This window comes from Rhodococcus marinonascens NBRC 14363, from assembly GCF_001894885.1.
Taxonomy (GTDB): Bacteria; Actinomycetota; Actinomycetes; order Mycobacteriales; family Mycobacteriaceae; genus Rhodococcus_F; species Rhodococcus_F marinonascens.
This window is the reverse complement of sequence record NZ_BCXB01000025.1, coordinates 1-57,671: the sequence shown is the minus strand read 5'-3', so window position 1 is coordinate 57,671 and position 57,671 is coordinate 1. Positions and strand designations below refer to the sequence as shown.

The window sequence follows — 57,671 nt, the reverse complement described above, 5'->3', positions numbered from 1 at the left end:
ACCACCGACAGCGACGCCACCGACAGCGACACCACCGACACCAGGTCCGCCGGCAGTGCCGGCGTGGTTCACCGCACTCCTGGAGTTGTGGACAGCGGAAATGACGCCGCGGTGCAACCCGCATCCGACAGCGGGGCCACCGACAGTGCCGAGGCGGCCACAGGCGGAGGCGCGGTCACGGGCTGAGCTTACTTTCCTGGAGTGCTGTCACCGACAACACTGCAGCACAGTTCAACTCGGGCGTCGGTAACTCGAGGAGTGCAGTGAACCGCGCCGCCGAAACCATCTGGAACCCACCAATACGTACCGCTCCGAGAGCGCGCGGGGAAGCTTGGGAGTAGTCGGCGTGTGGCGGGTGCGGAATGGGCGAACTCCGGTTCCCCGAGTCCGGTCGCTGCCGTGCCGTCCGACGTGCAGATCGGACAGTCGGTGCCACTGACGGCGACCGTGACCGGTGGCGCCGGCGACAACGTCGAGTTCCACGACGGCGCCAACAGGATCGGGGCGGCTCAGTTGAATGGTAGTCGTGTGGCGGTATTCGACTGGACACCGGACACGGCGGGTGCGCACACCCTGTCCGTGAAATACGTCGAGAACATGTCGGCCAAGGGCTCGGAGTCGACGGTGCAGCTCGTCCAGATCTCCCCGGATCCCGATGGTGGCACCGTGCAATTCAGAGACGGCGCAACCGACTCGGGTGCTGCGGTACCGGTGAGCGCGGACGGTAAGGCGAGTATCACCCACACCTTCGATTCCGAAGGCACCCACGACTTCACCGCCGTCTACAGCGGAGCACAAGGGTCGGGTGGCACGGGGTCGGCCGGCAACATTTCGGATCCTGACCCAGCTCCACCACTTGCCCCATGCGGGTGTGCGGATTCCGGTCCGATTCGGAAGTCACCTTTTCATGTATTGGTTCGCCACCCACGAATCATGCTTCGTGATCGAGAGGAAATCGATGTCCAACAAGAATATTCGTCGCGTGATCAGCGTCGTCAGTGCCATGTCGGTGGCCGCAGCGTTCGCGGTGACGGTCGGTTCCGGGGTCGCGGGTGCAGCTTCCGGATCGGTGACGTGGACTGCCGGCCACGCCAAGTTCACCCGGACGATCAGCAATGTGAACCCCAGCGAGGGAGACATCATCACCTCGAAGACGAAGTTCGAACGGACCTTCGGTGGCACGGTGGAGTACATCTACAAGGTCAAGGACGTGCACCCGGAGTGTTGGACGCTTCAGTCGGCGCAGGAGGGCGGGGGCCAGCTTGCTATCGACATAGACGGCCCGACTGTCGCGCAGGTCAAGGCCAACCCCGCGACGGACTGGCCGGTGTTCCCAAACATCAACCCGAAGTCGCGCACGTTCACTTTCCAGTACCAGGTCGGCAGGGACTGTGCCCGCAATGTTCCGCTGATGACGACGATGAACTACGAGCATGCGCTCGCCTCTAGCAACTACAAGGACAAGGGCCCGGCCGTCACGGTCAAGCTCAGTACCTCCTCCAGCAGGCTCGTGTACGACTCCGATGTGAAGGTCGGGCAAACAGTGCCGCTGACGGCGATCGTGTACGCGGGCTTTGCACATGGAGACAAGGGCAGCACTGTCGAGCTCTACGACGGCACCACCAAGCTCGCGGCGGCTCAGCTGGACGCTTACGGTATGACGGTATTCGACTGGACACCGGACACGGCGGGTGAGCACGCCCTGTCCGTCAAATACGAGGGAAACGAGCGGGACATGGGCTCGCAGACCGTGCAGACCGTGCAGGTCCGGGACGCCGAGACCACCACAACGCTTACAGCGACGGCGGAGGCCGGCACCGAGGTGACCTTCGAGGCACAGGTCTCCCCGGCCCCCGATGGTGGCACCATGCAATTCAAAGACGGCGCAACCGACTTGGGTGCGGCAGTACCGGTGAACACGGAAGGTAAGGCGAGCATCACCCACACCTTCGATTCCGAAGGCACCCGCGATATCACCGCCGTCTACAGCGGATCACAGAACTATTCGGGCTCGACCTCTCAAGCCGGCACGGTCACCGTCACCCGCGGTGGCGGCGGCACCGAAGAACCCGGGCCCACGGGATCGGCCGCCCTATAGACGTGTGCGGAGTCCGGTCCGATCCGGAAGCCGTCCGGTCGAATAATGGTTCGCCACCCACAAAGCACGCTTCGCCATCGAGAGGAAATTCCAGTCTGACAGGATCATTCGTCGCATGGTCAGCGGCGTCAGTGCCATGGCGGTGGCCGCCGGGTTCGCGGTGACGGTCGGTTCCGGCGTCGCCGGTGCGGGCTCCCCCCCTCCCCCCACCGTGACGTGGACCGATATGCGTAGCAACTTCACCCGGACGATCAGCAACGTGAACCCCCGCCCGGGAGACGCCATCACCTCGACGACGAAGTTCACCCGGACCGGTATTCCAGTGGAGTACATCTACGAGGTCAAGGACGTGCACCCGGCCTGTCTGACTTTCGTGTCGGCGAAGGTGGGCGGGAAGTCCTATGGTCTCGACAGCAAGGGTGATGATTGGGCGAAGGTCAAGGGCAACGCCATCAAATGGCCGGTGTACCCGTACATCAGCCCGAAGTCGCGCACGTTCGAGTTCTCGTACAAAGTAGGCACGCACTGTGACCTCAATGTTCCGCTGATGACGTCGATGAGCTACAAGGGCCCGGTCGGCAGCGGCACGTACAAGAACAAGGGCCCGGTCGTCACGGTCGGGTTGGACACCTCCACCACCGCCATCGTTGCCGTTCCGTCCGACGTGCAGGTCGGGCAGTCGGTGCCACTGACGGCGACCGTGACCGGTGGCGCCGCCGGCGACAACGTCGAGTTCCACGACGGCGCCACCAAGATCGGGGCGGCTCAGTTGAATGGCAGTCGTGTAGCAACATTCGACTGGACACCGGACACGGCGGGTGCGCACACCCTGTCCGCGAAGTACGTGGGGAACGCTCAGACCAGAGGCTCGCAGTCGAGCGTGACCGTGCAGGTCTCGGACGTCGTAACCACCACAACGCTCACCGGCCCGGCGACCGCGGTGACAGGCACCGAGGTGACCTTCGAGGCGCAGGTCTCCCCGACCCCCGATGGCGGCACCATGCAATTCAAAGACGGCGCAACCGACTTGGGTGCGGCAGTACCGGTGAACACGGAAGGTAAGGCGAGCATCACCCACACCTTCGATTCCGAAGGCACCTACGACATCACCGCCGTCTACAGCGGAACACAGAACTATTCGGGCTCGACCTCTCAAGCCGGCACGGTCACCGTCACCGACGAGGGCGGCGGCACCGAAGAACCCGGGACCACGGGATCGGTGGGCAACATCTTCGGATCCTGACCTAGTCAGGATGTCATCCGGATCGAGAGGTATTGCGCGAGTTGAGTTCCCGGTGAGTATCGCCACGAGATCCGAGTCGAATGCGGGCGGGCGAACCCCCAGCCCCTTCCCTAAGGAGACTGATCGGGAAAGGGAGGTCCGCAGCGCCTCCTGGATCACCTTCAATGGACATCTGTTTCATAGCGGTCCCCTGGCAGTTGGCGCGTCATTGGGAGGACGCCGGCCCCCTGGGCAGTCGAGTACCTTGTCGTCCACCCGAGTCCTCGAGTGTGAACATCGCCCGATACTCCGCCATCGACCGCGAACTGATCAGGTATTCACCGATCGAATGACTACCAGGCCGTCCGTCCATGGGCACCCTCAATCGCGTGTCAGTGGATACCTGGTGAGCCTGCGGATTCCCGACTGGAAACTGACCAAGGTGTTGTCCAGGTCGACATACAGGATCTTGTTTGCCATGCCGGGCACCTTTCATACTGCGGGCTGACCGAGTTGCACCTCTTGTGTACACGTCGCACCGGGTGACCGGGGTGCGACCGGTAGAAGGTCCGCGGATCGGCCGGAGATCAGACGCAGAGGAAGCGGCCGGGTTGAAAAGCCACTCACCGGCGTGCTTGGACGCAATGCCCTCACCGATCTCCTGCAGTTTCCTCTCCTCACCCGACCGGTAGACCTTAGCCATCACCATTCCGCTGAACGGCATCCCTCTCTGCAGCGTGAACCGGGCCGGTTCGATCTGCGCCGTGGTGTCCACCAGTCGACCGAACGCATTCTTGACCTGCTCGAACGTGTGCCCGCGGTGGACGTCACGACGAACACGATGGCCGAGATGTTCGGCGAAATCTGTGTGAGGTTCGCGGAAATCACCTCGTCGCCGCCCACGCCCGCCCCGGTGAGGTTGTCGCCCTCGTGGCGGACCGACCCGTCCTTCGACGTGAGTTCGCGGTAGTAGACGATGTCGACCAGATTGGTGTCCGCAAACAGGACCGCCGACGCATCCGGACTTGTGTCAACGCGACGCCATCGTCCTCTCGGAGTGCGACCTATTGACCCTTGACGAGACTGACCTGGCGCGTATTGGTGAGGCTGATCTCGGCGGGCGCGGTTGGCCCGGGAGGGAGACCCTGGGGCGCGGGTGCGTCACGTTCAGGAACGAGTTGCACACCGGGACCGCTCGGCCGGTTGAAGAAGACGAAGTCTGCGTCCGAACGCACCTTCCCCGATTCGGTCACGAGCAACGCGGACAGGTATGCGGGGGCCGTCGGGTCGAGAGAGACGATGACGTCGTCGACGCTCAGTGGGCCGTTCTGGCCCTTGGCAAGCGGAGTGGACACTGCGTTGATTCCTTCAGGTGGAGCGTCGGGTTCACCTCGGCTGCTTGGGTTTGCGTGCAACCTACAAAGGGGAAGCGGTCGTCGTCTCGGCACCGTCCTCGACGCGGTCCGAGAACCATCGCAGAATCTCCTCGCCGGCGGCGATGCCGCTGCTGCCGGTGATGGCCAGGCCGGGATGTTGCCAGTCGAGTGTTTCGAGTTCGCCGTGTCGAGGGCGGATCGCGGCGTCGGCGGCGCAGAGCATGGCGGCGTCGAGTACACCGTCGCCCGCCGCCAAGACGGGAGCCCCTGGTGTGAGCACCCCTTCGTCGACGAGACGCGAGTGAACCTCCGCAACCGCACGACTCTTGCACACCGCCTGTGGCATCGTGTAAATCTTGCGGCCTTGCCTGGACACCCCCCACCCCCGATCCGCGCACCAGCCGTTCCAGTGCTCGACGAACCCCGCAGGCATCGAGTCGAGGTCCACGACCAGGTACGAAAACAGCCCGTCAGCGACTCGGGACGAGCGAACCCAACTGTCGTCGATCCGGCGGCCCAACTCGTCGACGATCTCCGACAGGGAGGCGCCGCCGCGGGCCATCGCGATGTCGACATCGGTCCGCCACCCCTCGTCGGGCACACCGTCGACGAGGATGTTCCCCCCGTTTGTCGTGATCGCATACCGCCACGGCCCCCCCGGCAGATCGATCCGCTGAAACTGCGCGACGGTGCGAGTGGTGGTGGGGACGACCACGGCGGTGTCGGTGAGCCGCCACAGCATGGTCTCGGCGGCCGACGTGACGTAGGACAGCGGCTTGCCGTCGTACACCTCGACACAGAGCAGATCGTCTTCTACGGACCTACCGACCATATCGCTCTCGGTCACGGCCAATTCCATGGCACCGCGCGAGTAGATCATGGTCCGGTCGAGGTCGGTCGCGATCAGCGCGGTCATGCCAGATCCTTGATCAGGCCCATGCACGAATACGCCAGGGAAGGAATCTCTTCGACAGGTACCGAGCGGGCAGCGGCGAGCAACCGGATATGTGCGTGCTCGGGAGCGTCGAGATCGCGGACCAGTATCCGCCACGGCACCCTGCGCAGGAGCACCCTGGTGGTCTCGCCGACTCCTGGCTTGACGAAGTTCACGCTCGAAATACCGTACTGCTCCCGGACCGCATCAACGGACTTCCAACCATCCCAGGTCGGGGTTCGATCGGCGCACAGCAATTCCTCGACGTCGCCGGGAACATGCTCGCGCACATCAGAAAACGCGGCAGTGACCGAGTCGAGGAGATGATTGGACACGTCCTCGCCCGCGAGGTGCGCATAGAACTTGGCGCCGTGGAAGTCGCCGGGGCCGATCAACGTGTCGTTGAGGACGGTGCGCGATACTAGCCCGGAAACAGTCGAGTTCAGGCACGCCGAGGCGATCAGGAAGTCGTCGCGGGTACCGAATGTGCGGGCGCAGTGCCCGGGATCGGCTAGGACTGCCAGATCGTCGTTGAACTCCGCACCACCAGCATCATGATGAGCGGTGAGCGCCTGCGACAACTCGCGTGCAATGGCACCCTTGCCCGTCCATCCGTCGACGAAGACAACGTTTTTCGAATCATGTTGTCGAGAAAGGTAATCGAGAGCAATAGCGTCGATCCCCCGGTCCCGGACGATCGAAACGGCATAGTGCGGCAGGGTCAACCCGTGCACCTCGCGCGCCCACCGGCGCATCAACACACCCACAGGGGTGCCCGCGCGGGCCAGTGAAACCAGCGTGACGTCACTTCCTCGCTCGGTCAGCACGAGGTCGGTGACCGCCCCCACCGCGCGTGCCAATCGGATCGAACTGTCCTGCAGCACCTTTTCGAACAGTTCGCGGTACTCGGTATCGGGTTGGTACTCGATGGGCAGCGTTTCCGCATAGTGGGCGTCGCCGGCCTGGATGCGTCGCTCCCGTTCGGTGACGTCGGCTTCGAGATCCACGTGCGACAGATCCTTCAGGAGCCACCCCACCTCGTCGGCGGCGTAGGAGCCGAAGTCCGGCCCGGTCAGCGGCGCCGTCACGCCGACGCTCCCACGCGCGCGGCCCGCAGCGACCGCGGGTCGGCGCCCGAGACGACGGCGAGGAGCACGTCCGTTCCCGACGCGCTGAGAACGTCGAGCAGGCCGCCGCGCGCAGTGAGTCGGTCGGTGTCTGCAGCCGTGTCGATCACCACGACCACGACGGGGTCCTCGTCCGACCACTGCGCGTTGTAGACGAAACGTGGCTGGTCTTCGCCATTCTCCGGTGCGGTGAAGCGGAATCCTCGACGTAGCGGGTACCCCGCCTGGTCCAGCACGTAGGCCGGTGACCGCGTCGTCGTCTGGAATCGAACACGGTACCCGGACGTCGACATAACTTCCGCGATCCGCAGCGGAAGGTACATCAACTCTTCGGATCCGACGACGATCACCGGGCGACGCGGGTCGAGACGTTCGCCGAGCGTCGCGGCCGCCGATCCGATCGCCGCATCGAACTCCTCGGTGTCTTCCCGCAGGAATCCGTGGCGCCCACCCTCCGGGACCGCTGCAGGCCAGTTGATATCGGCACGTTCGACAGTTCCGGTCCGTGCCCCGACCACGTTAAACACCGAATCAGGAAGGGCATCGACGGACTCGACGAGTCCATCCGGAAGGACGGTGTACCCCTCCGCCAGGCTCACGCTGTCGATCTGAACACCGAGTTCGGCAGCCACGTCGTCGACGGCGTCCCGATGATCCTGCGCGCGCATGTCGACGAGCGAGGCGATGACGTAGCGCCTGCGCGGGCTGTGCTCGTGCAGCGCGCGTATCGCGTCGACGGCGGTGGCGCCGGTGGAGATCTCGTCGTCCACCAGCACGAGAGGATGGTCGTTGGCGAACAACTCTGCGGACGTCGGCTGCAATTGATGGCTGGTGGCGTGCGAGTGTCCTTCCTCGAACCCGGCGAACGTCCCGATCTCGGGAACGTCCCGGCGCGTGGAGTGCAGGTAGCACCGGGCGTTCAGCCTGGCTGCGACGCAATGACCCAGGCCGGTTGCGGTTTCGGCGAATCCGAGTACCACCGGATCTGCTTCCGGACCGAGGACGGCCGCCACCTGATCGCCGAGGCGGTCGCCTGCGGCGATCACGACACTCGGATCGGTGGGCACGTGCTTGCCGAGGACGGTCGAGACGAGCAGATGCGCTCGGCGCAGGTTGCGCCGCAGTCCCGGCATGACGAGGTCGGGAATGGTCATCCCCGTGTTCGAACTGACATGGGTGAACATCAATCCCAGCTGTTCTGTAGCCCAGGGAACTTCGCATACTTCGGTGGGCGAGCTCATCGGATGGCCAATGCGGTCAACAGGTCCACGAACGCAACTCCCTCGTTTGTCACGCCGAACACTTTCGCCCGGACAAGTGTTCTTTCGGCCCAACTGCGGTGCGGGCGCATTTCATTCATCTTGTTGCGATACCCTGACGCCTGGACGCCACCGACACTCTCGCCGCCGAGGATGTCGAGAGCATCGTGGTACTCCTCGTGGGTGACCGCAGACAGAGCGTGGACGGCGGCGACGTGCGTCGGATGGATGACCGTCTTGCCCTGGATACCGTTGGCGCGGTCGAGGGTGATCTCACGCAATAGCCCGTCCATGTCCCTGCTCACCAGCTGCTGACGGAAGCGCACCTCGTCGTGTTCCTCGAACGGCGTGGCGCGAAGAGTAGGCCGGAACATCCGCTCGTGGTCGGCGAAATATTCCCACACCGGTCCGGTGATCACGTGTCCGGTGTCGTCGGCGCGGCCAAGAAAATTTACGATCGCGGCGATTGCGTCCGCGACCACCCTGACGTCATAGATCGTCAGATCGCGGTCGCGCCGGATACCGAACGCACCGCACATATCGGTGGCTCCAATGCGCACGGCGAGGATGCGGGCACGGTGCTCGTCGAGCAATGCGGCGATCTTCGCGAGTTCTTCGTCTCGGGTCTCCCGGTGCACTACCTCTGACGACTCGAGCACCGGCATCGCATACAGGCGCTTGCCGAGTCGCCCAGACGCCGCGGCCAACTCGTCGAGGAACGCGCCTCCGGTGGCGCTGCCGAACTTGGGAATCACGAACCCTGACAGCACCTGCGCGCCGGTGGTCAGGAGGCTGGAGATGCGGCGAATATCTTCTGCGGCCCGAACTCGCACAAAAAGTTGCATCCGCGCACCACCAAGTAACGCGATCCGGTCGAGGGCATCGACTGCATTGAGTAGCGCCGCTTCCACGTGGTGGTCGGCGACGGCATCCTCGAGATCCAGAACCATCGAGCAAACCCCGTCGCCGGACCTGCGGAGGATGGTCTCCGCCAGGTCGGGCCTCGTCGCGGGCACGTACAGCGTGGCTCCCAACGCGACGGCCAGCACCGCCCGATCCTCATCCGGACCGAGAGCCTGCGGCGGGCGCAGGAACAGTCGTCCGTGGGTTTCGGGATCGAGGTGGTGAAAATGACGTACCGGTACCGCCACTCCAACACCGGACGACGTGATCTCTTCGCTAACGCTCATCGTCCCCCGTGCCATGGTTGTACTGATTGTTTCTCCCGGGACACGCAGAGTAGGCGCGCGAGTGGCGTTCTGCACATTATGGGCACCGGCGATGCTCCAGCGGTTGTCCATCCAGAGAAACACTGCGACCATCATTCACTATCGTGATGCTGCACGACGAACTCGGAGCTTCGGCAGTTGTCGAGGGTTCACTCACCTCATCCCGAAAGGACCCCCGAATGGGCGTCAGCTTGACCAAAGGCGGCAATGTCTCTCTCACGAAGGAGGCGCCGAACCTGACTGCGGTAGCGGTTGGACTCGGATGGGATGCCCGATCGACCACCGGCGCCGGCTTCGACCTCGATGCGAGCGCCATCGGCACGGGCGCCGACAAGAAGGTTGTGTCGGACCAGCACTTCGTGTTCTTCAACAACCTCCGTTCGCCCGACGGTTCGATCGAACACGCCGGCGACAACACCACCGGCGAAGGTGAGGGCGACGACGAGGTGATCAACGTCAACCTGGCGACTGTCCCCGCCGACATCGAGAGCATCGTGTTCCCCGTCTCGATCTACGACGCGGAGACGCGTGCGCAGTCTTTCGGACAGGTGCGCAACGCCTACATCCGCGTCGTCGACAAGGCGAACGGAACCGAACTCGCCCGCTACGACCTATCCGAGGACGCCTCGACCGAGACGGCGATGGTCTTCGGCGAGCTGTACCGCAGCGGCGCGGACTGGAAGTTCCGCGCGATCGGCCAGGGCTATGCATCCGGGCTGAGCGGCATCGCCCGCGACTACGGCGTCAATATCTGACAGTCTTTTCGTTCTCGAACCCGGGAGGGTTTCACGATTCCGTCGTGAAACCCTCCCGGGCATCTGCACACCAGCGGTAGCCACCCGGCTTTGCCCATCAGAGAAAGGCCACGCTTCGTGGTTCTGCGAATATTCGGTCTCTCCTTCGCCGTGACGGCGATCGCGCTGATCGTCGCCGCGCTGTACGGCGGCCCACAGGCTGTTCTACTCGTGGTGATCCTGTCGATTCTCGAGATCTCGCTGTCATTCGACAACGCCGTGATCAACGCCACCGTCCTCCAGCGGATGAGTGAATTCTGGCAGAAGATCTTCCTCACCATCGGCATCGTCATCGCCGTGTTCGGCATGCGCCTGGTCTTCCCCCTCGTCATCGTCTGGCTGGCCTCCGGCCTAGGCCCCGTCGCCGCCATCGACCTGGCCCTCAACCCGCCCGCCGACGGCGCCGCATACTTCCCCGACGGCAGCGCCAGCTACGAGACCCTGCTCACGGATGCGCACCCACAGATCGCGGCGTTCGGTGGAATGTTCCTACTGATGCTGTTCCTCGGCTTCATCCTCGAGGAGCGCGAGATCACCTGGCTGTCCTGGCTCGAGCGTCCACTCGCCCGCGTCGGCAAGCTCGATCAACTTTCCGTCATCGTCGCCGGCGGGCTGCTGCTGCTCACCGCCACACTCATCGCGCCCGGGGACAAAGTCTCGACCGTGATGACCGCCGGCGTGCTCGGCATGATCTCCTACATCGCCGTCAACGGATTGGGTGAACTGTTCAACACCCCCGAGGAAGACGAAAACGGCGAGGTGACAGAGGTAGCCCACAGCGGTCCCAGCCAGTTGGCCAAGGCCACTGGCAAGGCCGGGTTCTTCCTATTCCTCTACCTCGAGGTCCTCGACGCGTCCTTCTCCTTCGACGGTGTGATCGGCGCGTTCGCGATCACCTCCGACCCGATCATCATCGCCCTCGGCCTCGGCTTCGTCGGCGCAATGTTCGTCCGCTCGATCACTGTGTTCCTGGTGCGCAAGGGCACCCTGTCGGACTACGTATACCTCGAGCACGGTGCCCACTGGGCCATCGGCGCACTGGCGGTGATCCTGCTCGTCTCCATCGGCTACCACGTCAACGAGAATGTCACCGGACTCGTCGGCGTCGCCCTCATCGGCGCCGCCTTCATCTCCAGCGTCATGCGCAACCGTAAGGCTGCCGCGATCGGTGGCACTGACGATGCTGCGGACGTGGACGAGCAGAAGCCGGTCTCCGTCGGCTGAGTTCCAGCTCTTACTCACAACCCAGCGGCAGTGCTCGTGACTCGGTCAGAAGCACTGCCGCTGGACGCTGTGGCTAACGCACGGTCAGGCGGAACAGGCCAACTCAGGGCATCCGCGCAGTGCCGTATATGTGCGTCGCACGGACCCGGAGAACCTGCCGACGATCGGAGATCATCACGCGACGGAACTCGTCCCAATCGTCGTGCTCGCTTCCCGAGACGAGCCGGAACACCTCGACGAGTTCGTCCGCCGCCGCGTCGTGAGGATCGGCCGTGACCGCGCTCAGTTCCGCATCGCCTTCCACCACCGCGTAACTCCAGAAGTCGGGGGTGCTGACGTGCAACGACACCCTGGGGTCGCGTGCGGCGTTACGGGTCTTCGCCCGATCTGCCGTCACCGACACCCGCGCCGTGCGCGTGTCAGGATCCCAGGTATAAGCCACGTTCGACAACTGCGGCCGTCCGTCACGTTTGATTGTGGCCAGGACCGCACGAGTGTGGGAGGCTACGAAATCGAGCAACGGACGCTGCGCTTCGTTCACATCGAGGCTCATAACCCAACCCAACCACATGCGCCGAACTGGTGCCCTCGTTCTGGTGCGTGCCACGCTTCGCCAAATGCGACGCTCCCGTGTAGCTATCCGGTGACAGCCAGTGCGTCGATCTCGACGAGCATGTCCTCGTGGGGAAGTCCAACGAACACGGTGGTCCGGGACGGCAGTTGACCGCTCGGCACATTCTCCGCTATGAACTGGTCGTAAACGTCGTTCATCGCAGCGAAGTCGTCTCGCGTGGTGAGATAGACGCGGAACATCAACACGTCCCCCACGGTCGCGCCACCGGCCTCGAGGATCGCTTTCACGTTCGCGAGGGTGCGACGGGTCTGCCCACGGACGTCGCCTTGGGCGACGTACTTGTTGGTGGCTGGGTCCATCGCGCCTTGCCCCGACACCTGGAGCATCTCGCCCTTCTTGATGCCCTGGCTGAACGTGTACGCCGAAGCGGGCGCATCTTCGGTGCGGACAACGGTGGTGTCGGACATATCGATTCTCCTGATTGAGGTTGGTTTACAACCTGATTCGCCGATCACCCGAATCTGGCCTTGCGGTTCGAGTTCGACCGTCCCTTCGCCCACGATCGCGACAAAGCGCCCATCGGAAGTGACAGTTGTTGCCGACCATCCCGATTCGCAAAAGTGACTCGAAAAAGTGAAGCCCTGCACATACCGGTTGGTATCGGTGGCACCGCATCGGACCGTTGACGATGACCCATACCGATGCTAAACAGGAGTGGGCCTGAGTGTAATCCTCGTTGCATATAACGCAACTCATCATTCAAGACAGTATTCAGCGCGCCCTTTAGAGCCGCGCGAGCACGAGACGGGATCCAGCATGACGATCAGCGAGCAGCACGCACTGGACCCCGGAGCCTTGGCTGAACTCGACGATATGCGCTTGTCCGAAATGGACAAAGCACTCCCTTCCGCGGCGAAGGGACTGACCAAGACGGAGTTTCTCCGAACGCAGCCAAGACTGTCCGCCTTCAACACGCCGGTCATGGTCCTCGACGAGACAGCCATCGCCGACAACCTCGACACGATGGCGGCGTGGTGCACCGGGCACGGCGTCGAGTTGGCGCCGCACGGCAAGACGACGATGTCTCCGGCGCTGTGGGATCGGCAGATCCGCAGCGGCGCGTGGGGGATCACGCTCGCGAATTTTGGTCAACTTCGAGTCGCAGTGCACTTCGGAGTTCACCGATTGCAGATTGCAAACTCCTTCATCGATCCGACCGCGTTGCGGTGGCTCGCCGCGCAGATGGAGGTAAACCCGGAACTTGAAGTACTGACGTGGGCCGATTCCCCGCAGACGGTCGAGGCGATGGCGGCGGGGCTCGAGGGCGCCGCGGTGGTCCGCCCCATTCCCGTGCTCGTCGAGTTCGGCGCACAGGGCGGCCGCGGCGGCGTACGAACCCTGGCCGAGGGCCTCGAGGTAGCCGAACGGATCAGATCTGTCCCTGCACTGCGACTGACCGGGGTTGCCGGTTACGAAGGGGCACTCGCGCACGATCCGTCCGCAGAGTCCCTCGCCCGGGTACGGGCCTACCTGCTGTCGATGGCCGAATTGCATCGGCGGTTCGAATCCGAGGGCCACTACCCCGCGGATGAAGACGTCTACGTGACGGTGGGCGGCAGCTGCTACTTCGACGTAGTTACCGAGGTCCTCGCCGAACTATGCTGCGGCAGAACGAAAGTAGTGCTCCGCTCCGGTTCGTACATCATTCACGACGACGGCTTCTACAGTGGGATCACGCCCTTCGCGCGCCAGCAAGCACCGGCGCGCCATCTCACGTCCGCGATGCACGCCTGGGCTCGCGTGGTGTCGCGGCCCGAACCCTCTCTCGCCATCCTCGACGCCGGCAAGCGAGACATCCCGTTCGATGAGAGACTCCCGACGGCCCAGGCGGTCGCCGACCGACTCGGAGCAGCACCTCGCCCCCTCGCCGGCGCTGAGGCCATCGAGATCAACGATCAACACGCCTTCCTCCGACTCGATCCCTCCCGCCCTGAACATGATCTGCGTGTCGGGAACGTCGTGTGTCTGGGTCTCTCACGCCCGTCCACGGCGTTCGACAAGTGGCGTTGGATTCCGGTCCTCGGCGATAATTCCGACGATCCGGTCGTGATCGACCTGATCCACACCTTCTTCTGACCCGGGCAGCTTCCTCCGACCCGGGCCAGGGACACGGGAACGGGCACGAGGGAGAGAGCATGGAACCTCAGGAAGTCGATTTCGCGCACACGGACGGCGCGGCGCGGAGACGGCGGGAGAAAGCGATCGGCCTGGCGAAATATGTCTGGGACCGGGGGATCAGTGGGAAGGAACTTCTCGCACTCACCGACGGCACGCGGCGAAAACTTGCCCGTGCGGCAGGATCTAACCCGCCGAGCACCATAGAGACCTGGAACATCGTTGCCGAAATGCTCGAGCAGAAGTCGACGTGGGCGCAGCGACACTCCGAGCATCCCGCCGCGACTCCCGCTCACCTCGACGAGAAGATCATGTGGGTGAAGCCACCCGTCCAACCCTGGGGCTGACTACCGATCACCGGGCCGGTCGGATTTCAAGGATGCGGTCGTCTGTCTCCGCGGGCGTACCGCGACCGTCACGATTGCTCGTGGAAAACCACAGCGCGCCGTCCGGGGTCGCGACGGCGGTGCGGAGCCGACCGTACTCGCCTTCGAAAAGGGACTGCGGTTCGCCGAGCGAGCCGTCGGCGCCCACCGGGATCTGCCAGAGTCGTTCGCCGCGCAGCGCGGCCACCCAGAGTGAACCGTCGACGAATGCCACTCCGGACGGTGACGCTTCACTGGTCGGCCACTGAATCGCCGGGTCGGTGAAGCCGTCGATTCCGGCGATGCCCTCGGCGTAAGGCCAGCCGTAGTTGTTCCCGGGTTCGATCAGGTTGATCTCGTCCCAGGTATTCGCCCCGAACTCGGTAGCCCACAGACGACCGGCGTCGTCCCAGGCCAGACCCTGTACGTTGCGGTGTCCCAGCGACCACACCGGGGATCCCGGGAAGGGGTTGTCTGCGGGGATCGACCCATCGGCATTGATGCGCAAGATCTTGCCGCCGAGCGAGGAGAGATCCTGCGCGAGGGGCTTGTCACCGGCCTCGCCGGTCGCGGCATACAGCGCGCCGTCGGGGCCGAACACAATCCTGCCGCCGTCGTGGATCGCCGCCGCGGGGATGCCGGTCAGGATCGGGTCCGGCGCTCCGAGTCCGGTCTCGTCGAACCGGAGCGCCACCACCCGGTTGTCGTCGGCCGTGGTGAGGTAGGCGTAGATCGTCTGGTCGGTGACGTAGGTGGGCGAGACCGCGAGGCCGAGCAATCCCGATTCGCCCCGCGCCACTACGCCGGGAACGTCGCCGATATCGGAGACTTCCCCGTTTGCCTGCAGCCTGCGGATCTTGCCGCTGTCACGCTCGGCGATCAACGCCGTCCCATCAGGCAGAAATGCGATCCCCCACGGCACTTCGAGGTCTTCCGCGATCACGGTGGGGTCCGCGGCACTCGACGCGGCCACTGCCGCGGTCGTCGACGAGGCCAGTGAGCTACCTTCCGACTGGCACCCCGCACATCCGACTGCCACGAGCACAGCCGTGACCGCCAAGAATCGCTGTCCCATGAGAGGTCCTCCCGTCGCGTAGCTGCCCTCGCCATCATGGTCCCCCACGTGCTGCTCCTACGCGAAGGCTCGCCGAGGCGAGACAGGGCCGTTTCGTCCACCTTGAGCGCACCAATTTCACCGAACTGTGGGTTCCGCAATCCACCGAGGCCTGCACAGACTCTCTTAGGATGCGCAACGAACGTCCGACTTGACGTTGCGCCGAAAGGAGTGAGCAATGTCAGGTACCACAGATCCACAACTTCAGCACACACTGAAAAAGCGCCACCTCTCGATGATCGCCATCGCGGGGGTGATCGGAGCCGGCCTTTTCGTCGGATCTGGAGCCGCGATTCGTGAGACCGGCCCCGGTGTGGTGTTCGCCTACGCGCTTGCCGGCCTCGTGGTCATCCTGGTCATGCGGATGCTCGGTGAGATGTCGACCGCGAACCCCGACACCGGTTCGTTCTCGGCCTATGCCGACCGGTCGATCGGACCGTGGGCCGGCTTCAGCATCGGCTGGCTCTACGCGTGGTTCTGGATCCTTGTACTCGGCATCGAGGCGACGGCGGGCGCGCTCATCATGAACCGCTGGATCCCGGAGGTCCCGCAGTGGAGTTGGGCACTGATCATGATGATCGCGCTCACCCTGACGAATATCGCTTCGGTGAAGTCCTTCGGCGAATTCGAGTTCTGGTTCGCGTTGATCAAGGTCGTGGCCATCTCCATCTTCATCGTGCTCGGCATTCTCGCGATCTTCGGCTTTCTGCCCGGCGTCGAAGCCCCCGGCCTCACCAACCTCACCGGTCACGGCGGGCTGTTCCCCAACGGGGCCGGAGCGGTATTTGCCGCGATTCTGGTGGTCGTGTTCTCCTTCTTCGGCGCCGAGATCGCTACGATCGCTGCGGGCGAATCCGAGAACCCGGCAGCGGCGGTGCGTAGCGCAGTGCGCTCGGTAGTGTGGCGCATCCTCATCTTCTACATCGGTTCGATCGCGATCGTCGTGACGCTGATCCCGTGGAACGACGCGTCGGTCGCACTCAGCCCGTACGTCGCCGTCATGGACTCCTTCGGCATTCCGGCAGCCGGCAACATCATGGACGTCGTCGTCCTCACCTCGGTGCTGTCCTGCTTGAATGCCGGCCTGTATACCGCGAGTCGCATGATCTTCTCGCTCTCGCGCCGCGGCGACGCCCCCTCTGTATTCATGAAGATCAGCGGCTCCGGCGTTCCGCGCGCAGCTATCCTCGTCTCCACGGTCGTCGGATTCCTGACCGTCGTCCTCAACTATCTGTACCCGGACACCGTGTTCCTTTTCCTCGTCAACTCCTCGGGGGCGATCGCGCTGTTCGTTTGGCTGACGATCTGTGCGTCTCAATTGCGCATGCGTCGCCGGCTCGAGGCCGAAGGCAAGGACCTGAAGCTGAAGATGTGGCTGTTCCCGTATCTCACGTGGTGCACGATCGCCGCCATCGTCATACTCTGCGTCGGCATGCTCGTCATACCCGACACGAGGAGCCAAATGTACGTGTCGCTGGCGCTTGCGGGCGTCGTGGTCGGAATCGGGATCTACCGTCACCGAAACGACGCGAATACCGGGGAATCTGACACCACAACGGATTCCGAAGCAGCGATGATCGACTCCGACCGTCGCTGAGCGCGTCCTGCAGGCAGCGGCATCGCACCGGATCCCGCTACATGATCAGCCCGCTCGGACGTCTCCTAAGCGGTGACTGTTCCTGTGCCGGAATCGAATTCGGCGGGACGGGATAGGGGGCACCTGCGTTCAGCGTCCCGGCCACCACATTCACACCGCACTGCGCGATCGCCGCCTGCAGGCGTGGCCCCGGGTCGGTCATCGCCGGCACACCGGTGTTCCGTGCAGAACCGAAGTCGAATGCCGACGTCATGTCACCGGTGGCGCCACGGCGCCACTTGGTGAGATTGGGGACCGGCACGCCGAACCGCGTCTCGAGTAGCCGCAGTTGGGAGGTGTGGTCGAAGGTGTCGGACGCGACCAGTCCACCCCGGCTGTAGGGCGAGATGATCAGCGACGGCACCCGAAACCCGAGGCCGATCGGTCCCGGATTGCCGTCGCTCGACGAGACCGAGTCGAGTGGCACGGTGAGGTACTCCCCCGGTGTGCCCGGAGGTGGCGTGGGCGGGTTGACGTGGTCGAAGAAGCCGCCGTTCTCGTCGTAGCTGATGATCAGCGCCGTCTTCTCCCAGATTGCGGGGTTCGAGGTGAGAATGTCGAGCACCTCGACGATCCCGACCGCCCCGGCTGCCGGAGGCAGTGCCGGGTGCTCACACGTGAAGATGCTCGGGATTACCCACGAGACAGAGGGCAACGTACCGCCCTCGACGTCGGCGCGGAAATCGTTGGGGTAGGTAGGGTCGATTCCGCGGCGCGCGAGTTCGGACGTCGGGTCGCTGTATTGCTCGAACGAACCCAGCATCCCGTCAAGCACCACACTCGACACCGGGCCGAGATCCTTGTTGGCGTACACCTTCCAACTGACGCCTGCTTCCTGCAGGTTCTCCGGATAGGTGCGCCAGGAGTAGGCGGACTTGGGGATCAGCACTGGTGTCTCGACGAGAGGGCCACCCGCTTGACCGTCGGGGTCGATCGTCCCGCTGATCCAGTACAGCCGATTGGGGTCGGTGGGTCCGAGCACCGAGCAAAAGTAGTGGTCGCAGATCGTGAACGCATCAGCCAGGTCGTAGTGGACGGGGATGTCTGCACGGGTGTTAGTAGCCCATCGTGGCGGGCCCGTTGAGCGGTCCCCCTTGTGCGATATGGACCGGCATCCACTGGTCCATTGCGCCGCCGTTCCAGACGTCGTGCTGCGAGCCCCACGAATGGGTCGGGTCGTTGATGCACTCGCCGTCGAGATGCGTGCCCTGAGTGGTGTCGAGCCGGAACGGATTGAGGTAGCCGTCTGGAGTCGGCCCTTCGCCCGGCGTATAGCCGTACTGATTCCAGGCCGGCGACGGGTCGTCAAAGCCCCGCACTCCCGACAGGGTGCCGTAGTAGTGGTCGAACGAGCGATTCTCTTGCATGAGGTACACGAAGTGCTCGATGTCTCCGAGCGACCCGGTACCGCCCGGGTCGTGCGCATACGCCCGGTCGATCACCGGGCCCGCCCACGAACTCAGGACTGCGGCGGCGCCACCTGCTGCGGCGGAGGCGAGGAACTTACGACGTGAAATCTCCGATGCCGGGGTCACGACTTGTGATGGTAGTCGCTGCGAAAGTTACCCGCCGGGTAAATCTGTGTGAGGGAAAGTCTTCCGTTCTCGTATCAACTCCAGCGGGCCTGGCCGCCGTCGAGCGGAATGGTGGCCCCGGAGAGGTATCCGGCGTCAGATCCGACGAGGAAGACTACAGCGCGCCCGATGTCCTGCTCACAGTCCCCGATCCTTCCGAGGGGGATCGACTTGACGAACTGCGCGGCCTCGTCGGGAAAGTTCTCCGTCCACCACTTCAAGCCGGGGGACAACGCGTGCGGCGCAATCGCATTGACACGAATGCCATCGGATCCCCATTCGCTGGCCGCAGTCCGCGTGAGCGAGCGCATTGCCTCCTTGGTCGCCGCGTACAGCCCATACCCGCTGGTGTCCCACCGTACGGCCGAGGAGCTCACCAGGTTGATGATCGACCCGCCGCCGCGCGCTTTGAGGTGCGGATAGCACAGTTGCATGAGCAGCAGGGTCGCCACCGGGCCGACGGCCATCGCCCGGTCAAGAAGTTCAGGCGTGATTTCGAGGAGCGGCCCGAGTGCGCTGGCGTTGGCGTTGTTGATCAGGATGTCGAGACCGCCGAACCGGTTCACCACGCGCGCGACCATCGGTTCCAACTGGTCTCGCTCGCTGACGTCGCAGACGAACGATTCGGCGTCGCCACCGAACCCGGCGATAGCGGCACAGGTGTCGACGAGTTTCGCTTCCGTCCGCCCGACCACCGCGATCTGGGCGCCTTCCTTGGCCAGCGCGAACGCCATCCCCGCGCCCACGCCCTGACCAGCGCCCGTGATCAGCGCGACCTTGCCATCGAGTGTCCCCATCACATGGTCCCGTCGCCCGAATCCGATTCCGCTGCCCAGCGATTGGACGTCAACCGGAAACTGGGCATGTCCGACAGCGACATCGTCGCCTCGTACGTGCGCTCGTACCCCGTGTGCGCGATTCGCCAACGCCCGTCGGGGCCACGGACGTACCGGTCGGTGTAGAACGCGGCGCCACACAGCGCCATGCCCTGCTCGGGTATCAGAACGGTGTCGGAAAGGTACCACCGTCCCGTGGCCGTATCGCCGTCCACGTCAATCTCCGGGTGGCCGCAATGATGTTCGGTGATGGTCTCGGGGCCCAGACTCGATCTCATGAACTCGACGAGCGCGTCCCTCGAATCGAAGGCGAGGTGCTCGCCGTAACTCGCCGTCGCCTCTGGAAGCAGTGTGTCGGCGAACTCGTCCCAGCACTTGGTGTCCAGCGCGCGCAGGTACGTGTATTTGACCCTGCTGATCGCGGCAACGGCCTCGAGATCCACAACGTTCACCCTTCGTCTGCCCCAAAAACTGACACCCGTTCTACCACGGATCTCCAGATGCGGGGGCGGACTTGGAAATTACCGGCCGACGCTGCCCGCGTCCGTCCTCGACTCGAGCTGTAGTCGCTTCGCGGCAGGATCATGTGCAGCATCTTCGGCGGCAGTGCCATCCCCCCGGTCTTGTCACCGAGCATCGCGCCGAGGAAGATCCAGTCGCAGTGATCGGTTCCCGACGAGAACTGCCAGCGTCCGCTGAAGAGGTAGCCGCCCTCGACCGGGGTCGCGATCCCGGTCGGCGCATACGGCGAGGCCATCCAGGTGTCGGAGTCGGCCCCCACACCTCGTCCTGCACCTTCGGGTCCGCGAACGCCAACTGCCAGGGGTGCACGCCGACGACGCCGCACACCCACCCCGTCGCCGGATCGAGGGATGCCGCGGCCATCACCATGTCAGCGAACTCGCGCGGATGAGCCTCGAAGCCTCCGTACTTGCCGGGCTGGAGGAGCTTGATCGGCGCGGCCTCACGGAGCTTCTTCGCCGTGTCGTCGGGCAGTCGGCCCATCCGCTCGGCCTCGGGCGCCTGATCACGGAGCTGATCCGCGATCGCCATGATGTTGTCGAGAACCTCGTGGGTCATCTCTCCTGTCCTTCTTCCTTCTCTGAGCCGGCTCAGTCGTTGGTGTCGACCGGCACGACGCCGTTGGCGAGGTTGTCGGCAACCTCCGCCTCCCAGCTCTGCACTGCCCTGGTGGTGTCGATCTCGAATTCGAAGCGCTTGGTCATGTCATCGGTGATGTCCTCGACGTCGACGTAGAACTGCTGGTACCAGCGGCGCAGCTGGTACACCGGCCCGTCCTCCTCCGACAGCAGCGGATTGTCGATGCGCGACTTGTTCAGCCAGATGTCGACGTCCTGCTTGAACCCGAGCCCCACGCCCTCGGCGAACTGCGCCGCCATGCCGTTCGCCATCTCGTCCGACAGCCCTTCGGGCTTCATTCACCATGGCGCCCCACTGCAGGACGGACGAATCGGCGCTGGCCGGGTAGTGGCAGTTGATCAGCACCGTCTCGATCGTCATGCCGCTCGCCTCGGTCCACAGCTTGTCGATCATGTAGGACGGGCCGAAGTACGACGCGTCCGAGCGCAGCGTGGAATCGGGGTCGTCGTAGCTGGTGCCCACCGAGATGTCATGGCGCGGCGTCGACTGCATGTACTGGGTGGCCACGTGCCCTTCGAAGACGTTCTTGAAGTAGCGCGGGAACGCGAAGTGCACGTAGTAGAAGTGCGCCATGTCGACTACGTTGTCGACGATCTCGCGGCAGTGCGAACCCTCGACGCGCAACGAATTCCAGGTCCAGTCGGTCCATTCCGGGGACCCGAATCCCTCGATCTCGGGAATCGTCACGTCGGCGGGCGGCGGGTTGCCCTGTGGATCGTTCCAGACGTAGAGCTGTCCGTTGCGCTCGATGGTCGTCCAGGCCCGGGTCCGCGCCAGCGGCGGGACGCGTCGCGCATACGGGATTCCCGTGCACTTGCCGTTGCCGCCCCAGCGCCAGTCGTGGAACGGGCACGCGATGGAGTCGCCCTTCACTGGGCCGTGCGCCAGGCTGCCACCCATGTGACGGCAGTAGGCGTCGAGCACGCTGAGGGTCCCGTTCGACGTCTCGAACACCACCAAGGACGTGCCGAACGCGTCGATCTGGTGCGGGGCGCCGTCCCTGAAGGTTTCGGCCAGACCCAGGCAGTGCCACCCCCGCGCGAAACGCGTTGGTGCCGATCCCACTTCGATCATCCGGACTTCGTCGCCGTCAACGGCACTGTTGCGCGCCATGTCTACCTCCGCCTCGCCGTACGTCAAGAACACCCTCGGGGTGTGGTGCAGCTCATAGTCAGCGCGTCTGGTCCGCCGCGGTACCCGACTCTCCCACTCAGTGAGAGGCTTTCGCATCCACCCTTCACGTCGGAACTTTCGGCGTCCCGATCACAGGGACCACACCCTCCGTTCGCTCGCTGCGGCGACTACCGTGCGGATCACATATCGGCGGATTGGGAGGAACGATGGCCGCACTAATCTCTTCGCAGACTCAGGCGCACACAGCAGAGATTCGCCGGCTCTGTGCCGACGCCGTCCCGAGCGGAATGGACGTCGCACCCGAGATGGGGGCAGCCGTCGAACAGGACTTCCTCATGCTCCGACCGCACCGGACGTCGCACGACGCCCTGTCCGCACAGGTCCGAAGGGTGGACGACCACGACCTGCTCGTGCGGTTCCGCAACCGCGACGAGCAGCTGGTCTTCGAGTTCTGGACGAACAGCTTCACCAGAACCGTGACGCCCGAGGACCAGTCGGTGGACTTGCTGGTGCGCTACTGCGCCGAGCAGTTCCCCGGGACACTCCGCAGGTTCCGCACCCGCATTCGGCGGCCTGTGCGGTCTCCGGTGCCCACTTCACCTCTTCCCTGCAGCAGACGTACGTCCAGGACGGTGTCCGCATGGCAGACGTCAGCGTCACCTCCTCGCTCGACGGTGAAGTGCTCGCTCGAGCCTGGGCCACGCACGCACTGCCCGACTGAGCTCCCTGTTCTCCCACGAATTGGTCGGCCAACCTGGTCCAGACCGGCCGAACTCGAACCCGGCGGAATCTCTGCTCGTGGCAAGCATCGACCCCTCGTAGTCCTTGTCTCACAGGTGCTCGATGAAGTCAGCGATCGAGTCGACGGGTTGCTCGACGCCGAGCAGCATGTTCGCCAGCACCGACTGGCTTCCCGGCTCCGCCACGACGAACAGGTCCACCCCGGAACACCCAGACCGAAATAGGTTTTCGAGCCCTCACTGCAGCACTCGGCGAGCGACACACCGCCCCGGCCGACGATCCGTTTGATGTCGATGGGGTGATCGTTCGGGGTCAGCATGTCCGCGACGGTGTGGTCATCGACGAGCCCGCGGATCTTCTCCTTGGCGAACTCGCGTGCAGTCGCGTTCGCGGCCTCCATCAGCCATATTTGTCACGAGGCACACGCAGGCGGAGACGACTACCGTCGATGACGTGGCTATTCGCCTTGGTTACCAAATGACGAAGTTCACTTACTCCGCCCCCGTCGCGGACCTGTTCCCGACAGTCATCGCGCAGGCGCGGGAAGCCGAGTCCGCCGGCTTCGATACCGCGCTCATGATGGACCACTTCTATCAAGCGCCCATCCTCGGTGCACTCGACGAACCGATGCTTGAGGCCTACACCACGCTCGGTGCGCTGGCGACGGCCACGGAGAAGATCCAGTTGTCCGCGCTGGTCACCGGCAACACCTTCCGCAACCCGCCGATGCTCGCAAAGACGGTAACCACCTTGGACGTGGCCAGCGGGGGCCGGGCAGTCCTCGGTATCGGCGCAGGCTGGTTCGAACCCGAACACCGGCAGTACGGCTACGAGTTCGGCACGTTCACCGACCGCTTCGAACGCCTCGACGAGGCCCTGCAGATCATCGCGCCAATGCTGCACGGCGAGCGTCCGACGTTCGACGGCAAGTGGTATCACGTGGAGAGCGCGATCAACGAACCCTGAATCCGCGGCGATTTGCCCATCCTGCTCGGCGGCTCCGGCGAGAAGAAGACGTTCGCACTCGCCGCCCGCTTCGCCGACCACCTCAACATCATCTGCGGCGCGAGCGAGTTACCACGCAAGCTCGAAGCCCTGAACGCACGGTGTGCGGAGGTTGGCCGCGACCGGTCCACGCTCGAAACCAGCTACCTGGCGTTCGTCTTCATCGACGAGAACGGCGATCGCGCCCGCCAACTCCAGCACAATCTCCTGCTCGGCCGAGGCATCGACCTGTCCAATGCCTCGGACGAGGAACGCGCCGCCGCCACCGCACAGCAAATCTGTGGTGCCCCCGACGAGGTCGCCGAACAACTGAAGACCCGCGTCCTCGACGCGGGTATCGACGGCATCATTGTCAACCTCGTCGCCAACGGCCACGAACCCGGAATCGTCGAACTGGCCGGCCGCACCTTGCGTCCCCTGGTCGACGCGTGACTCACCCTCGAAACCCTGCACCCCGACGACAACGAGCCGCACGTGCACGGAGACGAGTACGGTCGATCAAGTGACTATTCGCCTTGGTTACCAAATGCCGAATCTCAGTTACCCCACCCCCGTCACACACCTGTTCCCGACCATCATCGCGCAGGCCCGAGAAGCCGAATCCGCAGGCTTCGATACCGCGTTCGTGGCGGATCACTTTTATGAAACGCCCACATTCGGTGCACCCGACGGACCGAGGCTCGAGGCCTACACCGCCCTCGGTTCGTTGGCCACGGCCACGGAGAAGATCCAGTTGTCTGCGCTGGTCACCAGCAACACCTTTCGCAACCCGCCGATGCTCGCGAAGGCAGTGTCCACCCTTGATGTCGCCAGCGGGGCCCGGGCAGTCCTCGGAATCGGCGCAGGCTGGTTCGAACTCGAACACCAGCAGTACGGCTACGAATTCGGCACGTTCACCGACCGCTTCGAACGCCTCGACGAGGCCCTGCAGATCATCGCGCCAATGCTGCACGGCGAGCGTCCGACGTTCGACGGCAAGTGGTATCACGTGGAAAGCGCGATCAACGAACCCCGAATCCGCGACGACCTGCCCATCCTGCTCGGCGGTACCGGCGAGAAGAAGACATTCGCACTCGCCGCCCGCTTCGCCGACCACCTCAACATCAACTGCGGCGCGAGCGAGTTACCACGCAAGCTCGACGCCCTGAACGCACGGTGTGCGGAGGTCGGCCGCGACCGGTCCACGCTCGAAACCAGCTACCTGGCGTTCGTCTTCATCGACGAGAACGGCGATCGCGCCCGCCAACTCCAGCACGATTTCCTGCTCAGCCGAGGCATCGACCTGTCCAAGGCCTCGGACACCGAACGCGACGCGGCCACCGCACAGCATATCTGTGGTGCCCCCGACGAGGTCGCCGAGCAGATCAAGACCCGTGTTCTCGACGCGGGAATCGACGGCATCATCCTCAACCTCCCGGCCAACGGACACGAACCCGGAATCGTGGAGTTGGCCGGCCGCACGTTGCGCCCGCTCGTCGACGCGTGACCCAACCCGAGACCTGAATTCCGATTGCCACGAGGCGTACGGGGACGAGGACGAGTACGGTCGAACGAGTGGCAATTCGCCTTGGCTACCAGATGCCGAACCTCAGTTACTCCGCCCCCGTCGCGGACCTGTTCCCGACCGTCGTCGCGCAGGCCCGCGAAGCCGAGTCCGCAGGCTTCGATGCCGCATTCATGATGGACCACTTCTATCAGGCGCCCAATGTCGGTGCACTCGACGAACCGGTAATCGAGGCCTACACCACACTCGGCGCGCTAGCCACAGCCACCGAGAAGATCCAGCTGGCCGCTCTGGTCACCGGCAACACCTACCGCAACCCGCCGATGCTCGCAAAGGCCGTGTCCACACTCGACGTCGCCAGCGGCGGCCGCGCCGTTCTCGGTATCGGCGCAGGCTGGTACGAACTCGAACACCAGCAGTACGGCTACGAATTCGGCACGATCACCGACCGCATCGAACGCCTCGACGAGGCCCTGCAGATCATCGTCCCGATGCTCCGCGGCGAGCGACCCACCTTCGACGGCAAGTGGTACCACGTGGAAACCGCGATCAACGAACCACGAATCCGCGACACCTTGCCCATCCTCCTCGGCGGTACCGGCGAGAAGAAGACCTTCGCCCTCGCCGCCCGCTTCGCCGACCACCTCAACATCAACTGCGGCGCGAGCGAGTTGCCACGCAAGCTCGACGCCCTGGATGCGCGGTGTGCGGAGGTCGGCCGCGACCGGTCCAACCTCGAAACCAGCTACCTGGCGTTCGTCTTCATCGACAAGAACGGCGACCGCGCCCGCCAACTCCAGCACAACTACCTGCTCAGCCGAGGCATCGACCTGTCCAAGTCCTCGGACGCCGAATGCGCCGCCACCACCGACCGGATGTTCTGCGGCGCCCCCGACGAGGTCGCCGAGCAGATCAAGACCCTTGTTCTCGACAAGGGTATCGACGGCATCATCCTCAACCTCGTCGCCAACGGCCACGAACCCGGAATCGTAGAACTGGCCGGCCGAACCTTGCGCCCGCTGGTCGACGCGTAACCCGCCCTAGAAACCCTGCACCCCATAGGGCCCACGAACCACACCTGAACGGAGACGAGTACGGTCGATCTGGTGACGATTCGCCTTGGTTACCAGATGCCGAACTTCAGCTACTCCACCCCCGTCGCGGACCTCTTCCCGACCGTCATCGCGCAGGCGCGCGAGGCCGAGTCCGCAGGCTTCGATGCCGCGTTCGTGATGGACCACTTCTATCAACTACCCGGGCTCGGCGCACCCGATGAGCCGATGCTCGAGGCCTACACCACGCTCGGCGCGTTGGCGACGGCCACCGAGAAGATCCAGTTGTCCACGCTCGTCACCGGAAACACCTACCGCAACCCGCCGATGCTCGCGAAGGCCGTATCCACGCTCGATGTCGCCAGCGGTGGCCGGGCCGTCCTCGGCATCGGCGCGGGCTGGTTCGAACTCGAACACCAGCAGTACGGCTACGAATTCGGCACGTTCACCGACCGGTTCGAACGCCTCGACGAGGCATTGCAGATCATCGCACCGATGCTGCATGGCGAACGACCCACCTTCGACGGCAAGTGGTACCAAGTGGAAAGCGCGATCAACGAACCACGAATTCGTGACGATCTGCCCATCATGCTCGGTGGTTCCGGCGAGAAGAAGACGTTCGGACTCGCCGCCCGCTTCGCCGACCACCTCAACATGATCTGCAACGCCGGGGAGTTGCCGCGCAAGCTCGACGCCCTCGAAGCACGGTGCGCGGAGGCCGGCCGCGACCGGTCCACGCTCGAAACCAGCTACCTGGCGTTCGTCTTCATCGACGAGAACGGCGACCGCGCCCGGCAACTCCAGCACGATTTCCTGCTCAGCCGAGGCGTCGACCTGTCCAAGGCCTCGGACGAGGAACGCGCAGCGGCCACCGAACGGCAATTCTGTGGCAACCCCGACGAGGTCGCCGAGCAGATCAAGACCCGTGTTCTCGACAAGGGTATCGACGGAATCATCCTCAACCTCGTCGCCAACGGCCACGAACCCGGAATCGTAGAACTGGCCGGCCGAACCTTGCGCCCGCTGGTCGGCGCGTGACCCTCCGGGGCTCCCGGAATACGCGCGCTACCGCTCTGGTTGTACCCCGGAGTAGTGCGCGAGGCTGATGGCTCGCGTCTGGTTCGGTAACGAAAGGTGACGAAGTCCGTGAGCGCTGTACTGTCGATTCTGGATCTGGCCTATATCCGTGAAGGCGACACTGCGCGGAATAGCTTCGATGCCAGCGTTGCGCTGGCGCAACTCGCGGAAATCCGAGACTACCGCCGAATCTGGTACGCCGAACACCACAACATGGCGTCGATCGGCTCTTCGGCGACGAGCGTCCTCATCGCGCACGTCGCGGCACACACCCAGCGCATCCGACTCGGCGCCGGCGGCATCATGCTGCCGAACCACGCGCCGCTGACGATCGCCGAACAGTTCGGCACCCTCGAAACCCTGCACCCCGGTCGCATCGACCTAGGGCTCGGACGGGCACCCGGCAGCGATCAGAAGACGATGTACGCCTTGCGCCGGGACCCGGCTTCTGCCGACCGGTTCCCACAGGATGTTCTCGAACTGCAGGCGTACCTCGAGGGGACGTCGCGTGTGCCCGGCGTCGACGCCGTTCCCGGCAAGGGCACGAACGTCCCGCTGTACATCCTCGGATCCTCGCTGTTCGGCGCGCAACTCGCCGCCAAACTCGGACTCCCCTACGCGAACGCGTCCCATTTCTCCCCGGACTCCCTCGTCGACGCCGTCACGCTGTACCGAGACCGTTTCGAGCCGTCCGAGCAACTGTCCGAGCCGTACGTGATCGCTGGCGTCAACGCCATCGCCGCGGACACCACTGCCGAAGCTCAGCGACAGTTCGAATCTGCTGTTCGACGACGGGTGGTGCAGATGGTCGGACGCGGGAAAACATTCAGCCCCGAAGAGATCGACCTCATCATGTCTTCCCCTGCCGGTCAGCAGATACAACAGATGGTGCGCTACTCGGCGGTTGGTACCCCGGACGAGGTCAAGGCCTACCTCGACGAGTTCGCCGAGCACGCGCAGGCAGACGAACTGATCATCGCTTCCCATACCGACGACACCGCATCCTGGCTGCGGTCGTACGATCTGATCGCCAACGTGTGGCGCCCCGCGCCGGTGAGTGGTTGACGACTCCAGACACGCGCCAACCACTCACCGGCGACGAAGACGTCTAGTAAACGATCACGCCGCGGATGTTCTTGCCGTCGCGCAGATCCTGGTAACCCTCGTTCACCTGCTCGAGCGTGTACTTGGTGGTGATCAACTCGTCGAGCTTAAGTTGTCCGGCGTCGTAGAGACGCAGCAGTCGGACGATGTCGTACTGCGGGTTGGCCGAGCCGAACAGTGAGCCCTTGATCGTCTTCTGGTTCAGGGTGAGGTCGGCACTCGGGACGTGAACCGTCAGCTTGGTGAGGTCCGCGAGACCGGTGATGACCACCGTGCCGCCCTTTCCGATGACGGCGGTCGCGTTCTGGACGACCTCCTCGTCGACGGTCCCGACCAGTATGAGGGCCTGATCGGCACCCTGTCCCCAGGTCAGCTCATTGACCTTCTCGGCAGCCGCGGCCGCGTCGGCGAATGCATGCGTGGCGCCGAACTTGAGCGCGGCCTCCCGCTTCATTGCCACTGGGTCGACGACCACGACGTATTTGGCGCCGGAACTGACCGCGCCCTGCACAGCGTTGATACCGAGTCCACCGATGCCGTAGATGACGACGGTGTCGCCGGCACGGACACCACCCGCGTACACCGCCGTGCCCCAACCGGACGGTACGCCGCAGCCTACGAGCACAGCCGTCTCCAGCGGAAGCCAGTCGTCCACCTTCACCACGGAATGTTCCGAGATGGTGGCCCGTTCAGAGAAGGTGCCGAGCATGCACATGCCGCCGAAGTCTTCCTTGCCCGAGTGGAACCGGAACGAGCCGTCGGGCATCGAACCCTCGGGGGTCCTGGCGCCCATGTCACACAGACTCTGCCTGCCCGTGGAGCAGTAACGGCACGTCCCGCAGTTCGGGACGTAGCTGCAGACCACATGATCACCGGGCTTCACCTTGGTGACACCGGGACCGACTTCTTCGATGATTCCGGAACCCTCGTGGCCACCGACGATCGGGAAACGCGGTACGAGGGCGCCATCGACTAGGTGCAAATCCGAATGACACAGTCCTGAAGCGGCATATTTGATGAGAACTTCGCCCGGACCAGGCCCATCCAGGTCCAGCTCGATGATTTCGAACGGCGTGTGCGCTTCGAACAGAACGGCTGCTTTGGTCTTCATGCCTTCTCCTCGTTGAGTGACGGTTCACCGGTACGCTGTCGACGGCTTCGGGTTGTTTGTGCGCGTTCGACCGCGGTGGCCCCGAGGGGGGTTATGCCCTGGATAGACACTGAGTGAGCCGCGGCGTTGAAATGCCTTGTTGCGGTGAAAGAACCCAACATCTCACAGAGACTGTTCGACTACGGCGAAGTCTACTGCGACCGGGCAGACAAGTCGCGTCCACGGGTTTCCGGAATCGTGACCAGCGCAGCCAACGAGAGCTCCACATGCCCGATCGCGTACCGCTCGAACTGTGCGGGGAAAGCCTGCAGGCCCCTGCGCCAAGTGTGAAAGCGGCTCAGCTAGGCCGTGCCCGGCTGCAACAGCACTCCCCACTCCTGCGTAGCCACGCCACGTGCCCGACGGTGGTCGTCGGGCACGGCTTGGACACCCTGCGCGATATCGGCCAGCGCTTCCGCCAGATCCCCGAGATCGACGTGATGGCGCATCGAGCAGTCGAGTAGTTCGTCGAACGCCTGATCCGCGCTGTAGGTGTTTCCACGCACGGTAGTCAAGATTTGAATCGCCGCATCCAGTGCGGACAGGTGCCGTATTGCGCGGGTCGCGCCATGAGCTTCAATCGTCAAGATTCCGCCTCTGAGGTGTCGCCACTCGGCGTTGTCGTTCACGGACAGCCACACCACATCCCATCACGAATGGACTGCATCCGTAACCGAATCGGCATAAATCCCAATGTTGCTCTTCGACAAAAGTATACGCGCTTCGGCAATGATATCTTCGGCCCCCATTCCTACTGTCGGGTATTTCTCCGGGGTAGGAAGAGAAGAAGTCCGCCCCCTCGTCAGGGCGCCCCAGTATCTAACCGCACGGGGTCCAACCGCACGGGGTCCAACCGCACGGGCAGGAAGGGTTCGACATACGTAGCCTTGCAACGTGCCCTTTGACTTCGCCAATTTCGATGCAGTGCTCTTCGACTTCTCCGGTACCCTCTTCCGTCTGGAACAGGACGAGAGTTGGTTGACGGACCTCACCGACCACAAAGGCGAACCGCTCGACGTCCACCACCAGGCAGAATTGATGCGGCGTATGACGGCACCGGTAGGCCAACCCGTCGAGATGGATGCTGCCGAACACCACGCGTGGACCAACCGCGACCTCGACCCCAGCCTCCACAGGCAGGCATACCTCACCGTTCTGCGGAAGTCCGGTGTCGCGCGAGAGGACCAGGCCATAGAGTTGTACGAGCGGTCGATCGACCCAGACTGTTGGAGCGCCTACCCCGATACGGCCGAGGTTCTTGCTGCGCTGAAGACCCGTGGAATCAAGATCGCGGTGCTCAGCAACATCGCCTTCGACATCCGGCCCACATTCGCAGACTTGGGGGTGAAGCACCTCGTCGACCAGTTCGTGCTGTCGTTCGAAGTGGGCGCGATGAAACCCGATCCGAGGATCTTCGAGGTCGCGCTCGGCGCGCTCGGCGCCGATCCCGCGCGCACCCTGATGATCGGCGACAGCGAGGAAGCCGACGGAGCCGCGCGAAAGCTGGGCTGCGCCTTCGCGCTCGTCGAACCACTCCCCGTCACGGAGCGCACGGACGGACTCAGAAACGCCCTCGAGCGAAACGGAATCCGCTAGATTCCTGCGATCACTTGTCGACCGAGTGCGGTCAGGGAGCACTCCTGGACCGGACGCACAACCCTCGTCCGGTGACGAGGGGCAGGTCCAGTGCCGTGACCAACCCCGGCTGCGCCTCGACCACCGCGTGCACCGAGTTCACCAGTCGCATCGCCGTGACGATCATGCCCGACACGTTGTGATCGCCGTTTTCCCCATGGTGGCTGAACTCGACGGACATCATCGGCTCGCCGGTGACGTCGATGCGATAGCACCCCTCACCCCGCGCCGGTTTCGGCCAGTCCGGCATCTGCTCGGGGTGGGTGCGGGTGACGTGCTCGAGTACTACGCGCGGAACACCGTCGACCGTGCCGACGACTTCGAACCGCACCGCCGCCACCGTTCCCTTGGAAATGAGGCATGACGCGATGTCTAGATCCGCATCCGACGGAACCCGTTCGAACTTCTCTACCAACGGTTCGTCGAGCGTCACGTCCAAGCCTGCAGCGATCTGGCGGACGACGCTCCCCCACGCGAGCGACAGCACGCCGGGCTGGAACAGCATCGGCGTCTCGTCGACGGGCCCACCGAAACCGAAGATGTCACGCATCACCACAGGCTGGTAATAGCTGGAATAGTTGGCGATTTCGTAGCAGCGAACCTCGTCGATGCGTTGCGACAGGCTCGTCATGGCCAGCGGGAGCACATCGTTCGCGAAGCCGGGGTCGATACCGTTGACATGCAGGCTTGCTCCACCCTGTTCGGCGGCCCGTCGGATTCGGTCGACGAGATCGTCGGGCAGCACACCGATCGGATACTGCAACAGGACGGGACCGGACGACACCACGTTGACGCCGGCCTCGAGGAACGAGATCAACTCATCGATGGCCTCGAATATGCGGTCGTCGGTCATCGCGGTATGCACGATGCAATCAGGCCTCAGAGCAAGAAGTGTCGACTTGTCGTCGGTCGCCTTCACCCCGAGTTCCCGCCCGAGCCCGGCCAATTCCCCGGCGTCCTTCCCGACCTTTTCCGGGTTCGATACCCACACACCAACCAGTTCGAGGTCGTCGCGGGCGTCGATGCCTGCGATGGCATGACGGCCGACCGTACCGGTGGACCATGCGACGACACGGTGGCTCATGAGTTCCCTCCGAGTTTCGGGCCTGGCAGGATCCCCGTCGCGAATCTAACAGGTTCTAGTTTCTCGGTGGTACGGATCGGATCACCAGATGGCCACCAACTGGTCGCCGACGTTCGCCTCGGGGGCGCCCGGTACGCATCCGAATGCCTCCGCGAATCCTGGGACGTTCGCTACGACACCGTTGACGCGCAGTGACGCCGGCGAATGCGGATCGCTACTGATCTGGGTGAGGAGGGCCTCGTCGCGCGTCTTGTCCCGCCAGACGCGCGCGTAGTTGAGGAAGAAGCGCTGACTCGGCGTGTAGCCGCCGATCTCCTCCGCCGCCGCACCCGGGTCGGAGTCGAGTACGGTCTGCAACGCGTCGTACGAGGCGTTGACGCCACCCAAATCTGCGATGTTCTCGCCGAGAGTCAGATTGCCGTTGACATGAACATCCGGCATGCCGGGGATCGGTGTGTAGGCGTCGTACTGGTCCACCAACTTGCCCGTTCTACTGTCGAACTGCGCTGTGTCCGCCGGCGTCCACCAGTTCACATGGTTTCCCTTGCCGTCGAACTGGCTACCCTGATCGTCGAACGCGTGTGTCGCCTCATGGCCGATCACCGACCCGATGCCGCCGTAGTTGAGGGCGTCGTCGGCGTTCGGGTCGAAGAACGGGGCCTGCAGGATCGCTGCGGGGAAGTTGATCGTGTTGTCGTTCGGGCTGTAGTAGGCGTTGACCGTCTGCGGCGTCATCACCCAATCCGCCCGGTCGGACGGCTTGCCGATCTTCGCCAGATCGTAGACGTGATTGAACTTGTCGGCAGCAGCGAGGTTGCCGAAGTAGTCGTCTTGATTGATCTGCAACCCCGACCAGTCACGCCAGGTGTCCGGATATCCGATCTTGGGCATCAACTCCGACCACTTGTCCACAGCCTGCTGTTTGGTTTCCGGACTCATCCAGTCGACGTTCTCGATGCGTGCTTTCAGAGCATCGAGAACATTGCCGACAAGTTGCTCGGCGCGTTGCTTGGCCGCCGGGTCGAACGCCTCAGCGACGTACAGTCTTCCCATGGCCTCGCCCATCGCAGAGTTCACGTCCGCGATGGCGACCTTCCACCGGTCCTTCTGCGCAGCATTACCCGTGATTTGCTTGTCGAATTCGAATTTGTTGTCCCGGAACGGCTTCGACAGACTATCTGCAGAACGACTCACCACCTGCGCACGCAGGTAGGACTTCCACTGCTCGATGGGCGCATTGGCGAGGAGTTGGTCGACCTGCGTGAAATAGGCTGTGTCGGCGAGCGAAAACCCTTCGTCGGGCGACACGTTCTGTTCCACGAAGTACTGCCGCCAATCGAATTCCGGCATCGTCACGTTCGCCTCGTCGACGGTGACCAGCTTGTACTGGGTTGCCGGATCACGCGCCTGTTCCGGAGACAGCGACGCCGCCGCCAACTCCTTCTCGAAATCCAGGGCCTGATCTGCCTGGGCGGAGGCTTGGGCATCGTCGACGCCGATCAACTCCAGCGACGTCCGTAGGTAGTTGCGGTAGCCGTCGAGGATCGATGCGTACTGCGGGTCGGTGTAGTAGTCCTTGGATGGCAGAGAAATCCCGGTCGGCTCGACGAACCCGATCTGCTTGGTTGCATCCTGGAAATCGGCCCCGGATGTGAGGCCGAACAGAAGGGCTCCACCGTCCTCGGCGTCCTCGCGCAGGAATGTCACGACGTCCGCGGGAGACGCAATCGAGTCGACCTGATCCAGTGTGGACGAAATGGGCGAGAATCCGGCTTCGTCTATCGACCTTTCGTCCATGGCCGACTCGAACAGCAATCCGATCTTGCGCCGGTCCGAATTCTCGTCCGCGCTCCCGAGATCTGCGGTCGCTCTATCAGCTATTCCCCGCTGAACTTCCAGGCTCTCGTCCCGCAGTTGGTTTATGACGCCGTACGACGATTCGTCATCAGGAATCTGGGTCTGGGCACTCCATTGGCCGTTCACGAATCCGTTGAAATCGTCACAGGGGTTGATTCCCGTATCCAGTTCAGACGTATCGAATGCGGCATTCGTTCGGTCGGTGACATCGGTGGACGAACAACTCGCAACGCCGATTGTCAGGGCCGCACCCGTCGCCACTACCGCGATCCACCGTTTACGCCCGATCTGCACCGTTCACTCTTCCGTCGCCTTGCGGTTGCACTTCCTCCAACGTACGCGTCGAGGGAACGGTGGGCCGTCGTCGAATTCTGTCGTGGGCTCCATCGCTGTTGTCGATAGGTGTCATCGGGCACCTCCGGTCTGTTTACCTTTCGTTCTCTGCCGCGATTCCTACCCGACATGCTGGGCTGGGTTCCGTTTCGTAACGTCTGTGCTGCAACGTGCAGGCAGTGCCGCGTCACGAGCGCGGAGAAGGGTGACTCCCCATGGGAATTGGTAACTTTCGGCGCAACAACGTGGTGGCGGTGTTGATCGCTCTGCTGGCGCTACCGCTCGTGGCGTGCGGCGTCTCCAGCGACAACTCCGGCGATACCATCCGGTTGGGCCTTTCCCCCGACGAAGATTCGGCCGCTGTGCTCGCCAGGTATGAACCGCTCGTCGACTACTTGAGTGAGGCCACCGGATTAAGGGTGGAGCCTTACGTCGGAGCCGATTACACGGCCGTCGTCGAGGCCCTCAACTCGGGCCACCTCGACCTGGCCTGGTTCGGCCCCTCCGAGTACGTGCTTGCCAGCGAGCGGGTCAACGGTGGCGTCGAGCCGTTCGCCTCGGCCGTCCAGTCCGACGACACCGCGCCGTATCGCTCGAGCTTCATCGTGCGAGCCGACTCGGGCATCAACGGGCCCGCCGACTTCCAAGACAAGATCCTCGCATTCACCGATCCGGCGTCGACATCCGGACACATTTTCGGTCGCTATGTGCTCACCGAAGCCGGCTACGACCCCGACGGCCTGTTTTCACAGATCATCTACTCGGGCAGCCACGATGCGTCCCTGCTCTCGCTCCTGAACGGGCAGATCGACGTCGCAGCCATCTCGAGTCGCAAGATCCCCGAGTTCATCAAGAGCGGAATCGTCAGCAGAGGCGAAATCAAGACGGTCTTCGAATCACCCGAGATTCCGGCGGACCCGATCACCTACCGCGCCGACCTTCCCGCTGACAAGAAAGAACTGCTCCAACACGCGTTCCTCGACCAGACCCCCGCACTCTCCGCCGCCCTCGAGGGGACTGGCTACGGTTCCTTCGGAATGGCGAGCGATGCCGACTACGACATAGTCCGTACCGCATACACGGTATCGGGCCTGGAGCCTGAGCTATGACCGGCGCGGGTGAGGCCGTCGGCTTTCGGGACGTCCACCTCACATACAGGCAGAAGAACGATGCAGTCCTACGCGGGGTCGATCTCGAGATTCGAGCATCAGACTTCTGTATCTTGTTGGGGCGCAGCGGCACAGGGAAGTCGACGCTGCTGCGCTGCATCAACGGACTCGTGGCCCCATACCAAGGTGCGGTTACCGTGGCCGATGAGCAGGTGCACGCCGCCGACCGCAACGCGCTGCGAGGGATCCGCCGCAAAGTCGGCATGATCTTCCAGGGCTACAACCTCGTCAACCGGCTCACTGTCCTGCAGAACGTATTGGCCGGCATACTGCCGGATGTACCCGCCTTCCGCTCTCTCCCCGGGATCTTCACCCAGGCCGAGCGCGAACAGGTGCTGTCGCTCCTCGAGGTTGTGGGACTCGCGGGCTACGCCGACCAGCGCGCCGACCAACTCAGTGGCGGGCAGAAGCAGCGCGTGGGAATCGCCCGGGCGCTCGCACAGAACCCCAGGGTGATCCTTGCCGATGAGCCGATTGCGAGCCTCGACCCGGTGACGGCGGGCGAGATTCTCGACCTGCTCAAAGGAATCAACGAACGTGACGGCATCACAGTCATTTTGAGCCTTCACCAGCTAGGTTTCGCGCGCAGCCATGGCGAGCGGATTGTCGCGCTCCTCGACGGCCGAATCGCGATCGATACCACTCCCGACGGACTTTGCGAAGACGAGGTCAGTCGCATCTACGGCCAGGGTGCAGAGAAGGCGGCCTGATATGTCTGTCGACCACCAGACTTCGACAACGACCTCGCCGAAACCGCCCTCCCTGCCGCCCGAGCCGAGCGGGCGGCACGGCCTCCTGTGGACGCGGAACGTCGTCGTGGTTGTGGCAGTACTCGCCTTTCTCGGCTGGAGCGCCAATGACCTCGGTCTCAGCCCCGGTCGGTTTCTCCAGGGCATCCCCCGCCTGGCCGAATTCCTGCTTCGAATGTTCCCGCCCGACCTGTCGGTCATCCCCGGTCTCTGGGATGCGATTCTCACGACGGTGGCGGTTGCGCTCTGGGGCACGCTGCTGGCGATGATCATCAGCATCTTCCTCGCGCTCGGTGCGGCGAAGAACCTGCTCGGACACAACCCGTTGGTCTACGCAACAGCGCGAGCGGTCCTCAGCGTTCTGCGCTCGCTTCCCGACTTGATCTGGGCGCTGATCTTCGTCGCGGCCGTGGGTCTCGGCCCCTTCCCGGGTGTGCTCGCGCTGACCGTGTACTCGTGTGGAGAGCTGAGCAAGCTCTACGCCGAAGCAGTCGAGAACATCGATCCGGGCCCGCGCGAAGCACTCGAGTCGACGGGCGCGGGATTGTTCACGACCCTGCGCTGGTCCGTCATCCCGCAGATCCTTCCCGAGGTGGTCACCTACAGCCTCTACCGTTTCGAATCGAATGTGCGCCACGCATTCGTGCTCGGCATGGTCGGCGCGGGCGGGCTCGGCTTCGAGTTGACGGTGGCGATGAAGCTGTTTCAGTATCACAAGGTTTCGGCGATCCTCGTCGTCATCGTGCTTACCGTCGCATCAATCGATTTCATCTCGTCTCGTATCCGCGCGCGGATCATTTGATGGCCCTCAAACTCAGCCTCCAGCGGCTCGAGACATTCGTCGCTGTTGCGGAGCACGGGGGGCTTTCCGCCGCAGCTCGCGCGCTCCGCATCGCACAGTCCACCGTGTCGAGCAATCTGCAACTGCTCGAGCGAGAGCTGGACGTAGTCCTCGTCGACCGATCTGGACGTGCGGCCCGGCTCACCGATGCGGGGGAGGCTCTCGTCGACCACGCCCGCGCGCTGCTCTCACTCGCCGGCGAGGCAGCAGATCGGATGACGCGGCTACGCAGGGCTCCGGTTTCGGGCGTGCTGGAGGTGGGCGGCACGGAGACGGTGACGCAACAGCTACTGCCGTGGCTTGTCACGTCGTTCGTAGGCAAGTACCCAGGCGTCGAGATCGATTTGCATGTCGACAATTCGGCGGCCGTGGTGCAAGCAGTCACCGATGGTCGGCTCCCCCTCGCTCTCATCGCCGCCGAGATCGACAAGCCGTCACTCGAAGCGAGTCGAGTGGCCAGCGAACCACAGACGGTGATCGTCGCCGGTGACCACCCACTCGCCGGTCATCACGCAATTTCCCACGAGCTGCGCGGCAGCCGTATCCTCCTGCGTGAAGAAGGATCGGCGAGCCGCCGGTACCAACTCGATCTGCTGCAAAAGTGGCGTATCCCGAGCACTCACACCAGCACCATCGCGAGCAACGGCGCCATCATCGGCGCAGTTGCCTACGGGCTCGGCATCGCCTGCCTCCCAAGAAGTTGCACCGAAGACGCACTCCGGCTGGGGCGCATCTGCGAGATCCATCTCGAGCCGGCTCCACCCGATCGCCCGATCAACCTCGTCCGGCTGGCAGAGCGGCCGCCGTCCCTCATCGAAGAACTCTTTCTCGAACACGTTCGAGAGGAAGGTAAAGAATGACCACCGTCGTTGCGAACAACCGCGCATATCGAGTGCCAGATCATCCCGTTGTCGTCATCACCGTCGACGGCGGCGACCCCGGTTACTTCCACGACGGGCTCGCGCGGGGCATCATGCCCCGGTTGCAGAGGATGCTCGACGAGGGCGGTGTGTTCAGCGTGGGAGCCTCCGAGATTCCGAACCTGACCAAACCCAACAACATCTCGATCGTCACCGGCGTCCCGCCCGCCATCCACGGGATTCCCGGCAACTACTGCCGGACGCCCGAGGATGGGCTGGTGCTCCTCAACGATGCCAAATACTTGCGCGCGCCGAGCATCCACGCATGCTTCGAAGAGGCCGGCGGGCCGACCCTGATGGTGACGACCAAGGATAAGCTGCGCCGGGGGTATACGACCCGCTGGCCAGCCACTACGCCATGCGCATCGGCCTGGGTGCTCTGCGCGTCGCCCCTGCGATCCGTCTGCTGTATGTGTCGCTGACCGACCGTGTCCAGCACGCATACGCGCCGGGCGAGGATGTCTCCGACCTGTTCTTCACCGAGTTCGATGCGCTACTCGGCGAGTATCTCGACGCGGGCTGCACGGTAGCCGTCGCTGCCGACCACGGCATGAATGCAAAGCACGACGAGAACGGCGAGCCCCGCATCCACTATCTGAAGGACATGCTGGCAGCGGCAGGCATCCCGGTCGAGGAGGTCGTGCTGCCGATTACCGACCCGTACGTGAAACACCATGGCGCCCTCGGCTCGTTCGCCTGGCTCCATCTACCTCTAGAGCACCGCGACGCCGCTCGCCGGGTACTTAGCGCGCTGCCCGGGGTGGAGGAGATCTGGGACCGGGAGGACGTCGCCACCGTGTACGAACTGCCCCGCGACCGCATCGGCGATCTGGCGGTGACAGCCTCCGCCGACACCGCCCTCGGAAGCGCGGCCGCCGATCACGATCTGACCCAATTGCACGGCCCCCTCCGCTCGCACGGCGGCCGCCACGAGCAGGTGGTGCCGCTCATTCTGAGCAGGAGCGTGGACGGTCCGCTCGCCGACTCGTTCGAGGCGGGCATCCTACGTAGCCGCGACATCCACGACCTCGTCCTGAACCACGTCGGCACCGAGCCCGAGAACGTCCAGGCGCCGAAGGAGGCCGAACGCAGTCGGGCGGGCAACGTTCACATCGCGTGAAGCGGGCGCGCGTCGAATCCACCTCTTTACAGGCCGATCGCGACGAGTTGCCGCTTACGCTCTTCCGGTGCAGCCCGCCGCCGGTTGGCAGCTGTGCCGGGAATTGGGGTTTCGGTCGACACGAGATGACGCTGCCGGCTAGCTCGTGAGCGGCACCCCGCTGTCACGACGCGCGCGCAAGCGTGCCGAGTGAGCCCGCGCGGAACCTGAAGAGTCACGATGCGAAGCTGGCAAGGTCAGCCATGAGTTCCGATACTGTCGCGGTGTCGACGTCGTCCAGGGTTCTCCCACAACTCCTCCCACCCGCGATACGTCAGGCGCAGTGCCTGGCTCGGTGTCGCGGTCACGCCGGTGAACCGGGACAGACCGCTTCCGTCGACGTCCCCGGGTTGGGGGTGGTGGACGGGGCGACCGAGTTGTGGGAACGGCTGCTGGATCTCGTGGTCGGCGAAAACGTCGGACCAGGTGCCGACCGAGTCGGGGATGTGTGAGGGGTACATGAGTCCGATCGGGCCGTCCGGAAGCGGGACGGTGTCGCCATTCATGTTGACGAGGATGTTGTCCTCGGTCACCCGGAACACGGCTAGGGGGTGGGAGTTCTCGTCGAATGCTGCCCACAGCAGACGTCGCGCAAGATGCACCAGTACGGGATGTCCGAGGACAAACTCACCGAATTCGCTTCCGCTCCAGCGGCGTCCGGAGACCATGGACCTGTTGAACCGTGGGCTGAACGCTTCCACGCAGCTCTCGAAGCGTGATCGACGCCGCGCCAACGGAATGGTCAGTCCGCATTATCTGGACTACTAATCCCCTAAAGAATCCAACGGTTCGGCTTCTCACTGGTTCCTCGGTTCGTGTATCGGTAGCTGACCTGACGGGCGTCTATACACTCACCACAGCAGGTGCCCAATAGTCTCGAGAGGACACCATTCCGAAGGGGTCTTAGGTGGAACACGACGTGATGTTGCCGTTGAGCATCGACATCCAAGCGACGCTCATCATGCTCGGGTACGTCCTGCTCACCATCGCGGCGCTCATCTCGATCCTCCGCACCCCGCACGACCGAGCTGGATCGAAGTTCTGGTGGTCGGCGACGATCATTTCGCTCCCCTTGATCGGTGCAGCAGCATGGTTCCTGTTCGGTGCACCCCCGCTACGCCGACGCGCGCGTTGAGCGACTCAATCTCCATGGCACGGGACCAGAGAGTCTTCGGTTGCGGTTCCGGGCTAGCCGATCGAGTCGCCTGCGTCAGGGTTCATCCGAGCCGCCGAAGACGAGATGTGGTGTCCCCATGACCGGTTCGCCGGGGTGTAGTTGTTGCTGCAGGGCCGAGATCCCGGCAGCGTCCAGTGTCCCGTTACCGTGGATCTGGCATGCCCAGTCGAATCTTCCGGTGGACCACGCGATTTGGTATCCATAGGTCTTCACTGCCCACGGTTCGGTCGAGCGTGGCCGTCGGATCAGCCAACCGGCTGGCTGATCAGGCCCGAGCGGAGCGGAGAAGGCACCGGACTGTCGGTCGATCGAATCGACGAAGCGTGGAGTGAAATCGGTCAGGACCGGCACGTGGATCGGCTCTGCCGTGATGTTCTCACGGAACCACTGCATCGCCCTCTCGACATCGGGTGTGTCGCCCTGTCCGATGCGGGCACAGGATTCGTCGTCGGTGACAACCGGTCCGCCCCAGGCGAACAGGGACGGATCCAAAGGCTCACCCACGGTGACGTCGGTGTAGGCGGCGCCGTCGATACCGTCGCCGGAATGCTGTCCGAGGACGGCGCCGCTGTCGACGTCAACGATCAGACGCAGTGACGGTTTCGGCATGTTGAGGCTCTCACGTGGGGCTAGATCCACCGACCAGCAGCGGCGGCCGAGGAACTCGAGGTCGGTCACCGGTCCGGTCGGTCGGGCATGGTGATGCCCGGCCCAGTGGGTGACCGGTGGGGTGATGGCCAGGTGGCGACCCGAGCCGGGGGACTTCACGCGCCGAAGCTCGGTGCAGCGCGGCCGGTCCGGATCGCAGGTGAAGTCCCATGCCGAGCTGCCGTCGCTGACGAACAAGACTTCCCTGTCGACCGATTCGATTCGAGATCGGCGCCCCCACCGGTACAGGCGCACCCCTTCGCGGCCTATCGGCAGAAAGACAGGTTCCTCCCCTGAGGTCGCGTAGTAGAAGTGGAATGGCTCGTCGGAGTTCCGGTACGGAACGACGACGCCGTGGACTGGTTGCGTCGGCCCGTCTGCCATTCCGACCAGCATCTGCACCCATTCGGTCATTGCTACCTCCGGTTCGTGTTCGTTTTCGGGCGCATCGGCCCCTGGTATGCACGAGGTTCAGACGTACAGCACTCCGTCGACGGCATCCGACGCCGGTGGGTACGCACGGGTGCCGGCCTGTTCCATCAGTTCCGTCCGCACGTAGGTGAGGAAGTTGTCCAGCCGGGTGCCTTTCTCGTCGTAGAGATTCAGGCGCGCCACCAGGGTCAGGCTTGGATAGTCGATGTGCCGGAACCGGACGTGGACCCGGCCGTGAGGCCACTGCCCGACGTATGTGGCGAACACCTCGTCCACGCGCTCCGAGAACCGCCTTCCGTCCAGACCACGCAGGCAGTACGCCACGTACGAGCCGTGGTCGAGCGGCTGCGGGCCCACCGGCCGACACCGGTCGGTGATGTCGATGCCCTCGACCCCCACCGGACGCGCCTTTCTCTCTACCCCAGCGGTGAGCACCGAGCGTCCCGACCCGGTGCGAGTTTCCGGCGTGGTGACCATCCAGAGCCGCCCGGCCGAGGCCGCGCCGTGGGTTACTCGCATCCCGGACAGGTCGATTTCCGTCGCCGGTACCGAGGCGTCGGGCCGGTACGCCCGTACGATCGTGGAGCCATTGCGAGCCGGGTTGGTGCCCCAGTGCCAACGAAACGCGGCGTCTACAGCGCGTTTGCGTCGGTGTGCCTCGTTGTACGAGGTGTCGGCGTACTCACTGGTGTGCTCGACCTGGCGGTCCTGCAGGAACGGATGCGTGCCGGGTCCGATTCGCTCCGGGATCGGCCCGTCGAGCGGCACTTGCAGCACCGAGGAGCCGTACCGAACCTCGAACCCGGGCCGGTCGACGCTCGTCATCGCCGGGGTCGGAACCCGCTCCCACGGATCGTGAGAGACCCTGACGAACAGCGACGACTCGTCGAACTCGACCGACACCACGGCCGCACCGTCTATGACAACGCGGCGGGAACCGCCCTCGGGCAGTACAACCAGCAGCATCGGTGGCCGCAGCGAGCGGAGTGGCGGAACGTCGGGTGCGGACGCAACGTCGCGCCGCCGCCGAGCATTGCTGAAGCACCATGCGCCGGACGACCCCGCGCAAATCAGTTGGTGGCCTTCGGTGTACTCGGCATGGATGATCCCGTCGACACCAACGCGCACCAGCGGCCCATCTCGATGGTTCTGCACCCAGACGCCGTTGGTATGGGCCACGATCTGCTGCTGCCTCGAATTCAGCGGAGGTGGAGGAAGATCGGTCCACGACACCAGACGCACGAACCGCTCCGTGTATGGATCGAACAACGCCGCGACTGGTTGGGTGTCATCGACCACCCAAACGTATCCGCAAGAAAAGAACACACTGCGTGGGCGCAGGAATCTGCGCCGAGAATCGGCGCTCATGCGCCTTTCTGCTGAGTCATGTCGACGACGGTACCAGCGACCACCACCCATGTATCGCAGCGCTCGATAAGAAGCCGCGTCCAGCCGCAGAGGCACTGCCTGCATGACCGGGCCGCCGTGGAGCAGTAGCTACGCGATCTCGCCTAGCTGCTGCTCCGCACACGCCGACTGGATCATCGACCTCGGCCCCGGAACCGGGTCACGCGGACTCGGCGCCTGACCCCAGCCTCGGAAACGGCTCGGTGGAGAACACAACCTCCACCGCCACCTCGAAGTACGCGGCGATACGCAGCGCAAGGTGCAGGCTGGGGCTGTATTCGCCGCGCTCGAGGTAGCCCACCGTCTGATAGTGGACGCCCAATGCCTCGGCTAGCTCCCGCCGCGATATGCCCCGCTCGGCGCGCAGCATCGCAATGCGGTTGTAGATGGCCTCAGAAGGCACGCTGCATCGCCCTCTCCCGTCGTGCAGCCATACTCGATCCTGATTCGTGACGCGCCGTGCGCCGCAACACTACCGCCGCGATCAGCAGTCCCGCGACCGCCCAGGCGCCCAGCACCGCCGCGGTTTCGGCGTGTCGCCAGGACTCACCGATCTCGACCGCCACTGCGTCGGGGGGAAGCAATGCCGATCGCATCCCGAGACCGCTCCAGTACATCGGGAACACCTGGCCGACGGCCTGCAGCCACCCCGGCAGCGCCGTGATCGGGTAGAAGATTCCCGAGATGGCGATGAGCCCCATGAGCGGCATCGTCAGCAGGAACGTCCCGCGGGAGTTGTCGAGGACGGCACCCAGGATCGCACCGACGGGCAGCGCGGCGAGCAGGCTGAGCAGCAGAACCCAGACGAAGGTCGCCCACGCGCCGAGGCCGTCCAGCGACCCGCCTCCGATGACCGCCAGACCCACCGCGAGCACCACCGCCACCTGCGCGACGACGGATCCAGCGGCCGAGACGACCTTGCCGACCATGTAGCCGATCATCCCGCTCGGCACCGCCTTGGCCCTCAGTAGCGTGCCGTCCTCGCGGTCCAGGACAAGCACATTGGTGATCGCGAACAGTCCGTTGAACACGATGATCGACCCGATGAGACCGGGGAGCGCGAGTTCGGCGATCGAGAGATCGCTGCCCATGTACTCGCGATTGCGCAGCAGGTAGAGCACGACCAGCGCGACGGCCGCGGTTCCGAACTGACCGATCAGGTCGGTACCGTTGGTGAACAGTTGACGAAGCTCGATCCAGCCGCGAACGAGGCCGGCACGAACCGCGTTGACAGTGGGGTTCATCGTGCGACCTCCGTGAGAGTGAGTGCGCCGGTCGGGCCCTCGTCAGACTCGTGACGGCGGACCAGCGCCATGTAGGTGTTCTCCAGCGAGGCACGGCCCACCTCGAGCTCACCGATGGAATCAACGTGCTGCCTGAATAATTCGTGGACAAACTTCGTCGACTCGATTGTGGTGTGCACGAAGCGCTGGTCGCCGACCGTCCAGCGCACCTCGGCCTCCCCGGCGATCTCGCGAGCCAGTGCATCGGGCGAGCCGTCGGCGACGATGCGTCCGCCTGCCAGGATCAGGATCCGGTCGGCAATCTTCTCTGCCTCGTCGAGGTCATGGGTGGTCAGGAGCACCGTAGTGTCCTCGACGTCTGTCAGACGATGCACAAGATCGTGGAAGTCCCTGCGAGCCGCCGGATCGAAGCCGGCGGTGGGTTCATCCATGAACAGCACCTGCGGCCGGCCCACGATGCCGATTGCCACGTCCAGTCGGCGGCGCTGACCACCCGAGAGAGCCGCGATCTTGGCCCGCGCCTGCTCGGTGAGCCCGACGAGGTCGATGAGTTCGTCTGTATCCCAGGGCTGTCGGCCATCGCTCGCGGAATACGGCCGATAGAAGGCGGCGAGATGGTCGAGCAGGTCACGCACGCGCCACTTGGCATGGTCGCGCCAGGACTGCAGGACGACGCCCACCCGAGCGCGCCAGTGTTCGTCGCCGTCCTCGGGATCGACGCCCAGCACCGTGACACGGCCCGCCGAGCGATTGCGGAACCCCTCGAGTATCTCGACGGTCGTCGTCTTTCCGGCCCCATTGGGACCGAGCATGACCAGCACCTCGCCGCGCCGGGCCTGGAACGTCACATCGAGCAGAACATCGTTGGCGCCGTATCGCATTCGCAGGCCGGCGACGTCGAGCGCAATGCCACTACTTGAATTCATGAGCCTCCCCATCGTTGTGCTACTCAATGATTTGTAGCATAGGTACTACATTCCGTTGTGGCAATACTGCCGGAGAGATGGCCCGGAATCGGTCGGTGCCCCTATCGCATCCAGGCGTCGAGGTCCGACGCTGCCCGATGCTGCGGCGGGCTCGCAGCGGAACGTCCACCGCTCGTCAATCGCACAGGATTAACTCATCCATCGCACAAGATCGACGAGGCTCGACATGCTCGTCGAGAAACACCCCATGCGCCGCCACAGCGATTCCGGTCGTGGCAGACTCTGACGCATACCGGGCGCCGGATCATCCTGTTGTCGTCATCACCGTCACACGGCGTTGGCCCGAGCAACTTCCGCGCCGGACCCCCGGGGGCGTCAGTGTCCGCGCGGGATCGGTAGCGCCTCGATCGCACGGTCGACGACGTCGTCGACGGTGAAGACGGGATCGACGGTGCGGTCGATGGCGAGGCTCTCGACCATGGACCACCATGCGCGCAGCAGTACGCGGTTTGCGGGCGACGACTCGGCGCCCGTGGCGTCGAGGGTGCGCTCGACCATGGTGTTCTGCAGATTCTTGCGGATCTCTTGGATCTGCGCATCGGCGCCGAAGCCGCCGTGGAAGAACGACTGATAGTTCGCGCCGTGCCGGTCGACGAAGGAGACGAACGCGCGGACCACGGCCCGCAGTGGCTCTCCGGATGCGCCGTCGGGGTCCGCCCTCGCCGCGCGCAGCAAGCGCCGGGCCGCCGCGCCCACCACGGCCACGTAGTAGTCCTGTTTGGTCGGGAAGTACCGGAACAGCAACCCGCGAGAGATCCCAGCCTTCTCGGCCACCTGGTCGATGGACAACGCGTGGATGGGTCGGGTCGCCAGCTCCTGCAGGCCGATCGCGACGAGTTGCCGCTTGCGCTCTTCCGGTGGGAGCCGGCGCCGGTTGGCGGCTACGCCGGGTAGTGAGGTTTCGGTCGACACGAGATGGCACCCCCAGGATTTGATTGCCGGGCAAGTCTACGTTTAGGTTAACTGAGCAATGCTTAGTTAGTTGCGACGTCATGGAGGTAAGGCATGGATTTCGCTCACAGCGCGCGGTCGAAGGAGTACCTCGACCGGCTACGTGTGTTCATCGCTACCGAGGTCGCCCCCGTCGAGGCGCGTCTGCGGGCCGAGCGGGTGGAGCCGTTCGCGCAGCGTTCCGACGTCCCCGGCGCCGCGATGTGGCAAGTGTCCGACGAGTTCCGGCAGCTCCAGTCCAAGGCTCGGGCGCAGGGACTGTGGAACCTCTTCTTGCCCGACTCCGAAATCGGTGCCAGCCTGAGCAACGTCGAGTACGCACCGCTCGCCGAGGAGATGGGTCGCTCCCTCTTCGCCTCTGCGATCTTCAACTGCGACGCCCCCGATACCGGCAATATGGAGGTGCTCTACCACTACGGCAGCACCGAGCAAAAGGAGCGCTGGCTGCGCCCGCTGCTCGACGGCCAGATCCGCTCCGCGTTCTGCATGACAGAGCCCGACGTCGCGTCGTCCGACGCCACCAACATGGCCGCGACCGCCGTCGTCGAGGGTGACGAGGTCGTGCTGAACGGCCGCAAGTGGTGGAGCACAGGCATCGGTAGTCCGGACTGCAAGCTCCTCATCTTCATGGGTCTCACCGATCCGGAAGCACACAAGTATCAGAGGCATTCGATGGTTCTCGTGCCGATCGATGCACCCGGTGTCCGGGTAGAGCGGATGCTCTCGACGATGGGCTTCTACGACGAGCCCGGCGGCCACGGCGAGGTGTCGTTCACGAACGTGCGGTTGCCCCTCGACGCGATCATCGCCGGTCCGGGAAGAGGATTCGAGATCGCGCAGGGCCGACTCGGTCCTGGCCGCGTGCACCACTGCATGCGTTTGGTCGGCCTCGCGGAGTCTGCGCTCGAACTCGCGATCCGCCGCGGCACCGATCGCGTCGCGTTCGGCAAGCCGCTGATCAATCTCGGCGGCAATCGGGAACGGGTCGCGGACGCCCGTATCGCGATCAACCAGTTGCGGCTGCTGGTGCTCAACGCCGCGTGGCTGCTCGACACGCAGGGCATCGCCGGGGCGCGCTCGGCGGTATCGGAGATCAAGGTCGCCGCACCTCGGGTCGCACAGCAGGTGATCGACTTCGCGATCCAGATCCACGGTGGCGCCGGGTTGTCCGACGACTTCCCGCTCGCCGGCGCGTGGACAGCGGCGCGGGCGATACGGCTCGCGGACGGCCCCGACGAGGTGCACCAGGGGCTGGTGGCTCGCTTCGAGTTGGGAAAGTACCAGTGACCCCTAAAATGACAGGGCTGCCGGACAACGCCCGCAGCGTCCGCGACGAGGATGCGTTCGATGTCGAGGCGGTGGCGAACTGGCTGCGCGAGAACGGGTCCGGCGATCTGAGCGCAACCCCCGAGGTCCGTCAGTTCGCCGGGGGTGCATCAAACCTGACCTACCTGTTGCGCTATCCGGATCGCGACCTCGTCCTGCGCCGACCCCCGGCGGGTGCCAAGCCGTCGTCCGGACACGACATGGTCCGCGAGTACCGGATCCAGTCGTTGCTCGCACCCGTGTACCCGCACGCGCCGACGATGGTGGGACTATGCACCGATCCGTCGGTGCTGGGCAGTGACTTCTATGTCATGGAACGTGTCGAGGGCACCATTCTGCGCTCTGCTCCCCCGGCCGAATTCGGCCTCACCCCCGAGAACACGCGGGAGGTGTGCCTGCGGATGATCGACCTGCTCATCGAACTGCACGGTGTCGACCCGAAGTCATCCGGACTCGACGAGTTCGGGCGTGGCACAGGCTATGTCGCCAGACAGGTGGCAGGGTGGACGAAGCGCTACGCGGCCGCCCGGACCGACAACGTGCCCGACTTCGCGCGAGTGACGGCCTGGCTCGCCGACAATCAACCGGCCGATGTCGCGTCCGCGGTGATCCACGGCGACTTCCGGCTCGACAATGTCGTCCTCGGCGACGACCTGCAGCCGCGTGCGGTCCTGGACTGGGAGCTGGCGACGATCGGTGACCCGCTCATGGATCTGGGGTCGAGTCTGGCCTATTGGGTGCAGGAAGACGATCACCCGATGATGCAAGCCACCAAGAGGCAGCCCTCGGACCTTCCGGGGATGCTCACCCGCCGCGAGATCGTCGAGTACTACGGTCAACGCACGGGGCTGCCGGTCGACAACTGGCGCTTCTACGAAGTGTTCGGGCTGTTCCGGCTGGCGGTAATCGCGCAGCAGATCTACTACCGGTACCACCATGGACAGACCACCAACCCAGCCTTCGAGCACTTCTGGATCGCCGTGGGATACCTGGACATCCGCTGCAACAAACTGATCGACGGACTTGACACCGATACGGAGGAAGACGCGTGAGCAAGCGTACGACACGCAAGAATATTCTCATCACGGGCGCCAGCTCGGGCCTCGGATGCGGCATGGCCCGCGAATTCGCTTCGCGTGGACGTAATCTCGCGTTGGCGGCCAGGCGCACCGAGCGGCTGGAGGAATTGCGCGCCGAACTGCTGGCCGCGCACCCGCAGATCACGGTCGCAATCCGCAAGCTCGACGTCGACGTGCACGACGAGGTTTTTCGCGTGTTCACCGAACTCGACGAGGAACTTGGTGGCCTGGACCGGGTGATCGTCAACGCAGGACTCGGCAAGGGGCAGCCGTTGGGTACCGGCTACTTTAGCGCCAACGTGCAGACCGCGCGCACCAACTTCCTCGGCGCGCTCGCGCAGAGCGAGGCGGCGCTCGAGCTGTTCCGGCCCCGGAACGCCGGTCACGTCGTGCTGATCTCGTCGATGAGCGCGTTGCGCGGCATGCCTCGGAATCTCACGACCTATGCGGCATCGAAGGCCGGGGTCGCGGCACTCGGCGAAGGTATGCGCGCCGATCTGGCGAACACCGGTATCGACGTCAGTACCATCTTCCCCGGCTTTATCCGCACGGAGATCAATGAGAAGGTGAAGAACGCGCCGTTCATCGTCGACACCGAAACCGGTTGCCGTGCACTGGCTGCAGCCATCGAGAAGGAGCCGAGCAAGGCATACGTCCCCGCGTGGCCGTGGGCGCCGCTCTCCGTGGCGATGAAGCTGCTGCCCTTGTCTCTGGTGGCGAAGATGGCATAGCGCATCTCCATGCCCGAGAACCTCCAGGTTCAGCGGGGTGTCACCGAAGGCCCGGCCTTCGGGCGGACGTACGCCTACTTGCGGTCGTCGAGCCACTCCAAGTAGTTGTCGGCCGCGAGTGAGAGCCGGTCGCCAAGCGGCTGTTACTCGAACGGCGTGCCTACGTAGTTCTCGGCGACCAGCGTGCGGCCCGCGACAGAGCGGGTCACCATGTCGAGTTCGGCGACCTGGCGCTGGTGGCCGAATCCGGCCTCGTCGGGCAGTCGATGCAGCATCGAGGACATCCACCAGGAGAAGTGCTGGGTGCGCCACACGCGCGGCAGCACCGTCTCGGTGTAGCCGTCGAGGCGGCCACGGCCGCGGTTGGCGAAGTACTCGGCCATCGCCTTCGACAGGAAGTACACGTCGGCGATCGCCAGGTTCATGCCTTTGGCCCCGGTCGGTGGGGTGGTGTGGGCGGCATCGCCGGCGAGGAAGAGGTTGCCGTGCTGCATCGGCTCGCACACAAAGCTGCGGAACTGCAGGATCGACTTCAGAAAGATCTTGCCGTCCTTGATCTCCACGCCCTCACCGTCGACGCGCGCGTGCAGTTCCGACCAGATGCGGTCGTCCGACCAGTCGTCGACCGAATCGTCGGTGTCGACCTGTAGGTAGTGCCGCTGGACCTCAGGAGTGCGGGTGCTGACCAGCGCGAAACCGCGCGGGTGGTTGGCGTAGATCAGCTCTTCCGACGATGGCGGCGCCTCGGCGAGAATGCCGTACCAGGCGAACGGGTACCGACGGAAGTAGTCGTTACGCACAACGTCCCCAGGGATGAGATCGCGGATTGAGGTGCGCGAGCCGTCGCATCCGGCGACCAGGGCGCACGTGAGCATCTGGTCGTTGCCCTCACTGTCGCGATAAGTGATCTTGGGCGTCCCGGACGTGTGGTCGTGGATCCGAACCTTGGACACTCCGAAGCGGATGTCGCCGTCGTCCGTGAGACGCTGGGCGATGAGATCCTTGAGGACCTCGTGCTGCGGATAGACGGTGACGGCGCGACCGCTCGTCAGTTCGTCGAATGCGATGCGGTGACCGCGACCGCCGAACCGCAGTTCAATGCCCTGGTGGGCCCGGCCCTCGCGCTTCATCCGGTCTCCGACTCCGGTGTCGACCATCAGGTCGACGGTGCTCTGTTCGAGCACACCGGCACGGATCGTGTATTCCACCTCTCTGCGGGTTCGGCTTTCGAGCACGACGGAATCGATGCCCTTCAGGTGCAGGAGATGAGACAGCATCAGTCCTGCCGGGCCTCCTCCGACGATCCCGACCTGTGTATCCATGAGCAGGCTCCTCGCGTAGTTCGTAGCACCAGTCACTGTCCCGCCAGAATCGTGATCACAACACCCTCCCTTCCACTGAGTGAAAGACGAGCTAGGCGACGCCCCGGGAAATACCACGTGCGGCGGCCCACACAGCGGGGATCAGCGGTGCCGAATCCTTGGCGGTCGGAACCACCACGGACACCGCTGCCACCACTTCACCCGTCGACCGCGATACCGGTGCCGCCACGGCCAGCGTCCCGACATTGAGATGCTCGCGGCACGCCACCCAACCGGTGCGACGAATGTCGTCGAGGGTGCTGCGCAGTCGGTGCTCGGTGGTGATGGTCGACGGGGTGAAGCGCTTGAGGCCGGCCGCGAGGACCTCATCGAGCAACTCTCCGCCGCCGAACGCCAACAGGACGAGTCCGCCACTCGACGCATGCAATGGCAGCCGGCCACCGGCCCGCCCCACTACTACGACGGCGCCGCGCGCCGACAGTCGTTCGAGGTACAGCGCCTCTAGACCCTCACGAACCACCAATTGCACGTTTTCGCGCGTCGCCTCGTACAGATCTTCGAGGTACGGCCGCGCCACCTGCTGTAATCCGTGGGCGCGTGGTGCGAGAGCACCCAACTCCCACAGTCGCACCCCGATCTCGTACCGCCCGTCGGCGATGCGTTCGAGCGCGCCGTTGTCCACCAACTGACGGCACAATCGGTGAACCGTGGGCAGCGGCAGCCCAGTGCGCCGACCCAACTCCGACTGCGACAGCCGCGGGCGGTCCGAGGTAAACGAACCCAGCACCAGAAAGGCGCGCCCCAGCATGCTGCGTTCGTCGGACATGTGGTCAGTATTCCGGTCGCCACCAACCCGTGGCCAGCATCGGGAAGCGTCGAATGTGACATCGGCCTGCGTGGACGGAACCGGTGTGACATTGGGCGACGGCCTTGGTTGGCAGAGCATCGAGTGCGGACCTGGAAGGGGTTGACATCCGAATATGACGCACCACACAATGACCGCAGGACTTAATGAACCAAAGTTCGGATTGCGAACATCATTGACAATCGAGGATTCCATGATCGAGTCCCTACGGAGCGAGCCCCGTTCCCTACGGAGCGAGCCCCGTTCCCTACAGAGCGAGCCCCGCACCTCCTCTGTATCTTGGGTAGCCTCCCTCTGCTGGGTCACCGTGTTGCTAGACGGTTTCGACCTGGTCGTTCTCGGTGCGATCATCCCCTCCCTGAGCGAATACGAGGCGTGGGGCCTGACAACCGGCACCCTCACGTTCATCTCGACATTGGGCCTGGTGGGCATGACCATCGGCGCTCTGACAATCGGCACACTCACCGACGTAGTCGGACGTCGCCGAGTCCTGCTGTTCACAGTGGCGGGGTTCTCGATCCTTACTCTCCTCTGCGCGGTGGCGCCCAACCCGTTCCTGTTCGGGCTGTTCCGGTTCCTGGCGGGAGTCGGACTCGGTGGCGCTTTGCCGACGGCACTGGCCCTGGTCAACGAGTTCTCCAAGAAGCAGGGCGGCGGATCCGCATCGACACTGCTCATGACCGGATACCACGTAGGTGCGGTTGCGACGGCCGCGCTGGCGATCGTCCTGATCGAACCGTTCGGTTGGCGTTCGATGTTCGTTGCCGGCGCACTGCCCGCCGTGGTCCTGATTCCGCTGATGCTGCGCCACCTCCCCGAATCCCCGTCTTATCTGATCGGGCGAGGTAAGCGCGCCGAAGCCGAGCGCATCGCAAGGCAGCACGGCCTGGAACTCGGGCCCGCACCGGCCGCCGACGCTCCCGCCGCCGCGACGGTCAATCCGGTACGCACGCTGTTCTCGCCTCGGTTCCTCCGCAACAGCATCGCCATCTGGGTCACCTCGTTCATGGGACTTCTGCTGGTCTACGGACTCAACACCTGGCTGCCGACGATCATGCGCGAGGCGGGCTACAACCTCGGTGCATCGCTCACGTTCCTGCTTGTCCTCAACGTCGGCGCGGTCGTGGGTCTCCTGATTGCGGGCGGCGTCGCAAACAAGATCGGCCCCCGGACGGCCGCGATCATCTGGTTCGCCGGGGCCGCCGTCTTCCTGGCATTGCTCAGCGTCAAGATCTCGTTCGGAATCTACATTCTTGTGTTCCTCGCAGGCTGCTTCGTCTTCAGCGCGCAGGTACTCGTGTACGCGTTCACGAGCGCCAATCACCCCTCGCAGATCCGCGCGACCGCCCTCGGCTGGTCGGCGGGAATCGGCAGGCTCGGAGCGATCTGCGGCCCGATCCTCGGCGGTGTCATGCTCGGCGCCGGCTACGCGGTGCCATGGGGCTTTTACGCATTCGCCCTGGTGGGACTGCTCGGCGCAATCGCGATCTCGTCGTCCCGTGTATCTCGATGAACTCCGGACATTCGATGAGGTGGCCTGATTGCACGTCGAGTAGCGTATGGGAACCATGCCGGTATTTCGGACATGATCTGCTATAGCCGACATCAGGCAGTGAGGGGGCTGACATGCCGCGGATGGTTCCCGCAGTGCTGCGTGCTGCAGATATTCTGGAGTTGTTCCTCGGCCGCGAGGTCTCGTTGACTGCCACGGAGATCGTGGAACGGTTACAGCTACCTCGTTCCACCGCACACGAATTGTTGGCTACGCTCGTCGCTCGCAACTTCCTCAGCCGCCAGTCCGGCGAGGAAAACGTCTACCGACTGGGGCCGCGTGTCCTCGAGTTGGGTTCGCGCTATCAACAAACGCTGGAGTTTGCCACGGAGGCTGATGCGGTCGCGCGCCAGGTTGCCGCCAAATGCGACGAGACTGTCCACGTGGCGATCCTGGATGGTCTCGAGGTCGTTTATGTGTCGAAGATCGACTCGACGCGTTCGGTGCGTCTGATCTCCGAGGTGGGCAGGCGATTGCCGGCCTACTGCACCGGCGTCGGCAAAGTGCTGCTGGCAGGGCTGGCGCGCGAGAAACTGAACGAGCTACTCAAGGGCCGCAAGCTGGTGCCCCTGACCGATCGCAGCATCACCTCGCGCACCGAGCTACGCAGGCAGTTGGACGAGGTGCGCCGTACCGGTATCGCCTACGAGTGCGGTGAATCGAACCCCGAGGCAGGCTGCGTCGCAGCGCCGGTGGTGGACAGCTCAGGGAAATGGGTTGCCGCGATGAGCATTTCGATACCGACCTCGCGGCACACCGATGACGCTTGGCCGCGTTGGGAGAAGCTCGTCCGCGAGGGTGCCACGGAGCTGTCCCGCAGGCTCGGCGGCACCTACCCGGAGTAAGGAAGCGTGGGCATTCCCGGCACCATGTGGGATGCGCGGAACAGCGCCCCGGCCTCAGGGTGGGCGTCCAGGTCGGTGTCGAGGCGTGAGGTCGTGATGTAGAGCTCGTCGAGTTCCCGGCCACCGAACATGCATGACGTGACCCGTGGGACTGGAAGTTCGATGATGTCGGCGAGGGTTCCGTCGCAGGTGTAGTGATGAATGGCGCCCCCACCCCACAACGCCACCCACAGCCCGCCTTCGGAGTCGATCGCCAGCCCGTCCGGGGCGCCCTTGCGTGGGTCTACGTGCACTACCGTTCGCCGTGCCGAAAGGATCCCCTCGGCGTAGTCGAAGGCGTCGATACGTTGTGTCGGCGTGTCCACGTAGTACGTCGTGGATCCGTCGGGACTCCACCCAATACCGTTGGAGATGGTGACGCCGCCAAGCGCAACCGTGACTTTGCCCTCGGGATCCAGCCGGTATAGCGTTCCGGCGCCTGGGACGGTGTCGTAGGACATGGAGCCACAGAAGAAACTGCCGTCCGGCGCGCAGCTCCCTTCATTCATCGAATTGTCTTGTCGGACCATATGTCACCGAGCGGCCGGACATCCGAGAGCTCGTCATTCGCAAGGGCAAACCCCCGTTCGATCGCGACTATCGCGCCGCCACGACTACGCGGCCGGAGCGCCGCCGCTACCGATCCGACATGTCGTCGGTCGATCACGCCCGAGGAGCGGTCGAGAATCAGGACATCGCCGGCGAGCATGTCCACCCACCGAAGTCCGTTCCAGCCGGCGTGCCACACCGGACCTTCGCCGTGCTGCGTGCAGGGATCGTCACTTGCTCTACACGAGTCATCACCACTGCCTATCGTATTCGGTGGATGTCATAGGACATTTTCATTCCTCTTGGTAGAGAAATCCATTCGCGTCACGGATGCAGCAAGATTTTCACGATACTCTGGTCGCCGTCTTCGAGGAACCGTAGCGCCTCTCCCGCATCTCTCAACTCGAAATCACCGCTGATGATCAACTTCGGATCCAACACACCGGACGTGAACGCCTCCACCGCGTGAACCCAGGCTCGAGATGACGCGCCGAAGACGGTGCGCACGACGCGCCCACCCCAGCGGACAAGTCTGGTAGCAAGATCGGCTGTGCCCGCAGCGCCGGCCGCTTAAAGTCGCGTGTCAGTTCCATCCAGCACCACGGGTTCGAAATATCGGATTAGATTTGGTATTACAGACGATTACAGATTGCCCAGGGCCGATGGTCAACGCTCGGCCGGCGACTATTTGACGGGGATGTGAATCGCATTTACTGTGGCCAGAGGGCCGTCGCTGCTTGGGGTGGCGGGCCGAGTGCCGGTTCGACCGGGTAGACATTCGCGCGCGAAGCACCGACCCGCACTGCCTCGCCGAGGCCACCCGATCGGCTAGATGGCCGGTCGGTATGTCTGTCGTGGATCGGCCATCGCCATCATCGTACGGCGGATTTTGATTTGCGCCGGTTGCACAACTGAGAGGACTACTCCCAATGACCTACCTCGCCGCGCACAACCGCTACGAGTCGATGAGCTATCGCCGCTGCGGGCGGAGCGGTATCAAGTTGCCCGCTATATCGCTGGGCCTCTGGCACAACTTCGGTGACGACCGCGCGATAGATACACAGCGCGAAATCCTGCGCCGGGCATTCGATCTCGGTATCACACATTTCGATCTCGCCAACAACTACGGGCCGCCCTATGGGTCGGCCGAAACCAACTTCGGGCGGATCCTGAACGACGATTTCAGGTCGTACCGGGACGAGTTGTTCCTCTCGACCAAAGCTGGCTGGGACATGTGGCCGGGCCCGTACGGCGACCTGGGTTCACGCAAGTATCTGCTGTCGAGCTTGGACCAGTCGCTGAAGCGGATGCAGGTCGACTACGTCGACGTCTTCTATTCGCATCGGTTCGACCCGGACACCCCACTCGAAGAGACGATGGGAGCCCTCGATACAGCCGTCCGCTCCGGGCGTGCACTGTATGCCGGCATCTCGTCCTATTCGCCGACCCGGACGGCCGAAGCCGTAGCGATTCTGAAGTCGATGGGTACACCACTGCTTATCCACCAGCCGTCCTACTCCATGCTCAACCGTGTGATCGAGGAAGGACTGCTCGACACTCTCGAGACCGAAGGCGTCGGCTGCATCGCCTTCTCACCGCTTGCCCAGGGAATGTTGACATCGAAGTACCTCGACGGCGTACCGGCCGGATCGAGAATGGCCAAGGGAACTTTTCTTTCGAAAGACATGCTCACACCGAAGAATCTCGACCACATCCGCGCGCTGAACGCGATCGCTCAGCGCCGTGGGCAGTCGCTTGCTCAAATGGCACTCGCCTGGTCTTTGCGCGATCCGCGAGTGACCTCGGTGCTGATCGGCGCATCGAGTGTCTCGCAACTCGAGGACAGCCTCGGAGCCCTCGACAATCTTGACTTCTCGGCAGAAGAACTCGCCGAGATCGACATGAGTGCCGTGGAAGGCGGCATCGACCTGTGGCGCGCGGTCAGTACTTCCTGAGGTTCAGTACTTTCTGAGGTTCCAGGCGCCTCGCGGCCCCGAACCGCGTGGTCGCGGCTTTCGACGCTGAGAGCGATCGCGCCGCGGTCCGGTTTGTCGGTGGTAGAAGATATAAAACTACTCGACCACCTTCCACCCGGTGCCCCATCCCCAGGAGCTGTGATGCCCACCGAACACGACGTACGCGCGATGATGCTGGCGTTGCCGGAGGCCCAGGAGGTGGTGGTCGCCAACTGGGGCGATCAACCGACGTTTCGTGTGCGCAAGAAGATATTCGGCCTCGTCGGCCACGGTGCCCCACGGCCTGCCTCAAGGCGACGGTGGAAACGCAGGCGGCACTGCTTCAGGAGGATCCAGAGGTGTTTCTGGTAGCGCCGTTCCTCGGGCGACACGGCTGGATCAATGTGGTCCTCGACCGCGTCGATGCCGAAGAGTTGGCTGAATTGGTAGAGGAGGCGTGGCGCCTCACCGCACCGAAACGCCTGGTCGCGGCTTTCGACACCGAAGTGCGCGGTCGCGTCTTTCGACGCTGAAGCGCACTACCCCTCTTCCGGCCTGAATCGCCCCAGTTGGTGGCGCAGCGCCGTGCCGAGGTCGGGCCGTCGGAAGCGGTGATCACGTTCGAGGAGGCGCCCAGGAGTAACCCTCTGATCAGCCAGGGCGAGTTCACGTGCGCCCTGCTCGCCGAGTAGTAACCTCGGCCCGAAGTCGGGTACCGGCACAAACGCCGGGCGGTGCAGCACCGAGGCGAGCACGGCGGTGTATTCCTCGTTGCGAACAGGATTAGGAGCCACCGCGTTGACTGCGCCGCGCAACTCTTCGTCGGCCAGGGCACGGTGGTACACGTCCACCAGGTCGTCGATGTCGATCCAAGACAACCACTGCGTTCCCGTTCCCAACCGGCCGCCGAGACCGGCCTCGAACAGGGGCCTCTGCACTCGCAGCACACCACCCTTCGGCGATTGCACGATCCCGGTTCGAACGTGCACCACCCGCACCCCGGCGTCGGCGCCAACCTTCGACGCCTCTTCGCACTCCGCCACGACGTCGGCGAGGAACCCCTCGCCCCGCTCGTCCTGCTCGCCGAGAATCGCATCACCACGGCGTGGGCCGTAGTATCCGATCGCCGAAGCACTGATGAACACCTTCGGTCCGCGTCCAGCCGCGGCCACCTCGGCCAGTCGCCGACTGGGCTCGATGCGGCTGTCCCTGATCGCCCGACGGTGACTGTCGGTGAACCGTCCTGCAATGGATGCTCCGGCGAGGTGGATCACTGCATCGACCCCGTCGAGGAGGTCCTCGGCGGGGTCGGACGGGTTCCATCGACGTTCGTCGGGAGCGCTCGGAGCTC

The 57,671-nt window shown here is 64.1% G+C and carries 52 protein-coding genes and 7 pseudogenes (1 of these 59 running past the window's edge); 29 read left to right on the top strand and 30 right to left on the bottom strand.

The features are described from left to right. The 4 genes and pseudogenes from RM2_RS17335 to RM2_RS17320 all read left to right on the top strand — a co-directional run. Window positions 1–186: the 3' end of a hypothetical protein gene (locus RM2_RS17335; RefSeq protein ID WP_139277809.1), read on the top strand. Its footprint begins 603 nt before the window's first position; 186 of the gene's 789 nt are visible here — the last part of the coding sequence; its start codon lies off the left edge, out of view; the stop codon is at window positions 184–186. A 162-nt stretch (window positions 187–348) separates the two neighbouring features. Next, a pseudogene (locus RM2_RS25965) lies at window positions 349–798 on the top strand (Ig-like domain-containing protein); the annotation flags it as partial. A gap of 160 nt (window positions 799–958) precedes the next feature. After that, entirely contained in the window at window positions 959–2,098 is a 1,140-nt protein-coding gene (locus RM2_RS25315) for an Ig-like domain-containing protein (RefSeq protein WP_245814019.1), read from the top strand. Between the two features lie 115 nt (window positions 2,099–2,213). Further along, complete coding sequence (locus tag RM2_RS17320) at window positions 2,214–3,341, top strand: Ig-like domain-containing protein (RefSeq protein WP_072690785.1); 1,128 nt, start codon at window positions 2,214–2,216, stop codon at window positions 3,339–3,341. 566 nt (window positions 3,342–3,907) lie between these two features. Here RM2_RS17320 and RM2_RS17315 read toward each other — a convergent pair. The 5 genes and pseudogenes from RM2_RS17315 to RM2_RS17295 form a co-directional block, all read right to left on the bottom strand. Continuing rightward, window positions 3,908–4,675: pseudogene (locus RM2_RS17315) on the bottom strand (TerD family protein). A gap of 61 nt (window positions 4,676–4,736) precedes the next feature. Next, window positions 4,737–5,612, bottom strand: coding sequence for an HAD family hydrolase (locus RM2_RS17310; protein WP_072690784.1), 876 nt, complete (start codon window positions 5,610–5,612; stop codon window positions 4,737–4,739). Further along, entirely contained in the window at window positions 5,609–6,718 is a 1,110-nt protein-coding gene (locus RM2_RS17305) for a cysteine protease StiP family protein (RefSeq protein ID WP_072690783.1), read from the bottom strand. Before RM2_RS17305 ends, RM2_RS17310 begins: the two co-directional genes overlap by 4 nt. Then, window positions 6,715–7,998, bottom strand: coding sequence for a phosphoribosyltransferase family protein (locus RM2_RS17300; protein WP_072690782.1), 1,284 nt, complete (start codon window positions 7,996–7,998; stop codon window positions 6,715–6,717). Before RM2_RS17300 ends, RM2_RS17305 begins: the two co-directional genes overlap by 4 nt. Next, complete coding sequence (locus RM2_RS17295) at window positions 7,995–9,206, bottom strand: HpcH/HpaI aldolase/citrate lyase family protein (RefSeq protein ID WP_072690801.1); 1,212 nt, start codon at window positions 9,204–9,206, stop codon at window positions 7,995–7,997. The genes RM2_RS17300 and RM2_RS17295 overlap by 4 nt, the downstream gene beginning before the upstream one ends. A 218-nt stretch (window positions 9,207–9,424) precedes the next feature. On the opposite strand from RM2_RS17295, the gene RM2_RS17290 reads away from it, so the two are divergent. Further along, a complete protein-coding gene (locus RM2_RS17290) occupies window positions 9,425–10,000 on the top strand; it encodes a TerD family protein (RefSeq protein ID WP_072690781.1) in 576 nt (191 codons plus the stop codon). Between the two features lie 117 nt (window positions 10,001–10,117). Further along, window positions 10,118–11,263 (top strand): DUF475 domain-containing protein, encoded by a 1,146-nt coding sequence (locus RM2_RS17285; RefSeq protein WP_072690780.1) that lies wholly within the window; start codon window positions 10,118–10,120, stop codon window positions 11,261–11,263. A 103-nt stretch (window positions 11,264–11,366) separates the two neighbouring features. Here the strand turns inward: RM2_RS17285 and RM2_RS17280 are convergent, their stop codons facing one another. Both RM2_RS17280 and RM2_RS17275 read right to left on the bottom strand, forming a co-directional pair. Then, a complete protein-coding gene (locus RM2_RS17280) occupies window positions 11,367–11,816 on the bottom strand; it encodes a PPOX class F420-dependent oxidoreductase (protein WP_072690779.1) in 450 nt (149 codons plus the stop codon). A gap of 83 nt (window positions 11,817–11,899) precedes the next feature. Further along, the gene (locus RM2_RS17275; RefSeq protein ID WP_072690800.1) at window positions 11,900–12,304 is read right to left on the bottom strand and encodes a RidA family protein; all 405 of its coding nucleotides are present in this window, start codon (window positions 12,302–12,304) and stop codon (window positions 11,900–11,902) included. 349 nt (window positions 12,305–12,653) lie between these two features. On the opposite strand from RM2_RS17275, the gene RM2_RS17270 reads away from it, so the two are divergent. Together RM2_RS17270 and RM2_RS17265 are read left to right on the top strand one after the other, a co-directional pair. Next, a complete protein-coding gene (locus tag RM2_RS17270) occupies window positions 12,654–13,973 on the top strand; it encodes an amino acid deaminase (protein WP_072690778.1) in 1,320 nt (439 codons plus the stop codon). A gap of 59 nt (window positions 13,974–14,032) precedes the next feature. Beyond that, window positions 14,033–14,359: a hypothetical protein gene (locus tag RM2_RS17265; protein ID WP_072690777.1), complete on the top strand. Its 327-nt coding sequence runs from the start codon at window positions 14,033–14,035 to the stop codon at window positions 14,357–14,359. A gap of 7 nt (window positions 14,360–14,366) precedes the next feature. Here the strand turns inward: RM2_RS17265 and RM2_RS17260 are convergent, their stop codons facing one another. After that, window positions 14,367–15,452, bottom strand: a complete 1,086-nt coding sequence (locus RM2_RS17260) for a PQQ-dependent sugar dehydrogenase (protein WP_072690776.1) — start codon at window positions 15,450–15,452, stop codon at window positions 14,367–14,369. A gap of 217 nt (window positions 15,453–15,669) precedes the next feature. Between RM2_RS17260 and RM2_RS17255 the strand changes: the two genes are divergently transcribed. Continuing rightward, window positions 15,670–17,088, top strand: a complete 1,419-nt coding sequence (locus RM2_RS17255; RefSeq protein WP_072690775.1) for an amino acid permease — start codon at window positions 15,670–15,672, stop codon at window positions 17,086–17,088. Window positions 17,089–17,125: 37 nt separating this feature from the next. Here the strand turns inward: RM2_RS17255 and RM2_RS17250 are convergent. From RM2_RS17250 to RM2_RS17230, 5 genes and pseudogenes are all read right to left on the bottom strand, one after another. After that, window positions 17,126–18,662 (bottom strand): annotated as a pseudogene (locus RM2_RS17250) (phospholipase C). A 74-nt stretch (window positions 18,663–18,736) separates the two neighbouring features. Beyond that, complete coding sequence (locus tag RM2_RS17245) at window positions 18,737–19,498, bottom strand: SDR family NAD(P)-dependent oxidoreductase (protein ID WP_072690774.1); 762 nt, start codon at window positions 19,496–19,498, stop codon at window positions 18,737–18,739. Continuing rightward, on the bottom strand, window positions 19,498–19,980 hold the full coding sequence (locus RM2_RS17240) for a nuclear transport factor 2 family protein (protein ID WP_072690799.1): 483 nt from the start codon (window positions 19,978–19,980) through the stop codon (window positions 19,498–19,500). The genes RM2_RS17245 and RM2_RS17240 overlap by 1 nt, the downstream gene beginning before the upstream one ends. Window positions 19,981–20,099: 119 nt before the next feature. Further along, a pseudogene (locus RM2_RS17235) lies at window positions 20,100–20,617 on the bottom strand (acyl-CoA dehydrogenase family protein); the annotation flags it as partial. A gap of 32 nt (window positions 20,618–20,649) precedes the next feature. Then, window positions 20,650–21,811 (bottom strand): annotated as a pseudogene (locus RM2_RS17230) (3-ketosteroid-9-alpha-monooxygenase, oxygenase component). 1,215 nt (window positions 21,812–23,026) lie between these two features. Between RM2_RS17230 and RM2_RS17220 the strand changes: the two are divergent. The 5 genes and pseudogenes from RM2_RS17220 to RM2_RS17200 all read left to right on the top strand — a co-directional run bounded on the left by RM2_RS17220 (window position 23,027) and on the right by RM2_RS17200 (window position 28,276). Beyond that, window positions 23,027–24,010 (top strand): annotated as a pseudogene (locus tag RM2_RS17220) (LLM class F420-dependent oxidoreductase). 70 nt (window positions 24,011–24,080) lie between these two features. Next, window positions 24,081–25,064: an LLM class F420-dependent oxidoreductase gene (locus tag RM2_RS17215; RefSeq protein ID WP_084721853.1), complete on the top strand. Its 984-nt coding sequence runs from the start codon at window positions 24,081–24,083 to the stop codon at window positions 25,062–25,064. A gap of 68 nt (window positions 25,065–25,132) precedes the next feature. Next, window positions 25,133–26,116 carry an LLM class F420-dependent oxidoreductase gene (locus RM2_RS17210; RefSeq protein ID WP_084721852.1) on the top strand — a complete coding sequence of 328 codons (984 nt, stop codon included), beginning with the start codon at window positions 25,133–25,135 and terminating at the stop codon, window positions 26,114–26,116. 72 nt (window positions 26,117–26,188) lie between these two features. After that, window positions 26,189–27,172 carry an LLM class F420-dependent oxidoreductase gene (locus RM2_RS17205; protein ID WP_084721851.1) on the top strand — a complete coding sequence of 328 codons (984 nt, stop codon included), beginning with the start codon at window positions 26,189–26,191 and terminating at the stop codon, window positions 27,170–27,172. Between the two features lie 108 nt (window positions 27,173–27,280). Further along, window positions 27,281–28,276, top strand: coding sequence for an LLM class flavin-dependent oxidoreductase (locus RM2_RS17200; protein ID WP_072690798.1), 996 nt, complete (start codon window positions 27,281–27,283; stop codon window positions 28,274–28,276). A 43-nt stretch (window positions 28,277–28,319) separates the two neighbouring features. On the opposite strand, the gene RM2_RS17195 is transcribed toward RM2_RS17200, so the two are convergent. Next, the gene (locus tag RM2_RS17195; protein WP_072690770.1) at window positions 28,320–29,426 is read right to left on the bottom strand and encodes an NDMA-dependent alcohol dehydrogenase; all 1,107 of its coding nucleotides are present in this window, start codon (window positions 29,424–29,426) and stop codon (window positions 28,320–28,322) included. Window positions 29,427–29,767: 341 nt separating this feature from the next. Beyond that, window positions 29,768–30,052: an ANTAR domain-containing protein gene (locus RM2_RS17190; protein WP_072690797.1), complete on the bottom strand. Its 285-nt coding sequence runs from the start codon at window positions 30,050–30,052 to the stop codon at window positions 29,768–29,770. Between the two features lie 307 nt (window positions 30,053–30,359). Between RM2_RS17190 and RM2_RS17185 the strand changes: the two genes are divergently transcribed. Then, window positions 30,360–31,061 carry an HAD family hydrolase gene (locus RM2_RS17185; protein ID WP_072690769.1) on the top strand — a complete coding sequence of 234 codons (702 nt, stop codon included), beginning with the start codon at window positions 30,360–30,362 and terminating at the stop codon, window positions 31,059–31,061. A 31-nt stretch (window positions 31,062–31,092) separates the two neighbouring features. Here RM2_RS17185 and RM2_RS17180 read toward each other — a convergent pair whose 3' ends face one another. Continuing rightward, the gene (locus RM2_RS17180) at window positions 31,093–32,184 is read right to left on the bottom strand and encodes an NAD(P)H-dependent amine dehydrogenase family protein (protein WP_072690768.1); all 1,092 of its coding nucleotides are present in this window, start codon (window positions 32,182–32,184) and stop codon (window positions 31,093–31,095) included. A gap of 81 nt (window positions 32,185–32,265) precedes the next feature. Further along, complete coding sequence (locus RM2_RS17175) at window positions 32,266–34,302, bottom strand: M13 family metallopeptidase (protein WP_169846751.1); 2,037 nt, start codon at window positions 34,300–34,302, stop codon at window positions 32,266–32,268. A gap of 287 nt (window positions 34,303–34,589) precedes the next feature. Between RM2_RS17175 and RM2_RS17170 the strand changes: the two genes are divergently transcribed. From RM2_RS17170 to RM2_RS17145, 6 genes are read left to right on the top strand one after another with little or no spacing between them, the layout of a single operon-like run. Continuing rightward, complete coding sequence (locus tag RM2_RS17170; RefSeq protein WP_072690766.1) at window positions 34,590–35,483, top strand: phosphate/phosphite/phosphonate ABC transporter substrate-binding protein; 894 nt, start codon at window positions 34,590–34,592, stop codon at window positions 35,481–35,483. Next, entirely contained in the window at window positions 35,480–36,253 is a 774-nt protein-coding gene (gene phnC, locus RM2_RS17165) for a phosphonate ABC transporter ATP-binding protein (RefSeq protein WP_072690765.1), read from the top strand. Before RM2_RS17170 ends, phnC begins: the two co-directional genes overlap by 4 nt. A gap of 1 nt (window position 36,254) precedes the next feature. Further along, complete coding sequence (phnE, locus tag RM2_RS17160) at window positions 36,255–37,094, top strand: phosphonate ABC transporter, permease protein PhnE (protein ID WP_084721850.1); 840 nt, start codon at window positions 36,255–36,257, stop codon at window positions 37,092–37,094. Continuing rightward, the gene (locus tag RM2_RS17155; protein WP_072690764.1) at window positions 37,094–37,993 is read left to right on the top strand and encodes a LysR family transcriptional regulator; all 900 of its coding nucleotides are present in this window, start codon (window positions 37,094–37,096) and stop codon (window positions 37,991–37,993) included. The genes phnE and RM2_RS17155 overlap by 1 nt, the downstream gene beginning before the upstream one ends. Further along, window positions 37,990–38,475, top strand: a complete 486-nt coding sequence (locus RM2_RS17150; protein WP_072690763.1) for an alkaline phosphatase family protein — start codon at window positions 37,990–37,992, stop codon at window positions 38,473–38,475. Before RM2_RS17155 ends, RM2_RS17150 begins: the two co-directional genes overlap by 4 nt. Next, on the top strand, window positions 38,412–39,173 hold the full coding sequence (locus RM2_RS17145; RefSeq protein ID WP_072690762.1) for an alkaline phosphatase family protein: 762 nt from the start codon (window positions 38,412–38,414) through the stop codon (window positions 39,171–39,173). The genes RM2_RS17150 and RM2_RS17145 overlap by 64 nt, the downstream gene beginning before the upstream one ends. Window positions 39,174–39,409: 236 nt before the next feature. Here the strand turns inward: RM2_RS17145 and RM2_RS17140 are convergent, their stop codons facing one another. Then, a complete protein-coding gene (locus RM2_RS17140; RefSeq protein WP_281250427.1) occupies window positions 39,410–39,946 on the bottom strand; it encodes a DUF4132 domain-containing protein in 537 nt (178 codons plus the stop codon). A 173-nt stretch (window positions 39,947–40,119) separates the two neighbouring features. Here RM2_RS17140 and RM2_RS17135 point away from each other — a divergent pair, with 173 nt between their 5' ends. Further along, on the top strand, window positions 40,120–40,347 hold the full coding sequence (locus RM2_RS17135; protein ID WP_245814015.1) for a PLD nuclease N-terminal domain-containing protein: 228 nt from the start codon (window positions 40,120–40,122) through the stop codon (window positions 40,345–40,347). Window positions 40,348–40,422: 75 nt separating this feature from the next. Here the strand turns inward: RM2_RS17135 and RM2_RS17130 are convergent, their stop codons facing one another. The 6 genes from RM2_RS17130 to RM2_RS17105 all read right to left on the bottom strand — a co-directional run bounded on the left by RM2_RS17130 (window position 40,423) and on the right by RM2_RS17105 (window position 46,018). Next, window positions 40,423–41,451 (bottom strand): hypothetical protein, encoded by a 1,029-nt coding sequence (locus RM2_RS17130; protein ID WP_072690760.1) that lies wholly within the window; start codon window positions 41,449–41,451, stop codon window positions 40,423–40,425. 57 nt (window positions 41,452–41,508) lie between these two features. Then, window positions 41,509–42,837 carry a hypothetical protein gene (locus RM2_RS17125; protein ID WP_139277808.1) on the bottom strand — a complete coding sequence of 443 codons (1,329 nt, stop codon included), beginning with the start codon at window positions 42,835–42,837 and terminating at the stop codon, window positions 41,509–41,511. A 199-nt stretch (window positions 42,838–43,036) separates the two neighbouring features. Further along, window positions 43,037–43,279 (bottom strand): helix-turn-helix transcriptional regulator, encoded by a 243-nt coding sequence (locus tag RM2_RS17120; protein WP_072690758.1) that lies wholly within the window; start codon window positions 43,277–43,279, stop codon window positions 43,037–43,039. Continuing rightward, on the bottom strand, window positions 43,269–44,120 hold the full coding sequence (locus tag RM2_RS17115; RefSeq protein ID WP_072690757.1) for an ABC transporter permease: 852 nt from the start codon (window positions 44,118–44,120) through the stop codon (window positions 43,269–43,271). Before RM2_RS17115 ends, RM2_RS17120 begins: the two co-directional genes overlap by 11 nt. Continuing rightward, window positions 44,117–45,046, bottom strand: coding sequence for an ABC transporter ATP-binding protein (locus RM2_RS17110; protein WP_072690756.1), 930 nt, complete (start codon window positions 45,044–45,046; stop codon window positions 44,117–44,119). Before RM2_RS17110 ends, RM2_RS17115 begins: the two co-directional genes overlap by 4 nt. A 375-nt stretch (window positions 45,047–45,421) precedes the next feature. Continuing rightward, window positions 45,422–46,018, bottom strand: coding sequence for a TetR/AcrR family transcriptional regulator (locus RM2_RS17105; protein WP_072690755.1), 597 nt, complete (start codon window positions 46,016–46,018; stop codon window positions 45,422–45,424). Between the two features lie 93 nt (window positions 46,019–46,111). Between RM2_RS17105 and RM2_RS17100 the strand changes: the two genes are divergently transcribed. From RM2_RS17100 to RM2_RS17090, 3 genes are read left to right on the top strand one after another with little or no spacing between them, the layout of a single operon-like run. Further along, a complete protein-coding gene (locus RM2_RS17100) occupies window positions 46,112–47,344 on the top strand; it encodes an acyl-CoA dehydrogenase family protein (protein ID WP_072690754.1) in 1,233 nt (410 codons plus the stop codon). A gap of 8 nt (window positions 47,345–47,352) precedes the next feature. Next, entirely contained in the window at window positions 47,353–48,435 is a 1,083-nt protein-coding gene (locus RM2_RS17095; RefSeq protein ID WP_072690753.1) for a phosphotransferase family protein, read from the top strand. After that, the gene (locus tag RM2_RS17090) at window positions 48,432–49,193 is read left to right on the top strand and encodes an SDR family oxidoreductase (RefSeq protein WP_072690752.1); all 762 of its coding nucleotides are present in this window, start codon (window positions 48,432–48,434) and stop codon (window positions 49,191–49,193) included. The genes RM2_RS17095 and RM2_RS17090 overlap by 4 nt, the downstream gene beginning before the upstream one ends. Window positions 49,194–49,336: 143 nt before the next feature. Here the strand turns inward: RM2_RS17090 and RM2_RS17085 are convergent, their stop codons facing one another. After that, the gene (locus RM2_RS17085) at window positions 49,337–50,515 is read right to left on the bottom strand and encodes a 4-hydroxybenzoate 3-monooxygenase (RefSeq protein WP_072690751.1); all 1,179 of its coding nucleotides are present in this window, start codon (window positions 50,513–50,515) and stop codon (window positions 49,337–49,339) included. 91 nt (window positions 50,516–50,606) lie between these two features. Continuing rightward, a complete protein-coding gene (locus tag RM2_RS17080; protein WP_072690750.1) occupies window positions 50,607–51,341 on the bottom strand; it encodes an IclR family transcriptional regulator in 735 nt (244 codons plus the stop codon). Between the two features lie 346 nt (window positions 51,342–51,687). Between RM2_RS17080 and RM2_RS17075 the strand changes: the two genes are divergently transcribed. Both RM2_RS17075 and RM2_RS17070 read left to right on the top strand, forming a co-directional pair. After that, entirely contained in the window at window positions 51,688–52,893 is a 1,206-nt protein-coding gene (locus RM2_RS17075) for an MFS transporter (RefSeq protein WP_373863347.1), read from the top strand. A 113-nt stretch (window positions 52,894–53,006) separates the two neighbouring features. Beyond that, entirely contained in the window at window positions 53,007–53,777 is a 771-nt protein-coding gene (locus tag RM2_RS17070) for an IclR family transcriptional regulator (protein WP_072690749.1), read from the top strand. Here RM2_RS17070 and RM2_RS17065 read toward each other — a convergent pair. The 3 genes from RM2_RS17065 to RM2_RS24035 form a co-directional block, all read right to left on the bottom strand. Next, window positions 53,765–54,325 carry an SMP-30/gluconolactonase/LRE family protein gene (locus RM2_RS17065; RefSeq protein ID WP_218017237.1) on the bottom strand — a complete coding sequence of 187 codons (561 nt, stop codon included), beginning with the start codon at window positions 54,323–54,325 and terminating at the stop codon, window positions 53,765–53,767. The two genes, RM2_RS17070 and RM2_RS17065, sit on opposite strands and share 13 nt — an antisense overlap. Then, window positions 54,322–54,564 carry an SMP-30/gluconolactonase/LRE family protein gene (locus RM2_RS25960; RefSeq protein WP_218017236.1) on the bottom strand — a complete coding sequence of 81 codons (243 nt, stop codon included), beginning with the start codon at window positions 54,562–54,564 and terminating at the stop codon, window positions 54,322–54,324. The genes RM2_RS17065 and RM2_RS25960 overlap by 4 nt, the downstream gene beginning before the upstream one ends. A gap of 125 nt (window positions 54,565–54,689) precedes the next feature. Continuing rightward, window positions 54,690–54,872: a hypothetical protein gene (locus RM2_RS24035; protein ID WP_139277807.1), complete on the bottom strand. Its 183-nt coding sequence runs from the start codon at window positions 54,870–54,872 to the stop codon at window positions 54,690–54,692. 422 nt (window positions 54,873–55,294) lie between these two features. On the opposite strand from RM2_RS24035, the gene mgrA reads away from it, so the two are divergent. Both mgrA and RM2_RS25780 read left to right on the top strand, forming a co-directional pair. Further along, entirely contained in the window at window positions 55,295–56,320 is a 1,026-nt protein-coding gene (mgrA, locus tag RM2_RS17060) for an L-glyceraldehyde 3-phosphate reductase (RefSeq protein ID WP_072690748.1), read from the top strand. 162 nt (window positions 56,321–56,482) lie between these two features. Further along, window positions 56,483–56,853: pseudogene (locus RM2_RS25780) on the top strand (MmcQ/YjbR family DNA-binding protein). 6 nt (window positions 56,854–56,859) lie between these two features. On the opposite strand, the gene RM2_RS17050 reads toward RM2_RS25780, so the two are convergent. Continuing rightward, window positions 56,860–57,671: TIGR01777 family oxidoreductase (locus tag RM2_RS17050; RefSeq protein WP_072690747.1), on the bottom strand; the 812-nt coding region annotated here is incomplete at its 5' end.

What these genes read in the sequence shown, in the direction of transcription:
- RM2_RS25315 (WP_245814019.1), top strand. Translation starts at nt 959, where the DNA reads ATGTCCAACAAGAATATTCGTCGCGTGATCAGCGTCGTCAGTGCCATG.
- RM2_RS17320 (WP_072690785.1), top strand. Translation starts at nt 2,214, where the DNA reads ATGGTCAGCGGCGTCAGTGCCATGGCGGTGGCCGCCGGGTTCGCGGTG.
- RM2_RS17310 (WP_072690784.1), bottom strand. Translation starts at nt 5,612, where the DNA reads ATGACCGCGCTGATCGCGACCGACCTCGACCGGACCATGATCTACTCG.
- RM2_RS17300 (WP_072690782.1), bottom strand. Translation starts at nt 7,998, where the DNA reads ATGAGCTCGCCCACCGAAGTATGCGAAGTTCCCTGGGCTACAGAACAG.
- RM2_RS17295 (WP_072690801.1), bottom strand. Translation starts at nt 9,206, where the DNA reads ATGAGCGTTAGCGAAGAGATCACGTCGTCCGGTGTTGGAGTGGCGGTA.
- RM2_RS17290 (WP_072690781.1), top strand. Translation starts at nt 9,425, where the DNA reads ATGGGCGTCAGCTTGACCAAAGGCGGCAATGTCTCTCTCACGAAGGAG.
- RM2_RS17280 (WP_072690779.1), bottom strand. Translation starts at nt 11,816, where the DNA reads ATGAGCCTCGATGTGAACGAAGCGCAGCGTCCGTTGCTCGATTTCGTA.
- RM2_RS17275 (WP_072690800.1), bottom strand. Translation starts at nt 12,304, where the DNA reads ATGTCCGACACCACCGTTGTCCGCACCGAAGATGCGCCCGCTTCGGCG.
- RM2_RS17270 (WP_072690778.1), top strand. Translation starts at nt 12,654, where the DNA reads ATGACGATCAGCGAGCAGCACGCACTGGACCCCGGAGCCTTGGCTGAA.
- RM2_RS17265 (WP_072690777.1), top strand. Translation starts at nt 14,033, where the DNA reads ATGGAACCTCAGGAAGTCGATTTCGCGCACACGGACGGCGCGGCGCGG.
- RM2_RS17260 (WP_072690776.1), bottom strand. Translation starts at nt 15,452, where the DNA reads ATGGGACAGCGATTCTTGGCGGTCACGGCTGTGCTCGTGGCAGTCGGA.
- RM2_RS17255 (WP_072690775.1), top strand. Translation starts at nt 15,670, where the DNA reads ATGTCAGGTACCACAGATCCACAACTTCAGCACACACTGAAAAAGCGC.
- RM2_RS17245 (WP_072690774.1), bottom strand. Translation starts at nt 19,498, where the DNA reads ATGGGGACACTCGATGGCAAGGTCGCGCTGATCACGGGCGCTGGTCAG.
- RM2_RS17195 (WP_072690770.1), bottom strand. Translation starts at nt 29,426, where the DNA reads ATGAAGACCAAAGCAGCCGTTCTGTTCGAAGCGCACACGCCGTTCGAA.
- RM2_RS17180 (WP_072690768.1), bottom strand. Translation starts at nt 32,184, where the DNA reads ATGAGCCACCGTGTCGTCGCATGGTCCACCGGTACGGTCGGCCGTCAT.
- RM2_RS17170 (WP_072690766.1), top strand. Translation starts at nt 34,590, where the DNA reads ATGGGAATTGGTAACTTTCGGCGCAACAACGTGGTGGCGGTGTTGATC.
- phnC (WP_072690765.1), top strand. Translation starts at nt 35,480, where the DNA reads ATGACCGGCGCGGGTGAGGCCGTCGGCTTTCGGGACGTCCACCTCACA.
- phnE (WP_084721850.1), top strand. Translation starts at nt 36,255, where the DNA reads ATGTCTGTCGACCACCAGACTTCGACAACGACCTCGCCGAAACCGCCC.
- RM2_RS17155 (WP_072690764.1), top strand. Translation starts at nt 37,094, where the DNA reads ATGGCCCTCAAACTCAGCCTCCAGCGGCTCGAGACATTCGTCGCTGTT.
- RM2_RS17150 (WP_072690763.1), top strand. Translation starts at nt 37,990, where the DNA reads ATGACCACCGTCGTTGCGAACAACCGCGCATATCGAGTGCCAGATCAT.
- RM2_RS17145 (WP_072690762.1), top strand. Translation starts at nt 38,412, where the DNA reads ATGCGCATCGGCCTGGGTGCTCTGCGCGTCGCCCCTGCGATCCGTCTG.
- RM2_RS17130 (WP_072690760.1), bottom strand. Translation starts at nt 41,451, where the DNA reads ATGACCGAATGGGTGCAGATGCTGGTCGGAATGGCAGACGGGCCGACG.
- RM2_RS17125 (WP_139277808.1), bottom strand. Translation starts at nt 42,837, where the DNA reads ATGAGCGCCGATTCTCGGCGCAGATTCCTGCGCCCACGCAGTGTGTTC.
- RM2_RS17115 (WP_072690757.1), bottom strand. Translation starts at nt 44,120, where the DNA reads ATGAACCCCACTGTCAACGCGGTTCGTGCCGGCCTCGTTCGCGGCTGG.
- RM2_RS17110 (WP_072690756.1), bottom strand. Translation starts at nt 45,046, where the DNA reads ATGAATTCAAGTAGTGGCATTGCGCTCGACGTCGCCGGCCTGCGAATG.
- RM2_RS17100 (WP_072690754.1), top strand. Translation starts at nt 46,112, where the DNA reads ATGGATTTCGCTCACAGCGCGCGGTCGAAGGAGTACCTCGACCGGCTA.
- RM2_RS17095 (WP_072690753.1), top strand. Translation starts at nt 47,353, where the DNA reads ATGACAGGGCTGCCGGACAACGCCCGCAGCGTCCGCGACGAGGATGCG.
- RM2_RS17085 (WP_072690751.1), bottom strand. Translation starts at nt 50,515, where the DNA reads ATGGATACACAGGTCGGGATCGTCGGAGGAGGCCCGGCAGGACTGATG.
- RM2_RS17080 (WP_072690750.1), bottom strand. Translation starts at nt 51,341, where the DNA reads ATGTCCGACGAACGCAGCATGCTGGGGCGCGCCTTTCTGGTGCTGGGT.
- RM2_RS17070 (WP_072690749.1), top strand. Translation starts at nt 53,007, where the DNA reads ATGCCGCGGATGGTTCCCGCAGTGCTGCGTGCTGCAGATATTCTGGAG.
- RM2_RS17065 (WP_218017237.1), bottom strand. Translation starts at nt 54,325, where the DNA reads ATGAATGAAGGGAGCTGCGCGCCGGACGGCAGTTTCTTCTGTGGCTCC.
- mgrA (WP_072690748.1), top strand. Translation starts at nt 55,295, where the DNA reads ATGACCTACCTCGCCGCGCACAACCGCTACGAGTCGATGAGCTATCGC.